The organism is Aeromonas salmonicida subsp. salmonicida (assembly GCF_001643305.1).
Classification (GTDB): Bacteria; Pseudomonadota; Gammaproteobacteria; order Enterobacterales; family Aeromonadaceae; genus Aeromonas; species Aeromonas salmonicida.
Map to the genome: position 1 here is coordinate 1 of NZ_LSGW01000025.1, position 50,736 is coordinate 50,736.

Here is a 50,736-nt window from a genome sequence, read left to right on the forward strand (position 1 = left end):
ATCTACTACCCCGGCATGGTAATCAACCACAAATAGACGAACCCCATCCAAAGCCGCGTAAACCCTTGTAGTCGTTGATATGGCAGCCTTGCCAGCAGATCACAGCCCTCCTTATGCCACCTCATTCCCCCGATATTTTTGCCCCAAAATTGCCCCAATCCGATAAATCTTGCCCCAAAATTGCCCCAGAAAAAACCAACATTCCACCTGCCGAACGAGCATAGAAAAGCCCGCTCAGTGGCGGGCTAATCCGAATCCAATCCGCGTCATGACGCAGCGGTTTCTTCGCGAAGTTTCTCAAGAATGCGCGCGATTCTTTTCTCCTCCTCCGGAGCCAGATCCAAGGTCCAAATAAACTCTTCAAGTTCGGTAAGTGATTCCATCCGCTAGTGCCCCCCCGTTCTCTCTCAGCCTCTCGACTGTGAAACACTGTACACATATACAGTACCCGCATAAATCTACCACTTTTTGCAGGATCTCGGGAGTCCTTTCTTTGTCCCCTATGCAACCCTTCCAGTTTGAATCAAAAAAATCCCGTGCTCTGTGACTCGCCATACAACCACTACACTCCATCGTTACTGGTGATTTGGCGGTGACTTCTCTGTGCGTTCTACTTCTTATTTTTAACCTACAATCTACATGCCCCTTATGTGTCATTACTGAGCATTTGCACCATAGGCGGCCCAAATTTAAGACAAACCATAAAGCCATGATCTAGAGCACGGGTTGGCGCCAAAACAGGAACACTCATGAAACGCTACTTGACCAGCTCTAGCCTTGCCTATGTCCATCGCACAAAGAAGAAGTTGCGGCGCTTGCTCGCTGAGCGAAAGCTGAAACACACCCACATCAGCAAATTGACAGAAATCCCGAGGTCCAGCATTTCACGCTGGCTTTCCCCACACCACGACGACTTCATGGGGCTTGCCGAGGCCGTCATGATCTCTTCAGTGCTTGGCGTGTCCGTTCAGGCCATCCTGGCTGATCCGGATTGGCACGTGTCTGACGATGAGCACATGGAGTTGATTAACCGGGCAGCAACACTGCCTAAGCCACATCTGGCGTCGATGCTGACTTGTTATGCGGAAATTGTTGGGGTGCAAGTTGGGTAGCAGCGTGGCGAATAGCAGCCAGAAGCAGATCAGCCTGGTGCAGTTCCTCCGGCGACATGTCGGAGCAGAGAAGCAGATGTTCGAGGGAGGAGATGTTGGCAAGAATAGTCATCGTGAAAACTCCATAACGCAAGTACCGCCGCTAGTGGATGCTCCACTTGCAGACAGTTGTTTAAAGGTTATGGTTCACGGCTGGCGCACAGGTGGCGCCATAATTAAGTAAATTAGGCACTGCTTACCATAACCGGAAAAGGCAATCTCCAGGTTATGGCTTTAAAAACCCACTCATCTGAGCGGGATCATTCGATTCCCGCGCACATTACTCCTCTCGGCTGGCATTAGTCAACAGTGTTATTGTCGGCCGCGTTCACTACCAGTTCGCGACTATCACATTTAGCCCCAACCCGAGCAGCACCAGGGCGAACATGAACGCCATGAACGTATCGAGGCTCGCTCGCGTTGACTGGCTAAAACCCCAGCAACCGATGGCAAACGGTATCAGCGCCAACATAAAGCTGAAACTGAACGCTTTCAGCGCCAGCACCATCATTACTATCGCAAACAGTATCCACATGGTCAGGTCCTCACTGGTCAAGGCCCCAGCTTACCCCCACATCCGAGGCTCAGCCAGGGCCGCTATTGAACTACTCCCAGTTCTGTATGTTTCGGTTAACGGCCTGATACACCAAGTCATTGCGGCGGGACAGCAACTCATCAATGCGCCGGCGCTTCTCTTCGGCCGTCATGATCTTGTCGCGCTGGATCAGCTCAATCTTATTGCGAACCACCCTGACCTGCTGCTGGGTGCGGCTCAGGCTACGGCGCGACTTCAAGATCCCTCCCTGCTCATCCAGCAGCTCATTGGCCTTGTCGGTAAGCCCTTCGCTACGGTACTGGTCAACGGTGCGCTTGAGCTGATTTACCTCGTTCAGCATCCGGTAAAACTCTTCCATGTGCTGGGTAGACTTGGCAGGTCCGGTGCCGCGATACACAGCCTTGACCAACGGGATCTCGTCGGCGCGCCAGCTGGCTGACTCGCCCGGGCTGGCAGCCCGGATCAGGCCGTCAGCGGCCGCCATCACATAGCTGCCTATCGTGCCAGTGTAGCCAATCACCAAGTGTTCAAGTTGCTTGGGTGAGAAGCCAGACAGCTCGCCCAGCTCACGCATCAGCAGGCTGGTTTGCTCGTTGTAACGGGCTTCCGCCTTCACAGCCAGATCCTGCGGACCATCAATGGGTCCACCCCGGAAGCTGTCATAGTTGAAAGCAGCCTCCACCATCGGCTTGACGATTTGCGGGGTCGGGTTGAGAGCGAAGGTGTCGCCAATGGCCCTGGCCACCGCCTTGCCGAACTGGGCGCCGGTATCCTTATCGCCCAGGGCTCGCACCATACGCTCAGGGATAGTGCCAAACATCACCCCGATCTCGAACGGCTTGGGGATCCGCCAGTGCTGATCGCCGACAAATAAATGCCAGTTGGCATCCTTGTCCCAATCAGGCAGCTCCTCATAGCGCTCGTCATCCCAGTTCATGGCCAGCAGCCCGAGCGACATAGCAGTGATCATGCCGGCGCGCTTAGCAATCTCGCGCGGGTTGTCACGCAGCTCACGGCTCAGCTTACCAAGGCCTTGAATGCGGGCATTGAAGAAGGGGAGCACCAGAGATGCCATCTGGATGGTACGGGCTGCCCCGAGCATGGAGAAGTCCATCAAGTCCTTCGATTCGAACGCCGCCTGGGCGTGACTCTTGCCGGCCTTGATGGCTGCCTCATAAACCGCTTCTCGGTTGCCGTTTTCAACTGCCTCACCGAGCCGGTTGTACTTCTCCCACACATTGGCCACCACGCCCTTGGCCTGGGCTGCGTTACGGATAAAGGACTTCTCATACTGGGTGATCTGCTCCGGCGTCATGCCCTTGCGCCGCAGCGACTTGCGCACCGTATCGGCCATGGCGGTGGGATCGTTGCCGTTGACATAGCCACCGAGGAAGCTGGCCCCACTGAACATCACGTCAATGGTGCTGCCTTCCATTCTCCAGGTCTTCCTTACCCCTTTGAGGGAATCGATCACCGGCTTGAAGCCGTCTTTACTGATCGCCCAGCTGGAGAGGGAGTCGCGCAAGAAGTTGCGCAGCATGAACTCAGGGGATGCGGTGACCCCCGCCGTCAGCAGGCGCTTGGCTTTGGCCGCCATGTTTACCATATCGCCAAACGGCTGCCGGTCGAAGAAGGTCATGGCGCGGTACAGATCAGGGTCCACCACCCGGATCATGTAGTCCTCGCCCTCCAGCTTGACGGTGATCAGGTCCTTGCCGTTCTTGAGTGCGCGCCAATCCATCATGTTGGGCTTGGCAACTATCTCAATGGCACCGGTATCGGCCAGATTCCAGACCGTCTTTTGCGCTGCCATGTTCTTCATGGAGGCGTCGATCAGCTTGCTGGTGCTGGTAAAGATGTTCTCGAGCAGGTCGTTGGTGTTGGCCTCGCCCCCCTTGAGCTTCTTGATCCCGGCGTTCTGGTTGGCAATACCCTTCGGCTTGAATGGCGCGATCACGTCACCATCGTCAGATTCCCGGAAGAATGGGATGTACCACTCACTTTCGAACTCGGCCCGCGCATCAGCGGTGAACAGCCCAGCCTCCTGTGCAAGATCCAGGGTGGCAGCATTCAGGCGGTTCCAGCGGGCTTTGGCCTCCATGAACTTGGCCTCTTTCCCCTTCCCGAGCCCTTTCAGGGCGGCAATGTCTTGTTCGCTCAGCAGGTTTTCGCGCCCTTGCTCCATCAGCAGTTCAGCCCGGTGGCCAGCCATCCAGCCGAGCCAGTTGTGCAAATCCTTGCCAAGGTCAGAGAAGATCCCCAGTAGCGCATCTTTCTCGCCGGTGCCGGCCTTGCGCTGGATCACTCCGTCTTTCCACTCCGGCAGACCATAAAGCATGGTGGCCTGCATGGTGGAGGCCGCCCCGGTCGCCATCCGTGCTGCGATGTAACCAGAGTCAGCCGCGTCGGTAATGCCTGCCGCTTGCTCTGCGTACTTGATGGGGGCCAGCGCATCGAGCACTTCGGTGTTGGCCTTCTTGATGAAGCTATCCACCCACGACTTCACCACGCCACGCTCCACCTTGCGCAGCTTGTCCAGGTTGGCCTTGGTGTTATCGATGATGTCTGGCTTGGGGCCAAGGTTCAGCTTCTTCATGGCATCATCTGCCTGGCTGCTGGTTTGGCTCATCTTGATGCCGCCCTTATTGGTTGACTGCTCCTCCTGGCTAAACTTCTTGCCACCATCAGGGCCACTATCATCAGGGCTGCCGCGCTTCATTTTCTTGCCCAGCCCCTCGATAAGGGTTCTCGTCTCGGCAGCAGTGATACCATCAGGCACAAAGCCAACTGCACGCAGCGCCTTGGTGACCCATGCCACCACCAGGTCCCAGCCGCGACCCCATGCGCCCTGTTCCAGTTCCGCAAGGTGGGCAACCACCTCCTCAGCCTGCACCCCGATATCCTCATCGGCATAGTGAGTATCAACCCAATCCCATACCGCCTTCATGCTGGGGTCTTTCTTCGACTTGATGAGCCGGCTGATCAGCTTGGTGTACTCGCCATCGCCAAGCACATTGGCCAAGCCATAGTGAGCCAGCACTTCATGGCGCAGGATCTCGCGCATCCGCTTGGGGTTGGCAATGGTGTCGGCGGCCACATGCAGGGTGCCGGTATCATCATCGAAGGCGGCACGGCGGATCAGGCCGTCTTTTGCTGCCAGCCCCAGCGCCGTCTCCAGCTCTACCTGGGTGGCATGGATCTGCACATCAATGCCGCTGGCTCCACGGTACTGCTTGAACCACTCCTTGGTGACCAGCTCCGCCTCTTTGCGGGTCAGCGCCTTGGCCGGCTTGTCACCCTGAGCCATGGCCTGCTTGGAGAATGAGACGGCTCGCTTTGCGTCGCCACCTTCGTCCTGCAGCGGTGGCGCCGATACGATGTTGCTGTTGCTCGCAGTTGGCTTGATTGGAGTTGTACTGGATGGGTTGCGAACACGCGCTATGGCCGTGCTGAGTGCGTCTTTCTTGGCTCCTTCAAGCCCCCATCGCGCATCATCCGGATTGTCGTCGTGGCTGATGCCAAGCTCGTCAGCCACCGCCATCACCTCATCATCCGACAGGGTGCCAATGTCCACGCCCGCCGCAGGCTGTTCGCCAACTGGCTTGGTGGTATCCCCCTCCTTAACCCAGCGCTTGAACTCTTCCACCGGCATCGCCTTGATGGCGCTCAACCCCTTCCACCCTTTCTCGTAGTTGGCAAGGTAGCCATCCCGGGCGGCGGGCTCGCTGGCAAAGCCCATCATCACCTTGTGCTCGTCAAACTTGCCTGTCTTGGGGTCTACCTGATCCACCACATAGACCGTTTCGCTATCCGGCCGGTCACCGATGAACACATCGACATGATCCCCATCCGCCCCCAGGGTGCGCTTGATGTAGCCGTAGTCATGGGCCATGGTAGATTGCCACGCCTTACCATCCTGATCGGTGCCGGAACGGGTGGACCCCTTGGGGTTCTCCAGCGCGATATCCAGCCCCTGCAGCGTAAGGTGTCCCTTCTTGTAGTTGCCCGCCTCCTTCTGTGCCTCTGTAGGCTCGGGAGCAACCTCGGCGCGGGCAGCTTCGATCTGCCGCACCGGCTCAGTGGCGGCTGGCGCCACCATGTCCCGCACCTTGGCGACAGAGGACTTGGCTACGACCACCCCACCCTTGCCCGGGATCGCCTTCACCCCGTTATCCTTGGCCCATTGCCTGATGATCTGGATCTCGCCTTTGAGCGTGATGGTGCCATCGGCATTGTTGATGGACTCAGCCCACGGCAGCGGGGCGGGATCGGCAGGCCCAGAAACATCAACCCCGGCATCAGTGGCCGGGGCTGTCAGTGTTTGGTCATTCTGCTGCTGTCCATCTGGTGCAGGTGCAGAAGCAAGGAGATCTGCCCGATCTCCGGTTCCAGCTCGGTCGGTGAATCCGGCAATGGCTGCTCCAGCGCTCTCTGCAACTGATTGGCCTGCTCCAGGCTGATCACCTTGTCGTTCACTGCTGATTGCAAGTACCTGGGGAGCCTGCTCATTGGAAACCTCTGTTTGTGGTTGGCTAACATCGGTTTGCACCGGTGCCGTAACTGTTTCTCCGATTACGCTTTGTGCTGGAAGATCAGAAGGTTGTCTCAAGTCGGCGACATTGATGTCGTCGAGTTGTTGAGCATTTGACTGCTCAAACTCTGCGATCTTGGCGATGCCAAAGCCGCCGCCATCGAGGGGGATGGGGGTTTCATCCTGGCGGCTGGCCAGGGCTGCCTCCTTCTCACTGGAGAAAGGTAAGCCACGGCGCGTCAGTCGCACGCTTTCAGGTAGTGGTACTGTGGCGGCGTTGCTCAACTCTGGCAGTGCCGGTGCCGGGCCACGCGGCACTGGCAGATCTGCGCCAACCTCACGCGCCTCTCCCTCATAGGTCGCACCAGGCAGCAGAGTGGCCTGCGGCCCAGGCAGGGCAGCCTCATCTTGCAACTCGCCACTGATGCGCTGGTCGGCAATGGCTGCCACATCACGGGCTGGATCAGAAGGTTGCCCACCCATATCAGGCTGTGGGCCACTGGGGGTGACTGACATGGCGGTAGCCGGATCCAGCAACTCACCCTCCAGCGGTACGATGGGTTTCCCCTGGAAGTCGTGACTACCACGAACAAAGCCCTGTCGCTGGTAAGCCGGCACATCACGAACCGGATCGAACTTGCCAGACCCTAATGGGTTGTTGGCACCGGCAAACATGTTGTCGATCTGGCTGCTGATGCTGGCCCCGCGCTCAGCCTGGCGCTGGTCTAGGCTGTGGATCATGTCATCCATCTGCTGATCACCGGTAACCACTCGGCGCTCAACTCGCACCACTGGCTTGGCCACATCGGGAGACTGTGGGCCATGTACGGCACCCACTACGCCGCCGAATGCGCCGCCAATCGTCCCCTCGTTCAGTGCAGCAGACAGCACGCCAGCCATGGGGTCGCGGCTCTCATCCGCCCACTCTTGCACTGCCTGGTTCACGGCTCGCTGCGTCTCGCCACCCTGCCAAGCCTCAGTGGCTCCTTCACCGGCAAAGCCGCGCACGGCAGCGCCAGCCCGGGTGCTTCCCACCTTGCCGAGCAAACCACCGACGCCACCACCGGCACCGGTCATCACCCCAGATAGAAAATCCGCTGTCAGCGCACGCGGGTCTGACCACGCATCGGTGGCCGCTCGCTCCGCTACGCTGTCGATCGCTGCTCGTCGAATATCGCCAATGTCAGCCCCCTGCATATCGCCATCAGCCAGCTCCCAATAGGCCTGCTGATAGATGGGGTTGGCGTTGAGCTCATCGTTGCCAAGCCCATTGAAGTAGCCGCGCGCCTCTTGCTCTGCTTGCTGAGCCCGCATACCAGATGCCATGGCGCCAGCGTGAGCACCATAGCCAATGGATGTCAGACGCCCAATGGCCTTATCCAGCACGGCCCGCTTTGCTGCCTCCCCTGGTGCCGCCAGATACGCCGCCCGAACCGAGTCGAGCGCACCAGCGCTGATGGCATCCTTCACCGTGGCTTTTGCCACCAGTTCTTTGGCTTGCCCCTCCACCAGATCCTTTGCCAACAGCTTGCCAGCGCCACGCAGGGCGGGCTTGGCGATAAGGCCGGCCCCCTTGGTGCCGCCAACCAGGCCGACAAACTGGCCCAGCACGGTAGAGAAGTTGCCCGCCCACGCGCGCGGATCTGCCCACGCATCGCCTGCCTCAATGGCGCCAGTCTCTGCATTTTCCTGAAAGAACTGCTTGCCCATGGCCTCACGCATGGGAGTAGACGCCTGATCCAGCTGCCCATCAGCCCAAGCACTGACGCCGCGCCCGGCATCCTTGATACCCTGCGAGCCAGTCAGCTGGCCAACCGTTTCAAGGTCGCCACCCAGGGTCTGCCCCATGCCACGCTGGAACATGTCAACAGTGTCGCCGATGATGCCCTGCTCATCGCCAGCGCTGTCGTCTGGCTGCTGTGGTAAATAGCGTGCCCTGGCGGCAGCAATGAAGTCATCCCGGGTTGGCTTAGCCATGTAGTCATTCTCCGCAGGCAATAAAAAAGCCGGCCCCTGTTAAGGGTCCGGCCATGATGGGGAAATTTTGTGCCACTACTGTCTAAATGGCAAGCTCGGCTCTGCTATCACAGTGAGCTTGGTGGCATTCTTGCGGTGTGCGTGGCATCAAGGATTTTTGGCACCAAATGGGGCATCATGTGGTCATGTTATAGTTCCATTAAATGATCTTCTATGAGGATTAAAACAGAGGGATTTGTTATATGAAGAAAGAGATTGCAGCTATCATTATGTCAGTGTTTATTTTTAGCTGTGCTAAGCATGAGAATGTTTCTATTGATGGTCGAGATACCAATAGATGGGAAATTGTTAAAGACTGGAATGGACAAAAGGGGTGGATTGGGGCGTCTTATCATGATGACTTGGTCCAAGTAACCTTTGAAGCATTAAATAATGAATCAGCTTTCACATTGCTAGAAATAAATGCAACAAGATGCAATGGAGATCTAATTGTTGATGGTGAGCAATACAAGGCAACATCAACAAAGAAACAGAAGAGTGGGTTTTCTCAGTGCTATACGCAGGTGTTTGGCGACGAATCTATTGAGATAGCAGTCAAAATGGCATCATCCAATATAGTTAATTTCAATGGGCACGATACTGATGTTAGAGGTTTTGAATCCATACTTAAAAAACACTTCATAAATGAAGGGGAACAGAAAGAAAACGCAGGTATCAGCACTGTCGGCCATGCGGATGGCTTTAAAAAAGCCCTTGATGAATTGGCAAAATCAGCAGATGTTAAGTAGTAACTTACAAGATAAAAATACAATCAGCTGAACAAATTAGCCCGCCACTCGGCGGGCTTTATTATTTGTACATCTGCTGGTAAGCGCTGGATGCCATGGCGTCAGGATTTTTATTGGCATTCAGTGCCTCCCTGCCAGACTGTATCAATGCCTTCTCGATAGAGCGGTCACCCTGCATACGAGGGATGATGCCTTGCGGTTTTGGTGGCTGGGTTGCAGGGGGGGCGACTGATTGTTGTGGTGCCTGGGTCGGCTCGGCCTGCTTCTGCGGCGCCAAGGAAAGCCAGTAATTGGCGTAGCCTCCACCCCCAAACTCCCCCAGCAGTTGCTGGGCGCCAGGGTCAGATGCCAAGGTGTAGCCCAATGTATCAATCTCGCCCAGAGCTACTGCGCGCTGTTCATCGGTAATCTTGTCGTTCCCCATCAGCTCCGCCTTGCGCTTGGACAGCTGATCCATGGTGCCCATGATGTTCTTGGCGTGAGTCTCGCGGGCGCGAACGCTGGCGTTGGCAGCCGCTGCTTGCGTTTCCAGTGCAAGTCGCCTCTCGAACATGGCCCAGTCATGATCCCGGTTCTTCTGGTTCTCGACAGCCATTGCCTTGAATCGGGTATTGTTCTCTTCACGGCTCGCGTCGATCTGCTTCTGTGTCAACTTGTCACGGGCGGCCAGCTCCGTTCCCATCTCGTCTTTACGCTGAGCGGCTTCACGCAGGCGCTGCTGCTCCGCAAACCCTACCTGCGCGTTATTGACGGTACCGGCACCAAAGCCCTTGGCTAATGCTGCGAGCAGGCTCATGCTGCACCCCCTTGCTGTTCGGCTTCATCCATTTTTTGCACGATAGCCTCCAGTATCTGACTGGCCTCAGCCAGGATCTGATCGTCAATCACGTCGTTCTCGGCGTCCATCTCCTTGAGTTTGTCCATGGCGCGAAACAGGGCGTCGATCTTGCTATCTGGATCGCCAATTTTGCCCGATGTAAGCATCTCACGGCAGCCGGCATACACCGCTTTGACGATCTGCTGAGCAGGAACGCCGCGACCGGCTTCCATGGCCTGCTTGAGGATGGTGAAAATGCCCCCTGCCACCGCATCGGCCACCCCCTGGATCTTGTCCTCGCCGGCCTGCAAGCGACCGGCAACGGCCTGCCCACCATCACCAAGCAGGGTGGCGCCCAGCATCTCCATCAAGCTGGCATGCATGGCGTCATCATTACCGCCCTGCTGCTGTGGTTGTTGTGGTTGCTGGCCCTGCATACTTTGAATCAATCCCATTACTCACCATCCCATGCATACTGAGCCCGGATACCGGGGGTTACATCAAATCGGCTGGGGTTGAAATTAAAGTCGCCAGCCATGCTCTTATCGAGGTCATTGTTGTTTGGCAGCGAGTAGCGGGGCGGGGCTGATGCGGTATCGCCATTGCTGCCGCCATTGCTGCGATTTGCACCGGCTTGATTGAAGTTGTTACCGGCCTGTACGTTGAGGTCGTTGAGCGAAGCACCAAAGCCTGATGCTGGCTGAGTCAAGCCGCTCGCTACACCAGAAAGCAGTTGGCCGGCACCCGGCACCACGCCAGACAAAAATCCCAAGGCGGTTTTCAGGGTCGAGTCTAATCCCCCTTCTGACCCCAGCGCCTGCCCTCGCTGCCCCGTTAACCGTTCACTATCAAAATCACCGCGCGCAGCATCTCGGCCGATGCCTGAGAAGTAAGAGTCGGTATTTCCGATATCCCCGACCAGCCCCGCAACCGCCTTGCCGGCCCCTCCCAGCAGTGCGCCGCCAAAAATATTGGCGCCAGCCTGTTTGTTATATGCCCCTGATACGTCGGCAATATTGGTCTTGTCGCGGGCGGTTAGGGTGCCGCTCTGCGCCTTGCGCTGGAGGTTGCCGATCACCCCATTCACGTTGTCAGTTTTGATGGTTTCGTTGAAATTGGTAGACGGCCCCATACCAAGAGCGCCCTTGACCTTTCCACCAAGAGAACCATCGTGCATGCCATACATCGACGGGCCGCCGATCGAGCTGATGTTGTGGTTTGGAGGAGTAGAGGCTGCCTTGTAGTTGTCCAGGGTCTTGCTGACGGACGAAATGCGACTGGCAACGCTGCTGTTGTCATTTTTACCGTTGCCACTGGTGGCTTGCTGCCCCTTGTTGTTGGCGCCAATGGAGTTATTGAACGAGCCCTTGCTCATGCCGTAACTAGATGCGCCACCAATTGAACTCGGGCCGCTTTTACTGTTTCCGCTGCTTTTGCTGTCGTTCTTACCGCTGCCCTTGCTGCTGCCGCCACCGCCTTTTGAAGAGGACCCACTGTTAGCGCCACCTTTATTGGCACCACCATTATGATTTCCGCCACCACCCGGGGCGCCACCGCTTTCTTTGGACATCCTTAACCCCCCTGCTTCTTGATGTTGGCAAGAAGCCCGCTGGTAAGAGCCCCCCCCGTAGACATACCATCACCGGCAAGCCCTGGCGTTGATACCTGGTACTCGACCGGCGTCAGATTGGCCGGCAGACCATTCTCCTGCCGTAATTGATCCTCCCTGCCCCATATGTCTTTCTGCATATTGCGCTGGTTCTTCTGAGCCTCTCGGTTCTCAAGGTATGAGCCGCCAGCGACCAGGGCTGAACCAAGTAGCGTTGCCGCACCCGGATTGCTCTGCATCCAAGATCCCGCACTGGAAAGGCCACCAAGCACCGCATCGACCGCCTGATCGGCCATGTCGATCGCACTTGATACCATGCCGCCAAAATCAAACATGTGACCCCCTTACTTTACGTTCACGCCGGGCAATGATGCGGACGGGAACTTAGTCCAATCCGGTTTGATGGTGCTGATGTTGGAGTACATCTGCTGGTACATATTCAGTGTCGAGTTGAGTTCGGTCTTCATGTTGTTGACCAGCTTCTCTTTGTCTGTAGCCTTCATCGTGTTGTCAGCCATGACAGCTGCATAGCGGTCGTTATAGGAGCTGACTGCCTTATCGACCGTGCTCATGTACATGCCGTGGGTGTTGGCCACTACCTGCTGGGCCAGCTGATCCAGGCTGGCCTTGTTTTGGTTATCCAACTCTTTCAGGCGCTGTTGGCCCTCTGCGTCCAGCATCCCCAGGCTGTTTTTGTGCAACAGCTGATCCCGCTCCTTCTGGTACTCACTCTGCGCCCCAAGCTCTTTCAGGCGCTGCTGGCCTTCGGCATCTAGCATTCCGAGACTGTTCTTATGCAGCAGCTGATCGCGCTCAGTTTGATATTGGTTCTGAACACCCAACTCTTTCAGGCGCTGTTGGCCCTCTGCATCCAGCATTCCCAGGCTGTTTTTGTGCAACAGCTGATCGCGCTCTTTTTGCAGTTGCGCGTTGATATTGGCCATTCCCTTTTCATGGCCAAACTGGTTCCCCTGCATAGTCAGCTGATGACCGCGATCAATTCGGTTCTCGTCACTCTTCCATGCCTGCCCCGCGTTCTGGCTGGCAATAGGTAACGCAGCATCAACGATCGCCCGTTGCGACGCCTCGGCACCGATTGAGCTGTTGGAGAGCCCGCGGCCCGCTGCGTACTGCTCGCCTTTGGCCTTGGCCATGCGCATCAGCAAGCCATCCTGGCTGATCGTTTTATTAACCTGGTCGTTCACGTCTTTGGCATCAAAAGGCGTGGTCGTCGCTGTGATGGCTACCATATTCCCCCCAATAAAAAAGCCGCCAGATGGCGGCTTACTCAAGTCTCTGCATTCACCAGGTGAACGCGTGCACAGCACCAACATCGGTTAGCGTGGATACGGCCTGCTCAGCGGCATTGCTGGCCTGCCGGATCTGTTCGCGCAGAGCCAACACATTGGCTACCGTCTCGAAACCTGCCTCGCCAAGCTGCTCACGCTCCTGAGCCCTTTGCAGGCGCCAGTCCAAGGCGGTGATACGGCGCTCCGCCTCGGCTTTTATGGCTAACACCTTGTCATTTATTTCGAGATCAATATCGTTAAATCCGACGCTAGCGCGATTAGCACCAGGACCATCAACAATAAACATGTTCATGTCATTTTACCCTGTAGTAAATTCCGCTTATATATCTTGGATTTCCTACAACCCGCCCCAGCTTACTCCTGTGAACAATACTGGATGGTTTCGTAAGTCCTGCAATAAGGTAGTCACCAGAAATACATGCAGCATGAGCAGCGCCACCAAAGGTGATTGACACTAGGGCGGAGGGGTGATTTGCCATCAACACTGATGAGGAGGATAAAACACCAAGCAATCCATCTTGATAGAACCCTCGCGGGAAATTAGGTGTGGCCGTATATGAAGACGGCATAATGCCAATTTTAATCCATTGCGTTGCATCCAACGTTTCAAAGATACCCGCATTGGTGAATGCGTAAATTCGATCAGCAGCAGAAATAACCAAGTGAACAAGCAGTGACGCCCCTTGGTAGAGGGTTGCAACGAACCATGACTCACCGTTGTTAGATACGCTTGGGCCAACAACCGAACTTTGAGTCGTCGATAAAAAGAACAATCCATTTGCAAAGCAAATGCTGGTTTTTGCCGCTGCAGGAGCTGTCAACTTTATCGCGAATGAAACACCATCCGAACTTGTCCAGCATTCATTCGTTGAGTAACTTGATGGGGCGATATACACCCCATTCCCATACGCGATACCACAAACTGCACCTGTAACTCCGGTGCAGTACTCCCAAGTATCCCCGTTAGACGTGCGTCGCAGGCTGCCACTGTTACTTGCATAGATAAGTCCATTGCACTCAAAAACGGCAGAAGCTGAAACGCCAGAGGCAATCAAACAAGTAAGGCCGCGATCTTTTGATACGTAAACCCCGCCACTGCTTGCCGCAAAAACAACCAGCGCCCCAATGCTGGCCGTGGAGACGACGTTCACCGAGGACGGTAGTACGCCATTTTCTGTGGCAATCACGCCAGGGCCAAGTTGCGTCAAATAATCAGGGATACCTACATAACCTTCCTGCGGTATTAAAACCCCAGAGCGTAACCATTCAGTGTTTTCTTGGACAATCATCGGCTTGGTTGATGGCAATTGTGCTGACATACCAACAGCCGGCGTAACCCCGCCGATCACGGCTCCTGAAATGCCACTAATCAGAGGTGATAAAACATCACTGACAAGCGAGTTGCCACGATTAACCTCTGCCAAAATAACTGGGTCGAATTCACTCATGTTCAGTCTCCACAGATTCCGCGCTTTCGAGTTGTCCGTTATTGTTATACAGATAGGTGGTCGTGGTTTTTCTGCCGAGATAAATCGACACCGATGAAAGCAATCTCCCAGAGGGGTCATATGTGAACGAGGATGACTTTGGGCCCGCTGGATATAGCGTTATCATGCTCGTCAGCCTGCCGTCCACATCGTAGGTAAACGATGAGCTGACATACTGATCAGCGGTGTCTGACCCATGCAAGAGATTAAGTACTAAGTCGCCGTCGGCATTTGGCTTTTGCCCGTTCAGCGACCTCATCGCCCCCACATCACCAGGGGTCAGATCAACGTCGCCAGATAAAGGCTTGCCATTTACCTTTGTAGCCTTCGTCACTCGCGCCTGCATGTCTGTGTTGACACGCTCAAACCCCGTCTGAACTGCGCCAAAGTCAGCCTCTACAGCCTGGCCGTCTGCCAGCTCTCCTGGCACATATTCATTTAACCGATCGTAATAGGGATTAGCCACGCCTTGCCCTCCTAGCGAAATAATCCAGAGTCACGCCAGTAATGGTGAAGTTTGGATCTGATGAACTTGCGCCCCCCATCAATATCGAGATAGACGCCGAGGTGCCAGAGAGGTCAATTGGTGCATTGGTGTACCCGTAACTACCGCTCCAGTAAAACTGGTTCCACTGAGTCTGATTCCAGATGGCAACCTGATCCCACGCAGCAGAAGGGTCCTCTGACACAATTGAGTGAACCTTCTGGCTTGTAAAGTGAGCGTCAATCATGTGGTCTATTGACCACTTAACCTGGATTGGCGCCTGATTAGGGGATGTTTGCTCCACAAGCGCGGTAAGCCAGGTTTTTTTCACCCCCGGCGAACCTGAGTGAGCGAATGGCAAGCGGATCCGCCATGAAATCGCGGCACCATCAAAAGACCGAGATTCCTTATCGATAGTGAACACCATCCCCTCACTACCACTTAAACAGAAAAATAGTTGCTCCCCCTGCTCCGTGTAACGCCAGACCCCTGCCACTGCAGATGGATATTGAAACGTGGTGGCCATCGGTGACCCATCAGCCAAAATGGTGACAGCAAGATGCGTCAGCCCTCGGCTGAATAGTCGGTATTGGTTTAGCTCTGCGATCTGCGTGGAAAAAGCCCAATCCATCCCGTCAATCATCGCTTTGAAGTGGTGATCAGGATCGAGCTGGTTAAGTGCGAAATCGCCAAATTCCTGAACCCGATCCAGCCTGACCAAGCCTCGGTCTGACAGACCCACCGGGAGAAACAGCGACTGACCAGTACCAGCCGCGATACCAACCGACTCAGAAAGAGCTCTCTGCTCCCAGTCCTTCGAGCCAGAGCCATAAAGGCCAAAGACCCGCCGAGCCGATGCAATCACCAGCACGCCACCAGTCGTCGGCAGCATCGCTGTGATCTCATCACCAATAGAGAATGACTCTGCCCCCAGCAGGGCGCTCCAGGTGTGCGGGTTGCCTGGCGCGCTATGCTGGTACTGCCCGCCCTCATACCCGAGGAACAGATGACCTGAGTGGATGGCGATCTCCAGTGGCTTGTCTTTTGTTGCATCTGGCTGGGCGTGGAGCGGGACAAGCCACCCGTCCTCCCGCAACTCAAAGGCCCTCTGCACACCTGATGCCACATAGGCGGCCCGCTGCCCAGTACCACCAAAGAAATTGTGTACAGTGGCCTGATAGCGCCCGCCCGCCTTAATGGTTATCGCATCAACCTTGGCAACCGTGCACGTGGCATCACCAAGCCCAGTAAGTACATTACCAACAGCCGGCGCATCACCTGGAGCTGCGACGACGACCCCGCTCTTGCCATCAGCCGCCAACTGGGCAACACACCTGAACACTTTGTTGTCACCGGTTCGAGTGAGGGTGACATCCCCGTTCGAGATGTTGGCCACATTGGTGACCGTCAGCACCCAACCAAATGAGGTTATCTGCTGCCAACCCGCTTCGGAAGCCATGAACAAGCCGCCAGTGTTAACGTCAATGTCCCGAACGGCAAACACCGCATTGCGCACAGCAATAACTCCGCGCACAGGCCCTACCCCCGGCACCGGGCCTATTTGCGAACGGCGCCAATCTGCGGCAATGGCTTGGTTTGCAATGTTCTCGGCCTTGGTTTTGCTGTATTCGCGGCCATCCTGCTGCGCGACATAGCCGACACCGGCTATATCCAAAATCGTTCCCGCGGTAATGCTGCCTTCAATAATGACGGCATTAATGAAATGACCCGATCGGGACAAGTACGCCCCACTACCTCCCGCCCAGGTGATTGCGGTGAATACTGGATGAGCAGCGTCAGGGGCATCACCCACATCAATTGAGGTGAACTTTCGGTTCCGGCTTGGTGAAGGGCGCCCGTCAAATCGGTCATAGCCAAGCGTTCTGGCGTAACCGCCACTTGCCAATGCATCGACGTTCACCGCTGCCAGCGCAAACCCGGGAGCCTTCGCCAGCGGCGTGGTTGATAGATCAATGCCCCCTTTCAGCGGAATGAATGTGCTATTTCGAGTTGGCATTTTCACCATGAGGCCCCGCTAACCAGCGACAGTGGCGGCACGTACCGCTTCACCAGTAACCCGTAATAGACATTCCACTCGCGCTCACCGATGGCGATCAGCTCAGTGGCGGCCTGTCGATACCCGCTCTGAGCGACTGCATACCAGACGATAGCCATATGATAGGGAGGCTCAATGTGCGGCACGTCCGACTCCGCCGCCATCGTTTGGGTCGGTATTGGTGTTTCACCACGCAACCACTCCCAATCATTACGCAGCAGCTGGATCTTCTCCCAGCTTTCACGGATCGTGTCTGCTGCGGCCAGGGTGCGAGGATTGCCATCAGCAAGGTTTTTCGGTGGGCCGCCGAGGTCGTGCACCTCTGCGGCATACCGCCTGCATAGCTCGAGGAAGGTCATGATTAGCCGACCAGGCTGACCGGGTAGGACTGCACAGTGCGAGGAATGAGGGAGCCGTCGTCGTGCTGCTCGTAGCGCATCTCGGTGGCCTGCATCAGCACCTGGTAAACGGGCTCCGGCACCTCGGCCACGGTTTCACGCTTGATGATGTAGGCGACGCCATTGACGGAGGCGTACACATCATCATTGCCGCGACTTTGGGGATCGCGGGAAATACGAATCTTGACGCGCTTGGCTTCGTTGATTTCGCGCTGTTCGATGGTGGGGGCTCCGGTAATCGCTTCTGCGCTCGGGGCGGTGCTTGCGTCACGGTTGACGCCGTTCGCCTGCTCCTGCTCAACGATCTCGGCAACCAGCTTGTCACGGCTGGTATTGGCAGCCTTGTCGATGCCGAAGTTATCGGACAGGTATTTGCGCAAATCGGCAGGCGATGCGTTATTGAGGTCGATCAATTCCATGGTGCTTTTCTCCAGAAAAAGAAAAGGCCCGCACTGGGCGGGCCTTTTATGGGCGGCGTATTAGAGGGCGGTAACCGCTACCTCGATGCGGGTCATCCACAGCTCGTTCAGGCGAACTGCGGCAAACCAGCTTTTCCAGGAGGCAGAACCACGCTGACCGAGCGGGTCACCACCACGCGGGGTGTTGGGGTTCAGGATCATCGGCACGATGGAGCCCGGGCCGCCGTTGCCCTTGAGCGGGACGATGCCAAAGCTGTTCTGGCTCAGCACCACCATGGGGTACACGTCGGCACTGGTGCCGCCAGTGGATACCATGGCGCCCTTGGCGCCGCCTGCATCCGGCAGAGAGGTCAGCACCGGGGAGAGCACGAAGCGGAACTCTTCCACAGATCCGATCTCTTCCGGGCACAGCGGCTGACGGGTGCCGTACTCGGCAACCGACTTGAAGCCAGCCAGGCCGCGAATGTCAGAGTCGCAGTCGGTGTGCGCAACCACTACGAAGGCGGCCTCGACCGGCTTGGTGCCAACGCTGACTGATGCAGCCAGGATCTTGGTGATCTTCTTGGCGCGCTGCTTCTTGAGCGAACGAGAGGCCAAGCGCAACTTGTTGAGGCTGATCGCGGTGTTCACGCCGTTGCGGGCGGTGCCGTTGGCGTAAATTACGCTGGTGCCACCAGAGATAACGCCCCAGGTCAGCACTTCGAAGGTTTCAGCTGCCTGCTCGCCCAGCAGCATTTGCACATCCTGCAGCACCGGGTCTTCGTGGGTGTCTGCGATCACGTCGGTGATCTCGGTCCACGCACCGTATTGCGCCATGCCGACAGTCACATCCTGGTAGGCCATCTTCTGGCTGGACGGGGTAACACCCTCAGCCAGCGGAGTGGTGGCCGCAGCGAACGGCACAGGGCGGCGGAACTTGACGGTTTGACCCTTGTTCTTGGGCTGCGGCTTGGGGTCGCCAAACTTTTGCAGCACCAGGATCGGCTCGGCGTGCTCGAGCATCTTCACTTCGGCGATGATGCCGACACGCGGGGAGATATCCCCGTAGGTAGTAGTAGCCATGACTTATCTCTCCTGAATCAGTATTTGCGCTGCGCCAGCCGCTTATCCGCATCGGCTGCGGCACGACTGAACGCAGAGGCTTCATCCCCTGTATCCACCGTGGCGCGGCCCTGGCTGCCGCCTAGCGGAGCCATATCTGCCAATTTGCGCTGGCGCTGCGCGTTGCGTTGGGCTTGAGCTGCTTGAGCTTGGAGTTGGGTGGACTTGTAGAGGGTCAGCACCACATCGGCGTCTGCTGCGCTGTCAGAGTTGGCGATGCTCTGCACGGAGGCTGGCTGCTGAGTGATCCAGGCTTGAAACTCCTGACTCACAACAACCGTTTCAGCATCGGGGTGCCGACGCATCAACTCGTCAGTCTCGATGGCGATCAGCTCTTCGTGCTGGCGCACCTGTGCCTGCTCACGCAGTTGGGCAACCGGCTCCTTTACTTGTGAGATTTCGCTGCGCAGTCCATCGCGCAGAGCATCAGCAACGCCTTGCATATGGTCAGCAATGTCGGGGTAATCCTCGCGCATCGCTGCAATGCGGCTTTCCAGGGCGTCGAGCTGGCGGGTGGCATCCTTACCATCCCCCTTCTTGTCTGCCTGCTGGATGCTGTTGATCTGCTCATTGAACTGGCGCTCTTTCTCGGCAAGTTGCCGCTGTGTAGCGGCATAGCGACCATTGGCGGAGCGAGCGGCCTGAGCCTCCCGATCCCGGTCAGCTAACAGCGATTGCAGATAGGCGCGCTGCTCGGGTGATGCATCAGAAAACAGGTCATCTTCGGATGCGGCTTGCTGCTCAGCAGCAGAGGCGGCTTCCTGTTGATGCTGTTCATCGTCGCCAGTGGTGGCGCCGGTCTGGTTGTCTCCGTGCTGCTCGTCGTTTTGCGGCTCGCTGGTTGCGGGCTCACCACGCAAACGCGCGTCAGCGGCACCAGCAGCCTGTGCGAACACGTCCAGTTCGCGGCCATCGGCGGCGTCCTGGTGGGCTTCTGTTGCGGCTTGGTCGTTCAGGTGATCCATGTAAAATCTCCAAAAAAAAGCCCGCACAAGGCGGGCTACAGTGGCTTGCCGGAATTACTCGGCTGGCGTGAAATCTTTGATAAGGCTGTCGAGCAAACGGATCTGGGCTCGGGTGGCCTGGGTCTGCTCGTGTTCCATGTCCTGCTCCAGGTCAGAGCGCAGCTGCTTGAGCTGGTCCTGCAGGTGGAGCAAGACGGCATTGGTGTCCTGGCTACGGGTGAGCATGGCGTTATCAGCTCGCCACGGATGGGTTATCAGGGCGCGGCGTGCCGCTCAGGTCGGCCAGCGCGTCGGCGTCGGTCAGGACTACAACATTCTGCGCGTCGTGCAGCTGCTGCTTCAGCAGGTAGCCTTCCAGCATCCACACCTTGTTGATGGCGTTCTCGCGGGCGATCTTGCGGCCCAACTCGGCGCTGAAGTTCTCCGGGCTGGCGCAGGCGCTTTCGCCGGTAACAGTGAAGCCGTTCTGCAGGGTGAGCACGCAGAAGGTCAGCAGTGACAGTGAGTCGTGAAACGGGTCGCCGGAAGCTGTAGCGCCATCAGCGGCGGTGAAGTATGTCTCAGCAGCGATCACCTCTTCGATGCGCTGCGGGGTGACGCGCGGCGCAGTCAGCCCCTTGGCTTGAATCTCTTGCTCGATTTGCTGATCGCTCATTGCAACTCTCCAAATTGATAGTCAGGGTCATGCTTCACGTCGTCGTGGACATAAACCCTGTCGCCAGAAGCCAGCCCAATAACCACGCCATCTTCCTGCTCTGGCTCAATATCACGCTGACAAAATGGGCAGTATTTGGCTTCACTCATACCCATCCCCAATAAAAAAGCCCGGCACATGGCCGGGCATAATATGCGCACCCCAGAAACAAAAAACCCCGCACAAGGCGGGGCAAATGAGAATCTGGCAGTCTTAGAGCTATTTTGTGCCACCTGCTGGAAAAGTCAACTACTCCTACTCCAACCCGTAATTCCCGGTCGGCGGCAGGATCTGCTTCATCTTGACCTCGGCCATGAACTTCTGGGTGTCGTGAGCCTGCGCCTTATCCAGCTTCTCCAGTTCGATCATCAGTCGCTCCTGGCTCATCTGCTTGTTCTGGGCCAGCTTCATCAGCTCGATGCGCTCACGTCGCTGGCTGTCTTCATGCTGCAGCTGCATGGTGGCCAACTTGTATTGGCTGGAGAACTCAAGTTCCATCTGCTTGAGTGACGCCTGCATCTGCGCCATCTGCAGGGCGCCAGCACTCTTCATCTGGGCGAGCTGAGTCTCATGCTCAAACTTGGCCTGAGCCAGCTGCTGCTCCATCTGCAACTTGACCAGCTGCGGATCCTGCTGCCCAGCCTCTTGCTGCTGCTTGATGGCTGCGTCGTACTCTTCCTGGCTGCGCAACACCTTGGCATTGTCGATGTGCATGGACTGGAACAGGGTCTTCATCGCCTCATACGGCTTGAACATCGGCGCAAAGGTCGGGTTCTGGGTGTACTTGTCCAGGATCTGGGTCAGCTGGGCGGTCTGGATCTCCTTGACCAGCAGCGCACTGGTGCCTCTGGCCTGCACCTCGAAATCTCCCTTGATGGCTGCGTCCTCACCGAACTGCATGTTCCAGTTGTAGAAACGCCGGATCATTGGCTTGGTGATGTTGTCGTCATACTCCTTCACCTGCTGACGGCGCACGGCATTGGCGGCGTTCATCAGCATGCTCATGCCGCCCAAGGTCGGCGTCACCTGCCCCTGCTCACCCTGGCTTATCATCGGCACCCCGGCCTCGCGATCGAGCAGGGAGAGCGCCAGCTGCAGGATGTTGGCCATGTCACTCTGCCGGCTGTCGAAGTGGAACACCCCGAAAGCCTTTTGCACCTCTGCATACTGCTGGTTGGAGTCCATTTCCCACACTTTGAATGGCGTAGCCTCCCAATTTCCATCCACTGGGGAGATCAGGCGCTTGTTCACCACTACCTGTGGCCCCACCGTCTTGGCAGCGTTGTCCAGCATGGCCCGCCAGGCGCTGTTGATGATCCGCTGAGGGTGGCGCATCAGGTACGGCATGGACAGGCCGAAGATGCTCCCCTCATCCGGTTCGCAGACATAGACGGAGTAAGGCCACTCCATGGTATCCATCGGGTTGATGGTCACTTTCAGGATCACGTCACCGGAGAAAATGGCAACGCCATCAAACTCGCGCCCCTCCATCTCGGTGATGTCCACCCCAGCAACCAGCAGCACCTCAACTGGGATCGGGCCGTGATATGTCCAGACCTCAAACCTAGAGTCTTGGTTGGTTGGGTTGAGCCCGCACAGGTAACGGATCTGGTCAACGAACTCGGCGTAGCGGGTGCGGGTCGAAGACGGGTCTTGCGCCAGCAGCTTTTCTACCTGCTCCGGGATGAAACCCATAGATTCCATATTGAGCAGCCGGCGCAGCTCCTTCTTGGTCATGTACTCCCGCTCGTAGACGAACTCGCAATCGTCCCAACGGGTGGCCCCCATATCCGGCACGAAGTCCCATGGCAATACGCAGCGAGCCCCTGGCTTGAGGTCTTTCACAATCTCAACAGACCACGAACCATCCTGGCCGGGTAGCCACGCCTGCTTGATGGCGCTCTCTACAATGGGGCCCTTGATGATACCGGTACCTATCTTGGCGGCATAATGCAGCATTCTCCGCGATTCGGCGTTGTAATCGCAGGCGATCAGCTGGTCATCAATCGTCTTTTCCATTGCTGTTGCAGCGGCCTGGGCAGCGGCCAGTACCTCTGCAGCCTGCTGTGCCTCGGTCGTTGGCTGTTGCTGACCATCCATACCCTGCTGCACACCTTTGGCCAACATGGAGAGCTTCGGATCCGGCGATGGCGCGATCCCGTAGTTCTTGTCATCGACAGGGAACAGCATATCCCCCATCTGAGCAGCCCATGCGTCGGTCTTCTCGCGGGTGATGTTGACGAAGGCCTGCGACTTCTTGGCCTTCTCCAGCTCCTTGATAAAGTCAGGCTCGTACTCCCCGCGGTACTGGCGCAGGTCGTCAAGCCAACGCTGTTCGACAAGGCTGCGCTGCTGCAGCTGATGCTCAATATCGCGAAAGCGGCTGGCACCAAACAGATCAAGGGGCGAGAGCTGTTCCACCATCTCGGAGGACAGTGTGATTTCAGTCGGGTTTTGCATGGTGTCAGTATCCTGTTACAGAGTCGGCGGCGCGCTGATCCGCCCTGGTGGCATTGCTATCGATGGTTTTTTTGCGGTCACGTTCCGGCATGACACCGAGGCACAGGTACTGTGTGGCGTCTGCTGGGTGGGAATACTGGTTCTTGTCTGGCTGGTCGGTGAACTTGGTGGCGCCTGACACGTTGAGTTGCTTGTACTGGTAGCCAGTCTCGAAGGCCTTGATGATGACGCGGCAGTGCGGGCTGATGATGAGCGCCGGCTGCCCCTTACCGACAAGACGAGAGAGCCACCACCTGACCCCCTCAAGACGCGCCATCAGGTTGTTGGTGTGCGCAGGCTCTGCATTCATCCCCTTATTGCCAAGCACTTCGAAGCAGGTTGTTTCATCTGCCTGACTGCGGCCTACACCTGCTGGGTCGCCCCAGATAGTGAACTCCATGTTGGCGTAGCGGCTGGTCAGTAGCGGAGACAGCTGCTCATCAATGAAGCGTTCGATCCCCATGCCGGTGGCCACCACCTCATCCAAGATGCGCAACTGGCCGAAGGCGGTTACCTGGCCGATGATGGCGGCTGGGGTCAGGCCGAAGTCCATCCCGATGATGATGGGCAGCGACTTGATGGGGCCCAGCTTGTCCTTGGCGACATGCAGATCCCGGTTGAAGTGGTCGATGAAGACCGGCTTGCCGGTGGCCACAGTGGCGAAGCGGTTGCAGATGCGCGACCGAACCCAGTTGAGCGTCTTGCCGCCGAGCTGATCGAACCAAGCATCAAAGCCCTTCTTGTTGTTCTTCACGTTCTCAGCTTTGGGGTTGGCGACGAACCGGCGCCCCAGGTAGTCACGGAAATAGCCGGCATCAATCAGTGCCTGCAGGTCTGGCGACATCGGCGCACCGGGTGATACTTCGACCAAGGCTCCGGGTTGCTCGTAGAAACTCCAACCGACCGGCTTGAGCGGGTTTCCGTCATCGTCCTGGCCATGCTCAAACTCATGCCACCAGTGGTCCTCATCCGGTGAGTTGGTATCCATGATGAGCCCGCACCACGTCGGGCCGCCGTCCTTGCCGGATGGGTAGCGAGCCTGCACCGCCCGGGATGCCGCCTCGTTCACAATGTTCAGGTCGAGGAACTGAGCCTCGTTTATCCAGACGCCAGTCATCTCAAGTGACAGCATCTTGCGAATGTCCTTGGGCCGGTCCATCGACAGGAAGAAGAACTCCGCCTCGATGATGGTTTGGCCGTCCGGGTGCGGGATGCGCATAAAGCCCACGATCGGGGCGTCGAACTTGATGGGGCACACCTCTTCCGGGATCCAGTCCTGAAAGGTCTTGATGACCGTGGCCTTGAGTTCGCCGTAAGTGTTCCGGATGCACACCCAGCGCGTCTTGCGCACGCCGTCAGCGTTGGGCTCCTGGTTGATGGACACATCCAGCATGAACATGACGCAGCCAACCGACTTTCCTGAGCCCACCGGCCCCCGCACGGCGGCGATCATGGGCCGATCCCGATGGATTGCTTCGAATGTCGGGCTCGGGGAATAGGTGATGGTTCTAACCTCCATCGCCATCACCTTGATTCATAAAGCCCAGGTTCCACATAACCTGGACGCCGCTGCTCTTGCCCTTGCGCAGGATCTCGTACTCGACCTTGGCCTTGGCGGTGAGCGCCCGGTCTTTCTCCATCAGCACGGTCTTGTGCTTGGTGCTCTCGACGATATAGGGGATCTCGACGATGGTTTTCTCGAGCTGCATGATGCGACCAAGCACGCTATCCATGGCGCTCGTCGTTCTGGTGTAGAGCTTGTAGAGGTCCATGCGCTGCTCTATGTCCAGCTCACCCTCTGGCAATTCCAAATCCTTGGCGATGCGCCCCAGGGTAATAACGCCGTTCCGGAAGCCGCAACGCATGGCAAGCAGCTCGTCGGACAGGTTGGCTCGCACCGCGTCCTCAATCACATCATCGGGAAAGAACTTGGCATACACGCCGTGCCGCTGGGCAGGCTGGGCCACTTTGCTGGTGCGAGGCTTGGGAGTTTTCTTGCGATGGTCGCGGTCTGGGTTGAGCGCGTCATTCACCGTGCCAGCAGTGCGACGCGGCGGTCGCTTCGCTGGCGGCTTCTTGTCTGATTTCTCGGTCATGGTTATCTGGTACAGCGCTCCAGTGCGTCGATGTAATCGAGCAGGCGAGCCGTGGACTCACCAGAAAGAGAAACCCCGCCGTTATGGGCGGGGTTTCATGGTTGAAGTGCGCAGGGAGTTATAGGCTCGCTCACAGGCTAATCCTGATGCTCGAGCTCTGTCATACGCCGCTGCCAGCTCACCCGCTCTTTCATCAGCCCGGCTGAGCAGGTCGGCGAGCACCATTGCAGGCTGTCCGGTTGCCGGGCTTCCTTGGGCAGTGCTGGGATTACTGGCGCACTGACTTGCTCTGGCTGCCAAGCGGCGGGCTTGCTCGCGCAACCGACCAGACTCAACGCCAGCAGCAGCTGCATCAGCTTGCGCTTGGGCGATTTGTTCTTGTGCATGATCTCTCACCTCATCGATTTCAGCCTGCCGGCGATTCTCTTCTTCCCGGGCTTCCTGCTCAGCCTTGGTTCTGGCGGTGGCGAGCCTGGCGGACTCTTCATTCCACTTCGCCTGCCAGGTCTTGCGCTCCCCTTCTTCCCCATCGGAATGGCCTGACTGGTAGAGTGCCACCCCGGCACCGGCCAATGCTGCTATCACCAGGGCGCCGGCCAGGAACGGCAACACTCTGCTTTGCGGGATCGCCACCATCACTCCCCCTTGCACTTGGCATTGAGGCGCAGTCGGTCTTTCCACAGCCCGGGGCATATCCGATTCCCCGGAGCAGAACAGTCCTGTTTGCCCGAGCGTTTGAACAGCAGGATTGCCTCACACGCCCCGGGATAATCGCCAACGTTCAGGCGCTTCACGATGGTGGAACGGCAGAAGGCCCCGGGGCCGATGTTGTGGGAGAGTTCGACATAGGCATCGAACTCATACTGATGGAGGGGGGCCTGGATACAGGCCTTGAGGGAATTCTCGAACACCCGCACCTCCCGCAAGCTCCGGTTCACCGCTGCAACGGGGGTGATGGTGTCACCCATCCGGACCCCCTCGGTGCTCCCGAACCCAATTGTGGGAAGTTTGGTGCCGTGTACCGGGTCTGGGTAAGCAACCGGTTCAAACCCTTCCCGATTCAGGATCCCCACAAAACCTGCCGCACTCAACGTAAGAGCCGCGATTGCAATGCGAACCTTGCTCACTGTGCACCCCCATGCTGACAGCGCGGCTTGATGATATTCGACCAGACAAACCAACCCATCTGAATCGCAATCCACAGCAAGGTGGCAGCAAGCACCCAGTCATTGAGCGAGTAACCAGCCAGGGTCATCCCCGACACAACCACTGGCGGCGCAGACTTTGCCACCCCAGCCGCAGCAGCTGCCGTGACCAACTCTTCCTCTTTCCCCATGCCCCGCCCCAGAAACGAAAAAGCCCGCACGAAGGCGGGCCAGATACGAAAAAGCCGGGCTCAATAAGAGTCCGGCTATGATGGGTAGATTTTGTGCCACACGTCAGCAAATAGCAAGCAATCGCAGATATTGGCTGGCGTCGGATTATTGACGGTTGGCGCCCCTGAGCATTCGCCCCATACCCGCGTGGGCGGCAGCTTTAACGTCTGCCCGTGGATCTTTAACTCCATTCTCTAGCGCGGCAATGAACAGATCTTCATCAATCATTCCGCTCTCACCAATGGCAATCAAAGCTGCGGCTTTCACATCAGAGCGAGGGTCTTTCACTCCAGCCAACAAATGGTGAATCAACTTCTGTTCGTTATTCATCACGCACTCCCGTGTTTGTGCTTATTTCATCTTCCGGTACCGCTCCACCTGCTGGAGAAAGTAAGCCTGCATCTCACCCTTGTAGTTGCCGGCCTCGCTCTCTGCTGGTGTTTTGATATCCGGGTTCCTTTCCTTCCAGACCGCATAGGCGGCCGCCTTTTCCACTTCCACCCGTTCTTGTTGCTCGGGTGGCAAACTGCAAAGATTGTGGCTCATGGTGCCCTCCTGCTGCCGATGATACCGCACGCAGCGGAGAGGAAAAGAAAAAGGCGCCACATGGGCGCCTAATCTGCGAGCTGAGTCATTATGCTGCCTTGGCCTTATCCAGGTACTGGTGAAACGCCCGAACCGCGTCACTGTAGCAATACTGCAGTTCCTGAGCTGCGCTGCGCTCTGCATCGGTGGCCAGTGGTGGTGCCGAGATGTATCCGGCGTGACAGTGCGGGCAGGTATGAGGCTTTGGCTTGGTGAGTTCACCGGTACCGGAGCAGGCTGGGCAGCGCCCGCCCTGGGTATCCCGCTCACAGCGAGAGAGAATGAGTGCCCGCACCCGAGCCGCGTTATCGTGATCCCCCAGCAACTCCAGCTCCCGAGCCCGCCTTGCCTCACGGCGTCCATATGGGTGGTGGCGCTTGTAGAGGCGTAACAGTCGCTCACTGTCACCCTGTAACCCTGCCGCACTCATCACGGCGCTGGGTGGGTAACTCTCGACGAGCTGACGCACGGCCAGCCCATCAGACAGATGACGGGCACGCAGTACCATCACGCCGACAGGGTGCAGGTGCTCAGCGTGAGCCAGGGCGGACAGCACCTCCTCGCGCCCTACGCTATCCGGTGAACGACCGGATCGCTGTGACTCTGCCTCGATGGATACAGCCTTGGGGCTGTGCAATTTGATAAGAAGCTCGATGCTCATGGGTTGGTCCTCTGGTCTTGGTCCTGATTGAAAGCGGCAAGCAGCCAGGCGCGAAGCTGGCCGGATTTGATGTGCTCGGGGGTGGCCTCAATGACCATCCACCCGAGCAGGGAGGCCTCGTTCATCTTGGCTCGGTCCTCTACGAACCCCCTCCCCCTGGTGTGCCGGCCGCCAGAGTGGATGCCGCCGTGGATCTCGAGGGCGATCATCTGCTCTTCCCAGGCGTAGTCGAACCGCCACTTGCGCTTGGGGTGGAATACCAGCTCTGTGGTTGGTTCTGGCAAGCCGACGAGCTGGGCCAATACTCGCTGGTGCAGGGTGCCCACCTGCTGCGCTTTCTTGGCCTGTTCCACGACCCTCTTGGCTTTCGGGTGCTTGCTGAGCAGGCGACCGGCTTCAATGGCGGATAGGTGGATCATTCCAGGTTCGCCTCCATGAAGCTGGCCTTGGCATTCTCCAGCTGCCCCAACAATGAAAAAGGATGGTGTCCGTTCGCCCATGCCCTGGAGCAGGAGTCATCGCTATTGACCGTCACGATCAGGCAGTTGACCACCTCCCCACGCTTGGCGCTCTCAAGGACCTGCTCCAGGATGGAGACAACGTTGGCACCGCTCTCCTTCTTGACCTCGCTCAGGCTGACCACTTTTCCGCTCATGCTGCCCTCCCGATGGTGTTCTTGCGCAGCGCTGACACTTCACTGACCACCTGGGCCAGCAGTTGCTCCTCGCTACCGTGTTCAGCCTGCCAGCTCTTTGGTGCGGCGTGGAATCCGGTGGGGTAGCAAGCGCGGTGATGCTGAGGGCACAGCGGCAGCACACGGTTGTGAGCTGCACGCTGGGCCATGCCAGATCCAGAGCGCACATGATGGATCTCACTCTGGCTGGGGCCGTGCCCGGCGTTACGGCATGCCACGCAACCCAAAGAGGCTACGTCATCCAACCAGCGTTTTTCGGCCTTTGTCTTGCTCATGCCGCCACCATCATCAGCACGAACGGCTTAACGCCCCATGCAAACCAGGCCATTGCAGCACCGACCAAGAGCATCACCACAAAGGCGCCCTCCACCCGACCGGTAAACCCGCGAGATACCACCAACCCAACTCCAGCGGCGGTCATGATGAACAGCGAGACAACCAGCAGCACTGCCCACCCAAAAATAGCCAATACCTCCATCATGCCGCAGCCCTCCCATATGCCGCCACCCAGTCGAAGCCGCGGCGAGATTCATCCCCGAACCGCACGCCCTGCTGGGCACCGAAAGACTGAGCCAGCTCGATGAGATCGCGCATCTCGCGCACTGTCATCTTGGAGGTGGACTTGCCCAGCACCACGAACCCGTTGCCGTCGATATTCGGCACAACGTCCTGCTGGTACAGGGCGGCGGAGAGGACGTGCTTCCAGTCCTCCTTGGAGAGCTTGCGACCGTGCCAGTCCACCTGTTCGGCGATGTCGGTCATGACAGCCCAAAACAGGGCGTTCTGGGCCAGCGAGCGGGTCATCTCCTTGATTTCGATGATCAGCGGTTTGTCCTGGTCTACCGGCAGACTTGCTACCAGCTGGCAGGCGCGGGACCGGATATCAGGGCTGCGGAGGAAATACTTGGGGTAGCTCATGCGACACCGCCGGATGCAGGTAGTGAATAGTTCCCGTCAGCTCTTGGGCGGAGATGGGTCAACCCAGCATTCCGCTCCTTTGCCATCAGGTAGCAGCTTTCAGTCCACCAACTGGCTGGCTCGTAGATTTCGCACTCGTCCGGACTTACCCCGTACAGCCTCATCAGCGCCATTGGCCCGATGTAATGCCTCTGCTTGTCCTGGTCACTCGTTACCATTCCAGGGTGAACTACGTATTTAGCTCTCATCCTCACCCCCGCTTGGCTTTGTTGCGGCGCTTGGCTGCGGCACGCTGGCGTTTTGCGGCCCTGTCATTGCGCGGGTTGGGGATGCAGAATGAACTGGATGGCGTGAAGCGGATCGGGTTAATCCAGGCCGGAGCGCTGGCCGCCATAACGGCGGCGATTGTCATGGCGAATCTCATGCTGCCACCGCCTTAGCCGCAACGGCCTCAGCTGTGGGGAACGGCGAGAGGCAGTAATGCCACACGTGCTTGCCGTCGATGTTCTGGTTGCTGGAGTGCTTCACCCAGCCATGGCAACAGACTTCGCGCAGGCGGGCGCTGATGGCGGCTTGGGTGTCGGCGTGGCCGTAGCGGCTCCAGCACTCGCGTTCAATGTCGCGCAGAGTGCGTGACTTGCCATCGCTCATGATGGCGATAACGCGCCCCAACTGGGTCGCGGTAGATAGATCTCGGGTAGTCAGTTTTTCGGTCATATCGGGGTCCTTTTGGTTAAATCACCGGGTGGTCTAGGTCCGGTTTTCGTACTTGCTCATGTTACGGCTCGGTACTCCCTGTGTCACTGGTTGGCAAGGCCCTCCCTACGCAAGTTATCCACAGCTCCATTTGCAACACACCCTCTCAACGCCAGCACTGGCGCGCCTCTCAGGCGTTCGGCCTCCTGCGCCACTTGCTCCGGCGTCGTGTCGAGCACCAGCCAATGCCCTGCTCCACGCTGGCAATCGGTGTACCCAAGTGCGGCGATATCGTCGGACACCTCCAACAGCACCCGCTCACCGCACCAGCCACGAACAGCCGGGTAAATCACAACTCGGCAGAACTTTGCCTCGCGCACGGCGGCGATCACGTCAGGATTGAACATCAGGAAGCCCTCCTCGCTTGAACAACGCCTTGAGGCTTTCCACGCCTCGCTGGCCAGTCTGCTGGTAAAACTCAGGGCTGTGCTGGATCTGCTCCCTGGTCGGCAGCCCCTTGAGGACTTCGGCGCCCAAGTCCTCCCCGGCCACAACCCGGCGCAGCAGCTGGGTGTATGCCTGCTCAAACACAGGCCGGTATGCATCCAGGCTAAGCGTCTTGCACTCCCAGCTTGTCGCTTTGGCGGCCAGCTCTACTGCGGGATGGGTGAACCGGCGAGTTCGCACCTCGACCAGCGCAGTATCCAGCGTCGGCAGCCCCAGCGATTCAGGGGTGATCTGACACCACTTGATAAACTGGCCAGTGCCGGGGAAAAACGGGATCTGCTGCTGGCGAGCAACCCGCATCCCATGGCCCAGTTGCTCGCGGCTGGTGCAGTTGGCTTCGACTAGGGCAACCGTCCACTCCCGCAGCGCTCGAGCCTGCATCTCCGGGTTTGGAAAGGCCCGTTGCCAAGCAGGGAAAATCACCTTGAGCTGCTCGAACAACCGGGCCACCACCTGGGTATCTTGCTCGGTCACGGAGGCGGCAACTGGGCGAACCGGCGTGGCCTGGATCTCGCTCGGCATGCTGGCCAGTACCTCGCTTAACGGTTTCATGGCCATCAGTACCCCTCCCCGATCATCTGGTTGAGTTTTTCGGCCGTCATGGTTTTGGTCAGATCCCACTCGTCGCCCTGTGCTGGCTGACGGGCCTGCCCTATCCGCTTGGCCTGCAGCTTGTCCCACTGCTTGCGCAGGGTCTTGGGGCACTGCACGTTGGTAGACCAGAAGGGATCAAGGTTGGCCCACTTGAACAGCGAGCAGATTTCGTGATGGGTGCGCCCGTCCTGTGCCCGCATCAGGCGGATCTCGTTCGCCCACTGCGCCCAGTTGGGGATCTTGGCTGTCGGGTTGACCACCATGACCTTGCCCTGGATGTACTCGGCGCAGGTCAGATCATCCTGAGTTCCCCAGAATTTCCCGCTCGGGGTCTGGATGGCAGCATCTGGGCGGAGCTTTTCGACAGGCGTTGAAACCGATTCAACAACTCCGGCGTCGGGGAGCGCGTCAGCGTTCTTCGACGAAGAGATCTTTATGTTTTCTTTTAATGTATTTATTTCTTGTTCTGTTGTCGTACCGGTCGAAACACCGATCGGTACACCGGAGGGCGCATCAACAGTAGGCTGCAAGCCCATATCTGGCGCGGCTTTGAGTGTTTCGGTTGGCGTACCGGTCAGCGTACCGGTCGGTGTACCGACCGAAACGCCACCCAATTGAGTCTCTTTTTGCTCATTTGGAGCTGAATTTTCTGGTGCTGGCTCGACAGTGTCCACAGCCATGATCGCGGCCTGGTAGTCGTCATAGTTGTTGACGGTGATCACCGACCCCCATGGGGTGCCCTGTATTGTCACCATGCCCTCTCGCTCAAACCACCCAAGCAGTCGATCGGTGGCTTGCTTGGATAGGGCTCTCCCGCGCTCGTCACGCAACAGCGAACCAAACTCGGTGGTGCTGATCACCAGCTGACCCCTCATCAGCGTCCACTCGCGCCCCTTGTAGCTCACAGCGCACTCCTCATAGGCTGCGAGACTGATGATCCGCATCCATCCGGCAAACTTCACTGCGCTCTTTGCCCAGTCGGCGGCCATCAGTGACCGCCAGCAGATCACATATCCGCTGCGCCTGTTGGTGCTCACGCTGCTACCTCTGCTGATAGGTTTGGAAATGGGGGCGACTGCCCCCGGGAATTTGAGAACAGTGCTCATGCTGCCTCCTCATCGGCACGGCAAAAGCCAGTTTCAGAGAGATGAAGTTCTATGCGTCGCCCGATAAATTCCATGCACGGTACCGCCATGGAGTTGCCGATCGCCTTATAGCGAGGGCCGTCTGCTGCCATCCGGTGCGCCTCTTCCTCAGGTATGAGTGGGAAGTGGCGGCGCAAATAGACCAATTCATCTGCGATCAGTTTGTTGCGCTTCGCAGCCGGTATCATGGTGTGATTGTCAGGAAAACCCTGCAGGCGCTCGCACTCAACAGGGGTTAGGCGGCGGACGGCCATCGTGGAAACAAGGGCAGGCGGAGGGCTGCTTCTGTCGAGAGAGATCGTGTATTCCTCGTAGAATTTACCTGCGCCGTTGCTAGTCGTATTGTGCAGCTTGGTTGTGTATGCCACCGCAGGATGTGCGCCTGCGTTGGCGTGACTATCCGCATGACCGCTCGCCCTCAGTGTCGGAGACGTGTTTTCAGTGGCATCGCCGCCATCGTCCTTGGAGCTGAAGGCCACCGGCACAATCGGTTGCCCCCTGCCAGTGCCATCCTCGCTGGCGTTGAAGCCTTCCGCTTTCAGGGTGTGGGTGATGTCGGCGGTGACGCAAGGCGGATTCTCTCGTACCAATTCATCCCAGTTATTGGCGGCGAAGATGACACGCCGGTCGTGGTCTTTGATGCTGTTGTACTCGGTCAGTACCGCATTTTCCTGCCCCTGATTGCACCCTAGCGTGTGAGCCAGCTCGACTTTGGTGTCTGGGTCTTGGGTGCCGTGGACGACCATCGTCTCCGTTTCGTAGTCGATGCGCCCCATCCCGCCAGCATTCAAACAATGGGAGATGTGTCCAGTGCTGGTCGCAAGAGGGATCAGATGCCCGGCTTGGCCTTGGTTGTCATCTGCGCCACACGTTCCAGCGCCGTTTGCAGTAAGGGCGGCAACTGCCTTCCCCGCTTCTCTGCTCGGCGCAGAATCCCGGCGCACGCCTTCGCACTCAAAAAGAACTTTTGCGGGATCGAACCCTTCTCGAGCACTTGCGACAACGAACACACGGCGGCGTCGTTGGGCCACTCCGAAATATTGGGCATCGATGACCCGCCACGCGACTGCTCTTTGGGGGCCAAGCACACAACCAGCGTTTTCCCATTTCTTCCCTGGTGGGATGAGCTCGCAATCTTCCCCGGCAAGGAGGCCAAGGAATGCGCCAAAAGCGTTGTCTTTTGACGAGAGGACGCCGGGGACGTTTTCCCAGACGGTGATGCAGGGAACAGCTCCAGCTGCTGCTCGTTTTTGATCAATGGCATTGGCAAGCTCCACGTACTTGATAGTCAGAAAACCACGGTCATCAGCCAGCCCCTGACGGGCGCCGGCAACAGAAAACGCCTGACATGGCGTTCCGCCAACAAGGATGTCTGGAGCCACCACATTCCCCTTGAGGACTGCAGTCGCTATCTTGGTCATATCGCCAAGGTTGGTGACGTGTGGCCAGTGGTGTGCCAGCACTGCGCTCGGGAATGGCTCAATCTCGGCGAACCACGCAGGGTTCCAGCCAAGAGGCTCCCAAGCCAGCGACGCTGCCTCGATGCCGCTGCAAACGCTGCCGTAGATCATGCTGCCACCTCCTGCTCGGTGTACTCGCAAGCGGGGCACTCAAAGGCGCGGTCGTCGGTACCGGATTGCAGCTCACTGCCACACAAAGGGCAGTGGTTGAGATCGTGCGAAAAGGGTTGGCCCTCATGGGCCAGGATTGGTTTGGTCATTGTCTGAGGTCCTGATTCAAATGCCCGGTGGTTAGTCGGACAAGAGGTGGTTATGCGTTGTGCTGCGTCTCTGCACGCTCAACGGTGCGGGCCTGCAGCTCGCGAGCCAGGCGAACGGCGGTTTTATCGGTGCCGGCAGCTTGAGCGATAGTGATCACAGAATCGTCCTCCAGATGCAGGGCAAGCTCATGCATGACTGCTTTCAAAATGATGTTGCTGCGTTCGCTAATGGGTTGAGCTGTTTTATGTGACATAGCTACTACCTTCTTAATATTGAGTTGACCAAATTGCGGATTTTTTCATATTCGACCTTGAGCTTTTCTACCGGAGTCTTATGGCGCTCATTCTCGTAAGCGGCCTCATCATCAGGAGTGAACGCAAGCTTTCCGTACTCAGGCAGTCCATATCCGCTAAGAATTTCTTCAATGGTCGCTGGCGGATACCCTTGCGCCATTAGGATTCGGCTGGCTCGTTTTACGGCCCTCGCCAAAATCTCTGGCTCGTGTTGAGATATGGAATTGAGTAGGGTTAGTAGCGAGACTCGGGCAAATGCAGTTTCAGTCATGCAAAATTCTGCCGCCACTTCACGCCAAACCTCTCTCTGAGCCGGCGTTCCGCGCAATCGTAGGGGTGAAATGGTGCTCATGTTTTCGTGATCAGGCAGGGCTGCTCTGCTCATTGTGCTGGTCCTCTGTTGGTGATTATTCAGGCCGGTGGTTAAGCGGCCTGCTTGGTTTCTACTGGTTCCGGTCGGTAGTCTTCCAGACCGAAATCAAGCTCCTCTCCGGATGCGAAGTGAATGCGGGAGGCGTACTTCTCAGGGATAACTTCCGGCCATTCGGACACGGTGCTCTTCGTGACACCAATGGCGCGAGCCAGGGCGTTGTTACCGCCAAAGAACTTGATGGCGCGATTTTTTTTCATTGGTCGGGGTCCTTTCATGGTTGCTGACAATACAGACCACATTTTGGTTCGGTTTACCGAACAAGTCAACCATCGGCATAGCGCACATGAAATAAGCCAAAATGGGGGAGTGTTTTTTTATACGAACGAGATTGACATGACCTCTTTTAGAGACCGACTGGAATACATGCTCAGGGAGCGAGGCTGGAAGCAGGCCGACCTGGTGCGCAAGTCCGGGGTAAGCAAGGCCGTTATCTCAGTTCTCCTGTCTGACCCGGTCAAGGATTTGAGGGTGAGTAGCTTGCTCTCCATCGCCAAGGCTCTTGGTTGCGATCCGCTGTGGCTCTACACAGGCAAGGAAAGCGGCACCTATGTCACAGATACAAACCTCGGCAAGGTGCCCGTGTGGGAAATGCCTGAGCTTGGAAAACACCCCACAGATGCTCTTTCTACTCTGGATAGTGGTCGCCACATATTCAGCGATTCAGATGGCCAGTTGATAGGCGTCATCGCCAGTGATGACAACCTTGCTGGCTCGGGGATTAAGGCTGGTGACATCTGCGTCATTGACTTGGCAGACCGGCAGGCTCGCCATGGCGATATCCTGTTGGTTCGCCTGGATAGCAACAAGCAAGCGCGCCTGCTCAAAGCGCTGGATGGGTTGTCAGGTATCAGCTTGGTGACGGACGATCAACGCCTTGGTGTGGTGCCAATCAAGGATGTGGTGGTGTATGGCCGGATGGTTGAACTCCGCAGAGACGTGAAAGAGTAGATACCCCTACCCCGAACAGCCCGCCCAGTGCGGGCTTTTTTGTATCCGCCGATCGGCTGAAGTAACACTCAAAGAAAAAAAGTTCGTTAAACCGAACATTTTGTATTGACGAGAGTGTTCGGGAATATTAACCTTTGCCTTGTTCGGTAAAACAATCGAATAGCCAAGACCGGTAACAGTAAGGGGCAGCGATGAAGGCGGCCAATCGTGGTGAAGGTCTTGGGTAACCTCCCGCTCTGGCGGAGTAAAGGCCAGAACACAACTGGGATTGCATTGATAGGACACCGGCATCGGATCTAAGGCAGCGACAGGAAGACCAGCAAGTTTGGTCCCACTGGATTGGTCGAGCCGCCCGGACTGAAAGCAATAGCGGTGCAATCCGCAGTTGTGGTGTAGGTCTCAGCGGTAGAGCCGACTCGACGGAGTGAGCGCGCAGGTTCGAATCCTGCCACCACACAAGATTTAGACACTCGGTAATCAGGACCCGCCCGCAAGGGCAAGCGCCTGACCAGCGCGTAAGAACGACAAAGCCCGCACAAGGCGGGCTTCGAAGGACTGGGGTACCACCCCAATCAGAATGCCAGGGGACCAACCCCGGCAATCAGGACCCCGACCAGCCTAAACCGGTGGGAATCAGCGAGGACCAACTCGCCAACAGGAGTAAATGTACCATGACCCAGAACATTTTTTCCAGAGCCGCGAATCGAGCCGACAAAGTCATTGCCTCTATCGCCGACCGACTGAGCGGAAACCACTCCCGCCGAGTCGCCCTTCATCGCCGTGCCAGCGCCATTGCCGACGATATCCGCCGCCAGAAGTTGGCAGAAAAGCGAGTCATAGCCAACCAGCGCCTTGGCCGAATCCCACAAGGCCACCGCCTGATGCTGAACCTGACAGCACAAAACCACCGCAACGCCGTCTGACCCGGGCCTGGCGCTTCCCTGATAGCGCCGTAGCCAAAGCCTCTTTTTGAAGCACCGCAAGGTTGCTTTGGCTTCGCTCACGCCAAATCCGGCTGAGCTCGCTCTTTAACAGCCTGGAACCGGCTCACAACCACGAATCCCAATGCCGGTAGGGATGCGCCGATACCCCGTTAAAACCGGAAAGCGGTGTGTGAACGTGAACGATTTATCACTCGTCTTTTACCTGCCAAACACAACAGGGAGTGCGAACGATGTAACCGACAGCCGTTAGAAGCGGCCAATCCATGCGCCAGTAATGATGGCGCCCCGAGTTCTCCGCGTGGGAAACCAGCTTTGCATCTGGTTAGGGTCAATAAACCAAGTGGCACGGGTAGAGCAGTCCACAAATCTGGGGTGGACACCTGTTATTAGCGGCGATAGCGCGACAGCACGGACGGCTTACCAGAAGGCGCCGGATGACGTAACCGGCAAGCCCGCTGGCAACAGCGGGTATCCCAAGGCGGCTCCAGTGGAGCTGGCAACAACATAGCGTCGAAGCTGTGGCTGCCTTCGGATAACCAAGAGGACCCCGACCATGAAAAACGCAGATATGCCAGCCATGCCGCTGGTTAACAGTAATGGCTCTCCTGTGCATCACAGCAACGCAGGCATGGAAAACCACGGTGTGATGGCAGGACTAACCAAGCGCGAAATGATGGCAATGCATGCACCAGAAATGCCTGACTGGTTTGACAGTGTGTGGAGAATGAGATTTGCCAACAATGACCGCTATTTCAAGAGTGGCATTGATGAATTTGGCGAGCCTGTTCGAGAGATAACAAAAGGCGGACTGAGTGCAATGTATTTCGCATGGCGCACTTACTACGCAGACGGCCTTCTCGCTGAACTGGAGAAGCAAAATGACCAATGAAACCACCCTGCTCGCCCTGCTGGAGAGCCGCGAAGCCGAGGCCAACGCCGAAGCTGAGTGGGTCGCCGAGTGGGTTGAGAGCAATCGACCACTCATGCTGGCCGGCATGCTTGAAACAGACCCAGCAACCCTGCTGGGAGAACTCGGCAGCGACCAGCACCGCCAATACAACCTAGCCATCTGGCTGATGATGCGCGACGGCGACCACATGCCGCTGATGCAGTTCATCCAGCAGGTGGTTGACGCTGGGCTGGTCGAGTTGGCCAAAGCCGCGTGGAGCGACCACGTGGCCGCCCTGCACGACGCCATGAGCGAGGACCAATGGGAGCAGTACCAGGACAGGAGCGCAGCATGAGTAATCACACGCAGGAGCCTTGGCCGTTTTTTGTTGACTGGGCAGAACCTAGCACTCCTCACCCAGAGAGCGAGCCGATCGTGCGCCTTGGCTACGACGACTACCAGAGGGCAAGGTATTGCGTTAATGCTTGCCAAGGGGTCAGCAACGGTCAGTTGGCTCTGACATCCGTCAGCGGGGCAATCCTGATGCTGAAAGAGGCTGAGCAGCAGTGCGACGAGCTGCTGGCTGCGCTGGATACGATAGGGACGCACACCATCACTGAAGAAGATGGTAGCGAGGTTGAGGTGCTATTCGGAGATATAGATAAGATCCGCGATGCTATCGCCAAGGCCAAAGGCGGTGCCGCATGAACGCCGCACCAGATAGCGCCAGCTACTACGGCGTCAAGACTGCGCCCTACACCCACGTCAACCTGCTGAGCGGACGAAAAGGACGCGAGGTAAGCCGCAGCGATGGCGAAGTCGTTATCCAGTGCGAGCAGGGAGGTGTGCAGAGCTACGACGAAGACCGGCTGCACCTGACCTGGGCGCGTCTGAGCAACGATTCACAAGGAGATCCCGCATGAACGCCATTGCCGACACATCCGCCGCGCACCCGCTTGGTCGGGTGTTCGGCCTCTCCAATGAGGAGTACCACTCTGGCCCGGGGGTCAGCAAAAGCCAGCTCGACCAGATAGCAGAAAGCCCAGCCACCTACATCTGGGCCAAAAATGCACCGGTCGATGAAGAAAAGCTCAAGGCATTCGACATGGGCAGCGCCATCCACTGCCTGTTGCTCGAGCCGGACGAGTTCAAAGACCGCTTCATCATCGCCCCGCCATTCAACCGCCGCACCAACGCAGGCAAGGAGGCTGAGGCCGAGTTCTTGGCCGGCTGCGCCGAGCTGGGCAAGACGGTGATGGATGCCGAAGAAGGCCGCAAGCTGTACCTGATGCGCGACAGTGTGATGGCTCACCCAGATGCCCGCTGGCTGCTGGAGCAGGAGGGGCACAGCGAAGCCTCTTTCTACTGGATTGACCCCGAAACAGAGGAGTTGTGCCGGGTTCGCCCAGACCGACACCTGAGCGGTCACCCCATCATCCTGGACGTGAAATCGGTGGATGACATGGGGCGCTTAGAGCGCCACGTTGAGGACTTCCGCTACCACGTTCAGGACGCCATGTACTCCGAGGGCTACCACAGGGTCATGAGTGAGCAACCGGACTTTGTCTTCCTGGCCGTCAGTACCAGCGTTAACTGCGGTCGATACCCTGTGCGGGTGCGCCCCTTGCCTGATGACTGGAAGGAGGCAGGCAAAGACCTGTTCCGCCGCGACCTGCGCAAATTCCACGAATGCCGCGCCAACAACGACTGGCACGACTTCAAACCACTCCAGCGCCCAGCGTGGGCGACAAGGAAAGCAGCATGAGCAACATCACCAACATCAAGCAGCAGGCGGTCGAGAATTTCACCGCCAAGTACCCCATCCTCGTCCAGCGTGGCATCGACGAGCCGACCTGGAACGCCCTGTGTAACACCATTTACCCAGGTGCAAACCCCGATTCGGTGGTCATGGCCATCGACTACTGTAAGGCGCGCGGGCTCGACATCTTGCTCAAACCGGTTCATCTGGTACCAATGCAGGTCACCGATGCCAAATCTAAAGATAAGGTCTGGCGGGATGTGCCTATGCCCGGGATCGGCATGTACCGGATCCAGGCCGACCGTTCCGGCAACTACGCCGGCGCTGACGAGCCGGTATTTGGTCCAGATGTGACCGAGGAGTTCCAAGACCCCTACAACCAGAGCGCCAAGATCAAGGTCACCTATCCGCAGTGGTGCAAGTACACAGTCTATAAGGTGGTGAATGGGCAGCGGGTTGCCTTCCACGCCTTGGAACGCTGGAAGGAGAACTACGCCACCCAGAGCGGAAAGACTGAGTGCCCCAATGCCATGTGGCGCAAGCGGCCATATGCCCAGCTTGCCAAGTGCACAGAGGCGCAGGCGCTGCGTAAAGCTTGGCCAGAGATAGGCAGTGAGCCAACCGCCGAGGAGATGGAGGGCAAGGAGATCATCATCAACGAGATCCCGGGAGCACAGCCTACCCAGAGCACCCCAGCCAAGAGTCGCGCCCTCGATGCTATGCGCGGCCAGCACACTGCACCGGTAACCCTGGATCACGACCCAGTAGCAGAGCTCACTCCTGAACTCGACCGGGCCACTACCGATCACGCCAGCGCCTACGCCGACCACTGCGCCGCCATCGAGGGGGCGTCGTCGGTTGAAGAGTGGACAAGCGCCTACACCACTGCCTGGGCATGGGCAGGTGAAACCGGCGACCAAACCATTGCTGATGGCATCAAGCAGGTAGCTGGTGAGCGCAAAGCCCAGCTCAACAAAGCCAAATAATACAGCCACTTTCAACTTAACCAGCCCGCCATCCAGCGGGCTTTTTATTACAGAGGAAAAAATATGGGAACACGCAACCTGACCTGTGCCGTCGTTGATGGCAAGTACAAGGTCGCCCAGTACGGGCAATGGGACGGCTACCCTAGCGGGCAAGGTGCTACTGCGCTGCAGTTCCTGCTCACCATGGACCGTGAAAACTTCATCACCAAGCTGCGCGCAGCCCGGTTCGCAAACGATGAAGACCTTGACTCCATTCAGGCGGAGCTTGAAGCAGCCGAGTCGGGTTCAAGCAGAGGCATGATGGCTGAAGGTGGCAAGTACCAGCAGTTCAGCCGGGACCGTGGTGCCAGCATTCTCAATATCGTTGCTGAAGCAGAGCCAGGCATCCTGCTGAAGGACCGCCTCAGCTTCGCCGCTGACTCCCTGTTCTGCGAGTGGGCCTACGTGGTTGACTTCGACAAGGGCACCTTCGAGGTGTTTCAGGGCTTCAACGAGGCGCCGGTGCCGGAAGGCGAGCGCTTCCACGGGGCAACCTCAGATGACCCGTCGCCGGGCTACTACCCAGTTCGTCTGGTCAAGACCTACCAGCTTGATGCGCTGCCCACCCACGAGCAGTTCTTGGCTGACGTGGAACAGCAAGACGAGGAATAACAGTTAGTCAGCATCTTCTATCGGCCTGCTCACTGCGGGCCTTTTCATGCCAAAGGAACCGCCATGACCAAACAAGCCAAGACCGACACTGAACAAACCCAACTGGTTGTCATCGAACCCACCGCCGCCGTCACCCTCTTCACCGAAGGGGATGGCATTGACGCCATGCTGGCCGATATTCGCAAGCAGGCGGCAAGCCTGGTGCCTGATGTGACCACCGCCAAGGGGCGCAAGGAGATCGCCAGCGTTGCCTATGCCGTCGCCAAGACCAAGACCTATCTGGATGGCCTCGGCAAAGAGCTGACCGCCCAGTACAAGGCGATTCCTGCCCGCATCGACGCCAACCGCAAGGTGATCCGCGACACCTTGGACGCACTGAAAGACGAAGTGCGCGCCCCACTCACCCAGTATGAAGAGGCAGAAACTGCCCGGGTTGAGGCCCTGCAAGCTCGGCTGGCTCGACTCAATGAGCTGGGCACCTCTGCCAGTATCGAGATCACTGCGGCTGACCTGCAGTTTTTGCTGACTGAAGTCGAGCAGACCGCGCTGGACGATAGCTGGCAGGAGCTGCTGCCCCAGGCGACCGTGGCCAAGGAACTGGCCACCAAGCGCCTTGGTGAGACGCTGGCCACCCGTCAGAAGTACGAAGCCGAGCAGGCTGAACTGGAGGAGCTTCGCAAGAAGCAGGCCGAGCAAGAGCGCATAGACCGCGAGCGGCTGATAGCCGAGCAGGCAGCGGAGCAGGCTCGACTCCAGGAAGAGAATCGCCAGCGCCTGGAGCGTGAAGCGGCCCAGCACCGTGAGCAGGAGGCACAGCGCCAAGCCCAAGCTGCCCAGCAGGCAGCGGAGCAGGCACGGCGAGATTCCGAAGCCTCTGAGCTGGCCCGTCAGCAGGCAGAAGCCCGCCGCATTGCCGAAGCAGAGCAGGCAGAACTGCGCCGGCAGGAGGCTGAGCGCAATGCGGCGCTTCATGCCGAAGCTGTAGCCGCGCAAGCCGCCGAGCAGGAGCGCCAGCGCATAGCCGAAGAACAGCGCCTGAAAGAAGAAGCAGATGCAGCTCGCGCCGCAGATGTGGAGCACCGCCGCACCATCAACCAGTCCATCTTGATGGATCTCATGGGCCTTGGCATTGAAGAGGATAAAGCAGTCACCCTCATCAAGCACATCGCCAACAACAAGATCGCCCACCTGACCATCAACTACTGATCACCTCGCCCTGCCGCCAACAGGGCGCTTACTCAGGACCTCAATAATGACCACGCTGAACCCCAGCGAGGCAACCAGCCTCGCCCTGAACACCATCACCAGCCAGATCCGGCTGCTGGCAGACATGCCAGCCGAGCACTGCAAGCAGGCTGTCGCTGGGCTGGAGCCTATCGTTACCGCCAACCTGACCATGATCAGCGAGGCGGCGAACGCCCACATAGACGAGTTCAACGACCTGATTGGTGAGCTTGAAGCCCGGGATCGCGAGCTGGAAGGCCAAACCAATCTTGTCGGCGAGCTGCGCCAGCAAGTCGCCAGTACCGAGCAGCGCATTGCCGCCGCGCAGGAAGAGACAATCGCAAAGCTGGAAGTGGCAGAGGCGGCAGTCTATGCCGCCACCCGCAAGGCCGACGGCGTCCAGGCCAGCCTCAACGCCGCAAACATCCAGATCCGCGAGCTGGAGCGCCGGATTAAAGCCTACAAGGAAATGGATCCGGAAGGCCTCAAGCGAAAGGTGACGGAGCAGCGCAAGAAGTTGGAGGAACGGCTTGCGGCTATCACTGCAGGGAAGAACGAAATCAGCGGCTATCGCCGTGATAACACCAAGCTTTCAGCAAGTGTCACCGAACTGACGGCCATTATCAGCCAGCAACAGGCTGATCTGGATGCGCGCCAGCAAATCATCAACGACATGGCCCTGTTCAAGGATGTCAGCCTGCTGTGGGGCAAGCACCTGCGCAAGCACTACACCGACGAGAAAGGGGTGCGCTGGAATATCTATGTGGTAGAGGGTGGCATCCAGTCCGACAAGAGCTATCTGCTCAACGATCTGGACTGGAAGCTCCACGCCATGCGCTCTGATGCCACCGGCTGCACCGTGATGCTGAGTGAGTGGCTGAGCCCGGTATTCCCTGGCGCAGTGGCTCAGGACATACCGATGGAGGCGATCCGCGACATTCACTCCTTCATGCTCGATGCGCTCGCCATCACCCACCCCCAGTTGCAACCTCGCGCCGAGTGGGCGCAAACAGTCCACATCAGCGAGATTGGCCTCAACGCCAAGGTGCAGGGGCTGCTTGAAGGGGCTGGCATCACTGACCTGTGGAAGTTGATGGTGAACCAGAGCGACAAGCTGCTGGCGATCAAGGGTATTGGCATCAAGCTGGCCGACCAGATCATCAGCGCGGGTCATGCTGCGGTTCGCCAGTGGGAGCAGGATCGGGCGGATGTCATTGAGGGCGAGCAACCAGCGATTGAGAGTAAGGAGGCTGCATGAGCCAGCAACCGACAACAGTAAGGCCAGTCAAGGCCTACAGCGTTCAGGATGGGGAGCACGGTGCCATTGTTTTCGCCACCAGTGGGATTGCAGCTCGTCGCATGGGGGCCAACGAGCTGAACACCGATTTCGAGGCAATCGAAAGCTGCCGTCGCGTCCAGTGGGCTGATGAGTATGCAAGTGTCGGCGCAGTGCCGCCACTGGTCATGATCGCCCATGGATGGTGGTTTGAGTGCTCACACTGCTACCGGAAGGTATGTGATGACAGCTGCCACTACGACAAGGAAAGCGGCCAGGAAATCATGCACGAGCCGGTGGCAGACGGTGACTGCATATACTGTACCCCCGCCTGCCGCGACGCAGAGATAAAGGAGCGTGCCGAGAGGGAAGCCAAGAAGGAGGCTGCTAAGCAGACTGCTGAGCAGCAGTTCCCCGGTGTCGAGGTGAAATGGGTAGACGACAGCGAGCCAGCCAAAGTCAGTTTTACGTTCCCAGGAGGAAAGTACGCCGTCACTTGGACTGTCGGCGATAGCTTTGCCATGGTGCCCAAGATCGACACTGAAGCATGGGAAGAATTCAAGGCCGCCAAGCAGTCAGGTGGCACATCATGAGCCTCTACAACCACCGTGGCATGGTGCAAGACCGCCAGGCCCTGCTCAAGCTCAAGCTGCGCCAGCGGCGACGGGATGAGATAGAACGCCAGCAACTGGCTAAACAACTCGGCATTGAAACCAAGGAGGTGAGCTGATGGCCGACTACAGAGGTTCAACTACCCCAGCCGCTACCCGCGACATGACCCAGACACCGCCCTACCTGTTCCGGGCGCTGGATCTGGAGTTCAACTTCGCCCTCGATGCCGCCGCCCTACCGGAGACGGCCCTGTGCCAGAAGTACCTGACGCCAGATATCGACGCCCTGAGCGTGGACTGGGGCGACTTCATCAGCCCGTCAGTGCGATCTCCGTGGGTCTGGCTCAATCCCCCCTACTCCGATATCGGGCCGTGGGTGGAGAAGGCCATCGAGCAGCAGGGGCGCGGGATCGGAACAGTCATGCTGGTGCCGCAGGACACCAGCACCGAATGGTATCCAGGTGAGCGGGCCAGCGAGGTACGCCACATCACCGGATACCACGACGATAACGGCAAATGGCGAAACGGTCGGGTGAACTTCATCAACAAGGAAACCGGCGAGGAGATGAAGGGCAACCCCAAGGGTTCCATGTTCCTGATTTTCGCCCCAGGCTGGCGCGGCGAGTGCCGGATCCGCGATGTCAGCAAGCTCACCCTGCTGCTGGCTGGAGCAGAGCCCATCAGCGCTGCAGCCTGATACCCCCAAACCATCCACCGCTGGCCACACAGAAACGGTGGATAACTCAGAGGTCCCCCATGAGAACCACGGAAAACCCCTACTGCGGCGCAGTAGTCATCGGGTTGGGCGTTGTCGTGCCCCACCCCAAGCAGCCCAACAAGTTCATCCTGCCTGGCGGAACCATCTGTAACCGGCCACAAGCCGAAGCAGCCGCCAAGAAAATCCATGACCTGCTGGCCAAGAAAGCCCGCACCTAACCAACCAAAAGGACCCCAGACCATGAACCATTCCGTACTTAAATCTGCCAGCGTATACAGTGCCAAGCTCCCAGATATCAACGCCATGCGTGAACACCTGGCCGAGCTCGCCTTCACCCCGCTCACTGAAAATCAGCTCAGCTGCGCCGGGTTTGACCAAAATCAGGCAACCGGTGAGCTTGTTACCGACCTGCCTGGCGCTGGCTTCGCGTTCGTTGTGCGCCAAGACACCAAGCTCATTCCGACCAAGATCGTCAACCGTAAGCTCAAGGAGCGCATTGATGCGCTGATCGCCGCCGGTATGCGTGAGCGCGTCACCCGAAAAGAGAAGCAGACCATGAAGGATCAGCTGATTGTCGAGATGGCCGCCACAGCCGAGTATGAAACCACGCAGATCCATGCACTATACGACCAGAAAAACGAGCTGCTGTACCTCAACACCACTACCAAGCGCCCGCTCAAGGTGGTCATGCACCTGCTGGTAAAGTGCATGGGTTCCCTCAAGACCCAGACCATCCACATCGACGACATCAAGATGGGGATCAGCAACCGCCTGAAAGACTACCTGACCGATAGCGCAGAGCGTCCAGAAGCGCTTGGCCCCTTCTCCCCGCTTCAGTTCGTCAAGCTCAAGTCTGCCGACACTGCGCAAGAGATGGTGACCTTCAAAGGGATGGATCTCAACGGGGATCGCGCCTCTGATGTGGTTTCCCTACTGGAAGCTGGCTACCAGGTGGAGGAGTTGGAGCTGTGGCACGAACCCATCAGCTTCAAGCTGAACAGTGATTTCAGCCTGCGCGCCATCTCCATGCCTGATTACGACTCCGACGAGGATGTCGAGGATTACGCCCACCACTGGCGCCAGTGCAACGCTGCCAACCTCATCCTGCTGTCGAGGGCCATCACCGACCTTTGCACCATGATGGACTACCAAGCCCCGGCAGAGGAGAAAGCAGCGTGAGCGACTTCAAGAATGCCGTGCTGCGCCTGGACCAACGACATGACCTCAACGATAGCAATGCCACTATCGATGTTGATGGGCACGGCGCGATCGCTGAGGTGGTGGTCAGGATGGAGGGGAAGACAGAGGACTCCCCTGTACTTGTCGCCTTCGGTGAGCGTTTGGTTGCCTGTTACAACCTGCTGGATGGTTACGACACCCAGGAGTTTAAAGGCCGCCCCCTGGCCGAGTTCGTGGCCAAGCAGGCTTACCTCAACGAGATGAACACCAACGACGGCATCAACCTCTCCCTGTCAGGGCTGGCAGTGCAGATGCTGTTTGCCTCGTTTGCTGGCCAGTTCAAGGCCAACTGTGCCACCAACTACTTGGAGCTGCGCGGCAGCCATCCGGAAACCGGCCCCTTCACCATCACCATGCAACGCGCCGAAGGGCTCACGCCGGCAGACAAGCTGAACGCCATAACCAAGCAGCGGGATGTGCTGCGCGAGGCGCTTGATCGCTTACAGGGCGTGATGAACAACAGCCAGGGGGTAGCCGGCTGGCACAAGAACGGCGATATCGCCACCTGGGACGAGGTGCTGCCGGAAGTGGCCGCGGCCCTCGAGTTTGTGGAAGGAGAACAATCATGAAGCGGTATGACTGCACCATGCACGACAAGCGTGGAGCGTTTGGACTCTGCATGGAAGCACGCAGTGAGGGGCAGTTCGTCCCCTTCACCAAAGTTGAGCAACTGCAGGCCAAGATCTTTGGGCTGCTGGAAGAGCGCAACAGCACCGGGATAGCAATAGACAAGGCCATCCTGTCCGGCATCGTGCCAGAACAGCACCCTCTGCGTTCGCGGCTGGAACGGCTGGCCAACCACCACAAGCGCGAGCAGGCCCTGGCCGATGGCATGGTGGCATTGGCCGACCGCTGCACGTTGCTGGCCGACCTGTTGCGGGAGGTAACCCAGATAATCCCGGCGATCGGGGTGGCAATCGAAGATCTTCCGGTTGCTGATGCCTTCCTTGAGCGCATAGAGAAAGCGTTGGCAGGGCAAGTGCTGGAACACGTCGGCAACGACACACTCGCCATGATGATGGATGAGCTGCACGACATCTGCGTAGGGCTCGACGCACCAGGAGGAGAGCAGAACGGCGCGGAAGCATGGGATCAGGTTAAGGGTGCTCGCGACAGGGTGCTGGCCAGCTTGCATCATGGCCGTACTGATGCTGAGTGGACTGACGCCACCACCTCACCGGTCGCCGCAGACTACCGCGAGCTTCAGGAGCAGCACGACCAGTTGCAGAGCCGACTCAAGGTGGCGCTGGGTACACTCCAGCTCGCACTTCCCTATGTGGAGCATGCTATCGAGTTCGCACCGAGCCAGCAGATTTCCGATGGGCACAAGATCTTTGCCGCCCATATCACGGCAGCCCTGACGGGAGATCGTGGAGAACTGATCGCCATGATGCAGGAGCAGAACCCGGCTGATGCGCTGGTGCTGATGTCGTACATTGCATCCCTCCAGCGCTACACCCTGGGCGGGCACTGCGATTCCTTCGGTCAGGACTGCGGCGCCGAAATGGAGCAAGACGACGAGGGGGAATACGTCCTGCTGGCCGAGGCCCTGGCACTACCTGCCGCACCAATACCCTCAGGAGATGAGCTGTGCGCTACCGAGCCCCGATCATCCAGCCCGGACTGACCAAGGAAGAAGCCACCGATGCGCGGGATCGATACCTGCGCATCAACCCCGGCGCCCGGGTCACCATCGACAGCCAGCCAGATAACCCCCAGCTCAAGACCCTGATAGCCCACCTCCCCGTCCTGCCGTTCCGGCAAGTCATGGATCCCGGTTTCATCGGTTACCGGGGGTGGCGATGCTGACTGACCCCAACAAGCAGGCCGCCCTTGAGCGAGCCCTGCACCAGATAGCCCAACTCAAGGCCAGCCAACCAGCTGGCCTTTCTGTTTCCACAGCAGATCCCCGCACCGGCTTTCGCTGCAAAAGCATTGAGCGCGAGCGCCCACGCGACGTGTACTGGGCCCAGTGCCCCTACGTCGGGATCTCGATCAGCATGAAGGATGTGAAATAACCATGGATATCAATCTCAAAGGAAGCCGAACGCAAGTAACTATCGACGGCAGGACATTCACTGGGCGCAGCGTCTCCATCGTCAATGGCAAGGTTATCGTCGATGGCAAAGAGCAGGACGGCCAGCTGGTCGGCCCTGTATCGGTCACCGTCAACGGCGATGTCGAAGTGGTGGATAACCCGACCGGTGCAGTATCGGTAACCGGCTCGGTCGGCACCATCAAAACCATGTCTGGCGATGTGTACTGCAAGGACGTATCAGGTTCGGTCTCTACCATGTCCGGTGATGTCACCTGCGGCACCATTGGCGGCTCAGCTTCCACCATATCCGGCGACATCAACCGCCGCTGATCAATTTCGCCCCTGGTAGTGTTTGGTATTAACTACCATCACGAGCGGTGCCATAATGATCCCATCCAATAACAAGGACGGGATTGATACATGCGTAACATGGTGTTTTTTGCTTTTTTCGTTGCCTTTTCTTCTGCAGCTTTGGCTGATAAAGGCGTGGTTGTAAAAGAAGATGTCTGCGGCACTGGCAACGCAATTATCGAAACAAGCGATGGCTGGTATGTTGCTGCTGAGCACTACTCTGGTGTTTACCTGTATGAAGGTGATGAGGTTTTCGGAAATCTGAAAACCTATGGCAGTGAAGAAATTACGCGACGAGACGGCGACTCTGGAGATTTTTACATCGAAAATTGGGTTGCATCGATTGGAGATGCGTATGAAGAACTTTGTGATTAATCGCTAACCAGCATCCTGTTTCACACCAACGGACCCAGCCATCGCGCTGGGTTTTTGTTTTATCAATCAGAGGGTTGGTATGACCAAACAACAGGCGGCTGGGATCGCGATCCCGGCTATATATTCGATGCGGGGTAAGATGCCACTCCAACAGAATTAGTGGCCAAATTTTGAGCCCCCCCGAGTTTGGGGAGCTCAAAATTAACCCGCCCGGCACTGAATGATTAACGGCCCTTCCTTCAATCCAATTGGCGCCCCATCCTCAAGGACAGGAGGCCCCGCCATGCAACAACTTCAACTGACCATCGACCAAGACAGCCAGCTGCTCAATGATCTGGTCAGCACCGTTCGATCCCCCACCCTTTCCCGATCGGCCAAGCTAGCCGAGATAGGCCGCATCCTGGCTCACTTCGATCTGCCTATCGAAGCCCCCAGGGTAACCGGCCAGCTCTGGAGCGCAACCGAGCTGGGCAAGGAGCTGGGGGTCAGCGCCCAGGCCATTGGCCGGCTTGCGAATCAGCACAGCCTGAAAACTACCGAACTGGGAGAGTACCGCCTTGACCAGGCATCCAACTCCCGCAAGCAGGTTCAAACCTTTTATTACAACCAGCTCGGGCGTAACCAGCTCGAGTCGCTATTAACCGCGAGGACCAAAATATGCAGCAATTTGTCTATCCCTGTGCCAAGTGGGTGAGGCCAAAGCTTTTCGCTGAACTGACTGGCATGACAGAGAAAGCCGCCGAAGGGCGTCGCTTGAAAGGAGAGTGGCCAGAGGGGCGTGTCTGGCTCAAGGCCCCAGATAACCAAATTCGTTACAACATTGCGGAGTATGACAAGTGGGTAGAGTCAAGCATGATGATCTAGTGGCTGGCGTCACTGGATTGGAAGTTCATGGCAAAAAACTGCGAATCAACTTCACCTATAAAGGCGTCAGGTGCCGGGAGGTGTTAGACCTCCCCATCACCAAAGCAAACGTGAAGTTCGCCGCAAACAAGCTGGCCACGATAAAGCACGAAATCGCCATCAACACCTTCAACTATGCAACCCACTTTCCAAGCAGCGGAGCGGCTGACAGGTTCGGCCCAGTGAGAAAGCGGCATCAACTTGGGAGCGCCTATGCCGAGTTCTGGCAACTGCTGGAACCGACACTCAAGCCAACGACCAGAAAAATTTACCCATACGGGTTCAAGTCCTGCCTTGCCATTCTCGGTTCAGATCGGGACATGGCCAGCTTGAAGCCAAAGGATCTCGAGCGGCTGCGCAACGAGCTGATGGTGCAGCTGCGGCCAGCCACGGTAAACACCTACCTGAAACGCTTCTGCCAGTTCCTGCTCTGGTGCGAGCGCAACGACATCTTGAAGGATGCAGGTAAGATGCTGGCCGCCGTGAAGTTGGTATCCTCCAGCAGCGGATCACCTGCTGACCCTCTCGAATATTCAGAGTATCTAAAGGCGCTGGATGCCTGCACGCACGTTCAGCACAGAAACATGATCACCGTCTCTGTTTACACTGGCCTGCGCCCCGGCGAGCTTCGAGCCATGGCGTGGGAGGATATTGATTTCGATAAGCGGACGATAACAGTGAGGCGAAGCGTCGGCCCTGGCGGTGACTATTTCAAGCTGCCGAAGACTGGCTTGGTCAGGTTTGTGGATATGCAGCCCCCGGTGATCGAGGCACTATCGAGTCAGCGTGAGCTCACTTACTCGAGAAAGCCGGTTGTGATCAGCGTTGACCAGGCTGACGGGAAAGAAACTATATCTGTTCGGCCTGTGTTCTCGCCGAAGCTGACATCGACGTTTGAACCCAACGCAAAAGAGTGGTTCACTCAGTCTGGCTTTGTCACCCTGTGGGTTAGAGTCGTCGATCGTTCAGGTATCCGGTATCGCCGCCTGTACCAACTGAGACACACCTTTGCCAGTTGGAATTTGACATCGCACGGAAACCTCGCTTATATCGCCGACCAGATGGGTCATGCAGATCTTGAAATGCTCCAGTCCGTTTACGGTAAATGGATCGCGTCCGCCAGCAAATCAGAGGCCGCACGGATCTGGGAACTGATGACATCAAAAGGCCATTTTGCCCCAACCACGCCCCAAGAAAACGAACAGCAACCATAAGGCATTGTTTTTAAAGTGGTAAAAACTTACATCTACTACCCCGGCATGG

68 protein-coding genes and 1 tRNA gene are annotated in these 50,736 nt (G+C 57.7%); 27 read left to right on the forward strand and 42 right to left on the reverse strand.

Annotated elements, in window-relative coordinates:
• Window positions 1-749: 749 nt before the first annotated feature.
• The gene (locus AXW79_RS01815; protein WP_043144181.1) at window positions 750-1,112 is read left to right on the forward strand and encodes a helix-turn-helix domain-containing protein; all 363 of its coding nucleotides are present in this window, start codon (window positions 750-752) and stop codon (window positions 1,110-1,112) included.
• A gap of 370 nt (window positions 1,113-1,482) precedes the next feature.
• Here the strand turns inward: AXW79_RS01815 and AXW79_RS01820 are convergent, their stop codons facing one another.
• Together AXW79_RS01820 and AXW79_RS23535 are read right to left on the reverse strand one after the other, a co-directional pair.
• Window positions 1,483-1,686: a hypothetical protein gene (locus tag AXW79_RS01820; RefSeq protein ID WP_043150764.1), complete on the reverse strand. Its 204-nt coding sequence runs from the start codon at window positions 1,684-1,686 to the stop codon at window positions 1,483-1,485.
• Window positions 1,687-1,756: 70 nt separating this feature from the next.
• Window positions 1,757-8,215, reverse strand: coding sequence for an LPD38 domain-containing protein (locus AXW79_RS23535; protein WP_073531741.1), 6,459 nt, complete (start codon window positions 8,213-8,215; stop codon window positions 1,757-1,759).
• Window positions 8,216-8,457: 242 nt separating this feature from the next.
• On the opposite strand from AXW79_RS23535, the gene AXW79_RS01830 reads away from it, so the two are divergent.
• Complete coding sequence (locus AXW79_RS01830) at window positions 8,458-9,003, forward strand: hypothetical protein (protein WP_005310288.1); 546 nt, start codon at window positions 8,458-8,460, stop codon at window positions 9,001-9,003.
• Between the two features lie 61 nt (window positions 9,004-9,064).
• On the opposite strand, the gene AXW79_RS01835 is transcribed toward AXW79_RS01830, so the two are convergent.
• The 40 genes from AXW79_RS01835 to AXW79_RS02010 form a co-directional block, all read right to left on the reverse strand.
• On the reverse strand, window positions 9,065-9,799 hold the full coding sequence (locus AXW79_RS01835; protein WP_005310286.1) for a hypothetical protein: 735 nt from the start codon (window positions 9,797-9,799) through the stop codon (window positions 9,065-9,067).
• Window positions 9,796-10,275, reverse strand: coding sequence for a hypothetical protein (locus tag AXW79_RS01840; protein ID WP_129712375.1), 480 nt, complete (start codon window positions 10,273-10,275; stop codon window positions 9,796-9,798). Before AXW79_RS01840 ends, AXW79_RS01835 begins: the two co-directional genes overlap by 4 nt.
• On the reverse strand, window positions 10,275-11,390 hold the full coding sequence (locus AXW79_RS01845) for a hypothetical protein (protein ID WP_139242515.1): 1,116 nt from the start codon (window positions 11,388-11,390) through the stop codon (window positions 10,275-10,277). Before AXW79_RS01845 ends, AXW79_RS01840 begins: the two co-directional genes overlap by 1 nt.
• Window positions 11,391-11,392: 2 nt before the next feature.
• A complete protein-coding gene (locus AXW79_RS01850) occupies window positions 11,393-11,764 on the reverse strand; it encodes a hypothetical protein (protein ID WP_005310281.1) in 372 nt (123 codons plus the stop codon).
• 9 nt (window positions 11,765-11,773) lie between these two features.
• The gene (locus tag AXW79_RS01855) at window positions 11,774-12,679 is read right to left on the reverse strand and encodes a hypothetical protein (protein WP_005310278.1); all 906 of its coding nucleotides are present in this window, start codon (window positions 12,677-12,679) and stop codon (window positions 11,774-11,776) included.
• 52 nt (window positions 12,680-12,731) lie between these two features.
• Entirely contained in the window at window positions 12,732-13,031 is a 300-nt protein-coding gene (locus tag AXW79_RS01860) for a hypothetical protein (protein ID WP_005310276.1), read from the reverse strand.
• A 1-nt stretch (window position 13,032) separates the two neighbouring features.
• Window positions 13,033-14,187: a hypothetical protein gene (locus tag AXW79_RS22670; protein ID WP_138984544.1), complete on the reverse strand. Its 1,155-nt coding sequence runs from the start codon at window positions 14,185-14,187 to the stop codon at window positions 13,033-13,035.
• Window positions 14,180-14,692 (reverse strand): hypothetical protein, encoded by a 513-nt coding sequence (locus AXW79_RS01865; protein WP_043150760.1) that lies wholly within the window; start codon window positions 14,690-14,692, stop codon window positions 14,180-14,182. The genes AXW79_RS22670 and AXW79_RS01865 overlap by 8 nt, the downstream gene beginning before the upstream one ends.
• Window positions 14,685-16,733 carry a hypothetical protein gene (locus AXW79_RS01870; RefSeq protein WP_155395610.1) on the reverse strand — a complete coding sequence of 683 codons (2,049 nt, stop codon included), beginning with the start codon at window positions 16,731-16,733 and terminating at the stop codon, window positions 14,685-14,687. Before AXW79_RS01870 ends, AXW79_RS01865 begins: the two co-directional genes overlap by 8 nt.
• Window positions 16,730-17,125 carry a hypothetical protein gene (locus tag AXW79_RS01875; protein WP_043150753.1) on the reverse strand — a complete coding sequence of 132 codons (396 nt, stop codon included), beginning with the start codon at window positions 17,123-17,125 and terminating at the stop codon, window positions 16,730-16,732. The genes AXW79_RS01870 and AXW79_RS01875 overlap by 4 nt, the downstream gene beginning before the upstream one ends.
• Before the next feature lie 2 nt (window positions 17,126-17,127).
• Window positions 17,128-17,583 (reverse strand): hypothetical protein, encoded by a 456-nt coding sequence (locus tag AXW79_RS01880; RefSeq protein WP_005310268.1) that lies wholly within the window; start codon window positions 17,581-17,583, stop codon window positions 17,128-17,130.
• A gap of 60 nt (window positions 17,584-17,643) precedes the next feature.
• Window positions 17,644-18,645 (reverse strand): N4-gp56 family major capsid protein, encoded by a 1,002-nt coding sequence (locus AXW79_RS01885; RefSeq protein WP_043150749.1) that lies wholly within the window; start codon window positions 18,643-18,645, stop codon window positions 17,644-17,646.
• Between the two features lie 17 nt (window positions 18,646-18,662).
• Window positions 18,663-19,649 carry a hypothetical protein gene (locus AXW79_RS01890; RefSeq protein WP_043150748.1) on the reverse strand — a complete coding sequence of 329 codons (987 nt, stop codon included), beginning with the start codon at window positions 19,647-19,649 and terminating at the stop codon, window positions 18,663-18,665.
• Window positions 19,650-19,703: 54 nt separating this feature from the next.
• The gene (locus AXW79_RS22675; RefSeq protein ID WP_155395608.1) at window positions 19,704-19,874 is read right to left on the reverse strand and encodes a hypothetical protein; all 171 of its coding nucleotides are present in this window, start codon (window positions 19,872-19,874) and stop codon (window positions 19,704-19,706) included.
• Between the two features lie 7 nt (window positions 19,875-19,881).
• Window positions 19,882-20,304, reverse strand: coding sequence for a Gp49 family protein (locus AXW79_RS01895; RefSeq protein WP_043150746.1), 423 nt, complete (start codon window positions 20,302-20,304; stop codon window positions 19,882-19,884).
• Window positions 20,301-20,453: a hypothetical protein gene (locus AXW79_RS22680; protein ID WP_155395606.1), complete on the reverse strand. Its 153-nt coding sequence runs from the start codon at window positions 20,451-20,453 to the stop codon at window positions 20,301-20,303. Before AXW79_RS22680 ends, AXW79_RS01895 begins: the two co-directional genes overlap by 4 nt.
• A 145-nt stretch (window positions 20,454-20,598) precedes the next feature.
• Entirely contained in the window at window positions 20,599-22,803 is a 2,205-nt protein-coding gene (locus AXW79_RS01900) for a portal protein (protein WP_052446561.1), read from the reverse strand.
• 4 nt (window positions 22,804-22,807) lie between these two features.
• Window positions 22,808-24,361, reverse strand: a complete 1,554-nt coding sequence (locus AXW79_RS01905) for a hypothetical protein (protein ID WP_043150744.1) — start codon at window positions 24,359-24,361, stop codon at window positions 22,808-22,810.
• Window positions 24,351-24,875 (reverse strand): hypothetical protein, encoded by a 525-nt coding sequence (locus tag AXW79_RS01910; RefSeq protein WP_139242518.1) that lies wholly within the window; start codon window positions 24,873-24,875, stop codon window positions 24,351-24,353. Before AXW79_RS01910 ends, AXW79_RS01905 begins: the two co-directional genes overlap by 11 nt.
• Window positions 24,876-25,019: 144 nt before the next feature.
• Window positions 25,020-25,631, reverse strand: a complete 612-nt coding sequence (locus tag AXW79_RS21990; RefSeq protein WP_338151550.1) for a DUF2514 domain-containing protein — start codon at window positions 25,629-25,631, stop codon at window positions 25,020-25,022.
• The gene (locus AXW79_RS01920; RefSeq protein WP_005310248.1) at window positions 25,574-26,065 is read right to left on the reverse strand and encodes a lysozyme; all 492 of its coding nucleotides are present in this window, start codon (window positions 26,063-26,065) and stop codon (window positions 25,574-25,576) included. Before AXW79_RS01920 ends, AXW79_RS21990 begins: the two co-directional genes overlap by 58 nt.
• Window positions 26,062-26,274, reverse strand: coding sequence for a hypothetical protein (locus AXW79_RS01925; RefSeq protein ID WP_005310246.1), 213 nt, complete (start codon window positions 26,272-26,274; stop codon window positions 26,062-26,064). The genes AXW79_RS01920 and AXW79_RS01925 overlap by 4 nt, the downstream gene beginning before the upstream one ends.
• A 145-nt stretch (window positions 26,275-26,419) precedes the next feature.
• Entirely contained in the window at window positions 26,420-26,644 is a 225-nt protein-coding gene (locus tag AXW79_RS01930; protein ID WP_043150739.1) for a hypothetical protein, read from the reverse strand.
• A 21-nt stretch (window positions 26,645-26,665) separates the two neighbouring features.
• Window positions 26,666-26,860, reverse strand: a complete 195-nt coding sequence (locus AXW79_RS01935; protein WP_005310242.1) for a DUF3283 family protein — start codon at window positions 26,858-26,860, stop codon at window positions 26,666-26,668.
• An 88-nt stretch (window positions 26,861-26,948) separates the two neighbouring features.
• The gene (locus AXW79_RS01940; protein WP_043150737.1) at window positions 26,949-27,560 is read right to left on the reverse strand and encodes a hypothetical protein; all 612 of its coding nucleotides are present in this window, start codon (window positions 27,558-27,560) and stop codon (window positions 26,949-26,951) included.
• Window positions 27,557-27,979: a hypothetical protein gene (locus AXW79_RS01945; RefSeq protein ID WP_043150734.1), complete on the reverse strand. Its 423-nt coding sequence runs from the start codon at window positions 27,977-27,979 to the stop codon at window positions 27,557-27,559. The genes AXW79_RS01940 and AXW79_RS01945 overlap by 4 nt, the downstream gene beginning before the upstream one ends.
• A complete protein-coding gene (locus AXW79_RS01950) occupies window positions 27,976-28,215 on the reverse strand; it encodes a hypothetical protein (protein ID WP_043150731.1) in 240 nt (79 codons plus the stop codon). The genes AXW79_RS01945 and AXW79_RS01950 overlap by 4 nt, the downstream gene beginning before the upstream one ends.
• Complete coding sequence (locus AXW79_RS01955) at window positions 28,212-28,529, reverse strand: Ref family recombination enhancement nuclease (protein ID WP_043150729.1); 318 nt, start codon at window positions 28,527-28,529, stop codon at window positions 28,212-28,214. Before AXW79_RS01955 ends, AXW79_RS01950 begins: the two co-directional genes overlap by 4 nt.
• Complete coding sequence (locus AXW79_RS01960; RefSeq protein WP_043150727.1) at window positions 28,526-28,735, reverse strand: hypothetical protein; 210 nt, start codon at window positions 28,733-28,735, stop codon at window positions 28,526-28,528. The genes AXW79_RS01955 and AXW79_RS01960 overlap by 4 nt, the downstream gene beginning before the upstream one ends.
• The gene (locus AXW79_RS01965; protein WP_043150725.1) at window positions 28,732-29,172 is read right to left on the reverse strand and encodes a recombination protein NinB; all 441 of its coding nucleotides are present in this window, start codon (window positions 29,170-29,172) and stop codon (window positions 28,732-28,734) included. The genes AXW79_RS01960 and AXW79_RS01965 overlap by 4 nt, the downstream gene beginning before the upstream one ends.
• A 250-nt stretch (window positions 29,173-29,422) precedes the next feature.
• Window positions 29,423-29,596: a hypothetical protein gene (locus tag AXW79_RS22685; protein ID WP_155395604.1), complete on the reverse strand. Its 174-nt coding sequence runs from the start codon at window positions 29,594-29,596 to the stop codon at window positions 29,423-29,425.
• Window positions 29,593-29,889, reverse strand: coding sequence for a hypothetical protein (locus AXW79_RS01975; RefSeq protein WP_043150720.1), 297 nt, complete (start codon window positions 29,887-29,889; stop codon window positions 29,593-29,595). The genes AXW79_RS22685 and AXW79_RS01975 overlap by 4 nt, the downstream gene beginning before the upstream one ends.
• Window positions 29,890-29,972: 83 nt before the next feature.
• Complete coding sequence (locus tag AXW79_RS01980; RefSeq protein ID WP_043150718.1) at window positions 29,973-30,275, reverse strand: hypothetical protein; 303 nt, start codon at window positions 30,273-30,275, stop codon at window positions 29,973-29,975.
• Window positions 30,262-30,933: a replication protein P gene (locus tag AXW79_RS01985; protein ID WP_052446560.1), complete on the reverse strand. Its 672-nt coding sequence runs from the start codon at window positions 30,931-30,933 to the stop codon at window positions 30,262-30,264. The genes AXW79_RS01980 and AXW79_RS01985 overlap by 14 nt, the downstream gene beginning before the upstream one ends.
• Window positions 30,933-32,075, reverse strand: a complete 1,143-nt coding sequence (locus AXW79_RS01990) for a hypothetical protein (RefSeq protein WP_052446559.1) — start codon at window positions 32,073-32,075, stop codon at window positions 30,933-30,935. The genes AXW79_RS01985 and AXW79_RS01990 overlap by 1 nt, the downstream gene beginning before the upstream one ends.
• A complete protein-coding gene (locus AXW79_RS01995; protein WP_043150714.1) occupies window positions 32,072-33,685 on the reverse strand; it encodes a DNA cytosine methyltransferase in 1,614 nt (537 codons plus the stop codon). The genes AXW79_RS01990 and AXW79_RS01995 overlap by 4 nt, the downstream gene beginning before the upstream one ends.
• Window positions 33,682-33,834, reverse strand: a complete 153-nt coding sequence (locus AXW79_RS23270) for a hypothetical protein (RefSeq protein WP_169817202.1) — start codon at window positions 33,832-33,834, stop codon at window positions 33,682-33,684. The genes AXW79_RS01995 and AXW79_RS23270 overlap by 4 nt, the downstream gene beginning before the upstream one ends.
• Window positions 33,835-33,884: 50 nt before the next feature.
• A complete protein-coding gene (locus tag AXW79_RS02000; RefSeq protein WP_043150711.1) occupies window positions 33,885-34,088 on the reverse strand; it encodes a hypothetical protein in 204 nt (67 codons plus the stop codon).
• Window positions 34,089-34,093: 5 nt separating this feature from the next.
• Complete coding sequence (locus AXW79_RS02005; protein WP_043150708.1) at window positions 34,094-34,513, reverse strand: hypothetical protein; 420 nt, start codon at window positions 34,511-34,513, stop codon at window positions 34,094-34,096.
• Between the two features lie 38 nt (window positions 34,514-34,551).
• Complete coding sequence (locus tag AXW79_RS02010) at window positions 34,552-34,758, reverse strand: Cro/CI family transcriptional regulator (RefSeq protein ID WP_043150705.1); 207 nt, start codon at window positions 34,756-34,758, stop codon at window positions 34,552-34,554.
• 16 nt (window positions 34,759-34,774) lie between these two features.
• On the opposite strand from AXW79_RS02010, the gene AXW79_RS02015 reads away from it, so the two are divergent.
• The 25 genes from AXW79_RS02015 to AXW79_RS02135 all read left to right on the forward strand — a co-directional run bounded on the left by AXW79_RS02015 (window position 34,775) and on the right by AXW79_RS02135 (window position 50,687).
• Window positions 34,775-35,509 carry a helix-turn-helix domain-containing protein gene (locus AXW79_RS02015; protein WP_238325311.1) on the forward strand — a complete coding sequence of 245 codons (735 nt, stop codon included), beginning with the start codon at window positions 34,775-34,777 and terminating at the stop codon, window positions 35,507-35,509.
• A 386-nt stretch (window positions 35,510-35,895) separates the two neighbouring features.
• A tRNA-OTHER gene (locus tag AXW79_RS02020) sits at window positions 35,896-35,966 on the forward strand.
• A gap of 214 nt (window positions 35,967-36,180) precedes the next feature.
• Window positions 36,181-36,432, forward strand: coding sequence for a hypothetical protein (locus AXW79_RS22690; RefSeq protein WP_073531743.1), 252 nt, complete (start codon window positions 36,181-36,183; stop codon window positions 36,430-36,432).
• 574 nt (window positions 36,433-37,006) lie between these two features.
• Complete coding sequence (locus AXW79_RS02030; RefSeq protein WP_043150699.1) at window positions 37,007-37,342, forward strand: hypothetical protein; 336 nt, start codon at window positions 37,007-37,009, stop codon at window positions 37,340-37,342.
• On the forward strand, window positions 37,332-37,697 hold the full coding sequence (locus AXW79_RS02035) for a hypothetical protein (RefSeq protein WP_043150696.1): 366 nt from the start codon (window positions 37,332-37,334) through the stop codon (window positions 37,695-37,697). The genes AXW79_RS02030 and AXW79_RS02035 overlap by 11 nt, the downstream gene beginning before the upstream one ends.
• Entirely contained in the window at window positions 37,694-38,050 is a 357-nt protein-coding gene (locus tag AXW79_RS02040; RefSeq protein ID WP_043150694.1) for a hypothetical protein, read from the forward strand. The genes AXW79_RS02035 and AXW79_RS02040 overlap by 4 nt, the downstream gene beginning before the upstream one ends.
• Window positions 38,047-38,265, forward strand: coding sequence for a hypothetical protein (locus tag AXW79_RS02045; RefSeq protein WP_043150692.1), 219 nt, complete (start codon window positions 38,047-38,049; stop codon window positions 38,263-38,265). Before AXW79_RS02040 ends, AXW79_RS02045 begins: the two co-directional genes overlap by 4 nt.
• The gene (locus AXW79_RS02050; protein ID WP_043150689.1) at window positions 38,262-39,107 is read left to right on the forward strand and encodes a PD-(D/E)XK nuclease-like domain-containing protein; all 846 of its coding nucleotides are present in this window, start codon (window positions 38,262-38,264) and stop codon (window positions 39,105-39,107) included. The genes AXW79_RS02045 and AXW79_RS02050 overlap by 4 nt, the downstream gene beginning before the upstream one ends.
• Entirely contained in the window at window positions 39,104-40,087 is a 984-nt protein-coding gene (gene bet, locus AXW79_RS02055) for a phage recombination protein Bet (RefSeq protein WP_052446558.1), read from the forward strand. The genes AXW79_RS02050 and bet overlap by 4 nt, the downstream gene beginning before the upstream one ends.
• Window positions 40,088-40,150: 63 nt before the next feature.
• Window positions 40,151-40,738 (forward strand): hypothetical protein, encoded by a 588-nt coding sequence (locus tag AXW79_RS02060; protein ID WP_043150686.1) that lies wholly within the window; start codon window positions 40,151-40,153, stop codon window positions 40,736-40,738.
• 63 nt (window positions 40,739-40,801) lie between these two features.
• The gene (locus AXW79_RS02065; RefSeq protein ID WP_043150684.1) at window positions 40,802-41,944 is read left to right on the forward strand and encodes a coiled-coil domain-containing protein; all 1,143 of its coding nucleotides are present in this window, start codon (window positions 40,802-40,804) and stop codon (window positions 41,942-41,944) included.
• Between the two features lie 46 nt (window positions 41,945-41,990).
• The gene (locus AXW79_RS02070) at window positions 41,991-43,220 is read left to right on the forward strand and encodes an AAA family ATPase (protein WP_043150681.1); all 1,230 of its coding nucleotides are present in this window, start codon (window positions 41,991-41,993) and stop codon (window positions 43,218-43,220) included.
• Window positions 43,217-43,831, forward strand: a complete 615-nt coding sequence (locus AXW79_RS02075; RefSeq protein ID WP_052446557.1) for a hypothetical protein — start codon at window positions 43,217-43,219, stop codon at window positions 43,829-43,831. Before AXW79_RS02070 ends, AXW79_RS02075 begins: the two co-directional genes overlap by 4 nt.
• Complete coding sequence (locus tag AXW79_RS22695; RefSeq protein ID WP_155395603.1) at window positions 43,828-43,968, forward strand: hypothetical protein; 141 nt, start codon at window positions 43,828-43,830, stop codon at window positions 43,966-43,968. Before AXW79_RS02075 ends, AXW79_RS22695 begins: the two co-directional genes overlap by 4 nt.
• Window positions 43,968-44,546, forward strand: a complete 579-nt coding sequence (locus AXW79_RS02080) for a phage N-6-adenine-methyltransferase (RefSeq protein WP_043150678.1) — start codon at window positions 43,968-43,970, stop codon at window positions 44,544-44,546. The genes AXW79_RS22695 and AXW79_RS02080 overlap by 1 nt, the downstream gene beginning before the upstream one ends.
• Window positions 44,547-44,605: 59 nt before the next feature.
• Window positions 44,606-44,785 carry a hypothetical protein gene (locus tag AXW79_RS02085; RefSeq protein ID WP_005310179.1) on the forward strand — a complete coding sequence of 60 codons (180 nt, stop codon included), beginning with the start codon at window positions 44,606-44,608 and terminating at the stop codon, window positions 44,783-44,785.
• Window positions 44,786-44,807: 22 nt separating this feature from the next.
• Window positions 44,808-45,746, forward strand: coding sequence for a recombination-associated protein RdgC (gene rdgC, locus AXW79_RS02090; RefSeq protein WP_043150676.1), 939 nt, complete (start codon window positions 44,808-44,810; stop codon window positions 45,744-45,746).
• Window positions 45,743-46,375, forward strand: a complete 633-nt coding sequence (locus AXW79_RS02095; protein ID WP_043150674.1) for a hypothetical protein — start codon at window positions 45,743-45,745, stop codon at window positions 46,373-46,375. Before rdgC ends, AXW79_RS02095 begins: the two co-directional genes overlap by 4 nt.
• Complete coding sequence (locus AXW79_RS02100; RefSeq protein WP_052446556.1) at window positions 46,372-47,433, forward strand: hypothetical protein; 1,062 nt, start codon at window positions 46,372-46,374, stop codon at window positions 47,431-47,433. The genes AXW79_RS02095 and AXW79_RS02100 overlap by 4 nt, the downstream gene beginning before the upstream one ends.
• A complete protein-coding gene (locus AXW79_RS02105; protein WP_043150671.1) occupies window positions 47,397-47,615 on the forward strand; it encodes a hypothetical protein in 219 nt (72 codons plus the stop codon). Before AXW79_RS02100 ends, AXW79_RS02105 begins: the two co-directional genes overlap by 37 nt.
• Entirely contained in the window at window positions 47,609-47,824 is a 216-nt protein-coding gene (locus tag AXW79_RS02110; RefSeq protein WP_043150669.1) for a hypothetical protein, read from the forward strand. The genes AXW79_RS02105 and AXW79_RS02110 overlap by 7 nt, the downstream gene beginning before the upstream one ends.
• Before the next feature lie 2 nt (window positions 47,825-47,826).
• Window positions 47,827-48,174, forward strand: coding sequence for a hypothetical protein (locus AXW79_RS02115; RefSeq protein WP_043150667.1), 348 nt, complete (start codon window positions 47,827-47,829; stop codon window positions 48,172-48,174).
• A 90-nt stretch (window positions 48,175-48,264) separates the two neighbouring features.
• Window positions 48,265-48,570, forward strand: coding sequence for a hypothetical protein (locus AXW79_RS02120; protein WP_043150664.1), 306 nt, complete (start codon window positions 48,265-48,267; stop codon window positions 48,568-48,570).
• Between the two features lie 283 nt (window positions 48,571-48,853).
• The gene (locus AXW79_RS02125; protein ID WP_043150662.1) at window positions 48,854-49,264 is read left to right on the forward strand and encodes a hypothetical protein; all 411 of its coding nucleotides are present in this window, start codon (window positions 48,854-48,856) and stop codon (window positions 49,262-49,264) included.
• Window positions 49,265-49,433: 169 nt separating this feature from the next.
• A complete protein-coding gene (locus AXW79_RS02135; protein WP_052446555.1) occupies window positions 49,434-50,687 on the forward strand; it encodes a site-specific integrase in 1,254 nt (417 codons plus the stop codon).
• Window positions 50,688-50,736 lie beyond the last annotated feature (49 nt).

What these genes read in the sequence shown, in the direction of transcription:
- AXW79_RS02045 (WP_043150692.1), top strand. Translation starts at nt 38,047, where the DNA reads ATGAACGCCGCACCAGATAGCGCCAGCTACTACGGCGTCAAGACTGCG.
- AXW79_RS01955 (WP_043150729.1), bottom strand. Translation starts at nt 28,529, where the DNA reads ATGAGCAAGACAAAGGCCGAAAAACGCTGGTTGGATGACGTAGCCTCT.
- AXW79_RS02125 (WP_043150662.1), top strand. Translation starts at nt 48,854, where the DNA reads ATGCAACAACTTCAACTGACCATCGACCAAGACAGCCAGCTGCTCAAT.
- AXW79_RS02120 (WP_043150664.1), top strand. Translation starts at nt 48,265, where the DNA reads ATGCGTAACATGGTGTTTTTTGCTTTTTTCGTTGCCTTTTCTTCTGCA.
- rdgC (WP_043150676.1), top strand. Translation starts at nt 44,808, where the DNA reads ATGAACCATTCCGTACTTAAATCTGCCAGCGTATACAGTGCCAAGCTC.
- AXW79_RS23535 (WP_073531741.1), bottom strand. Translation starts at nt 8,215, where the DNA reads ATGGCTAAGCCAACCCGGGATGACTTCATTGCTGCCGCCAGGGCACGC.
- AXW79_RS01960 (WP_043150727.1), bottom strand. Translation starts at nt 28,735, where the DNA reads ATGATGGAGGTATTGGCTATTTTTGGGTGGGCAGTGCTGCTGGTTGTC.
- AXW79_RS22690 (WP_073531743.1), top strand. Translation starts at nt 36,181, where the DNA reads ATGACCCAGAACATTTTTTCCAGAGCCGCGAATCGAGCCGACAAAGTC.
- AXW79_RS02000 (WP_043150711.1), bottom strand. Translation starts at nt 34,088, where the DNA reads ATGTCACATAAAACAGCTCAACCCATTAGCGAACGCAGCAACATCATT.
- AXW79_RS01950 (WP_043150731.1), bottom strand. Translation starts at nt 28,215, where the DNA reads ATGAGCGGAAAAGTGGTCAGCCTGAGCGAGGTCAAGAAGGAGAGCGGT.
- AXW79_RS01925 (WP_005310246.1), bottom strand. Translation starts at nt 26,274, where the DNA reads ATGGGGAAAGAGGAAGAGTTGGTCACGGCAGCTGCTGCGGCTGGGGTG.
- AXW79_RS02100 (WP_052446556.1), top strand. Translation starts at nt 46,372, where the DNA reads ATGAAGCGGTATGACTGCACCATGCACGACAAGCGTGGAGCGTTTGGA.
- AXW79_RS02010 (WP_043150705.1), bottom strand. Translation starts at nt 34,758, where the DNA reads ATGAAAAAAAATCGCGCCATCAAGTTCTTTGGCGGTAACAACGCCCTG.
- AXW79_RS01845 (WP_139242515.1), bottom strand. Translation starts at nt 11,390, where the DNA reads ATGTCCAAAGAAAGCGGTGGCGCCCCGGGTGGTGGCGGAAATCATAAT.
- AXW79_RS22670 (WP_138984544.1), bottom strand. Translation starts at nt 14,187, where the DNA reads ATGAGTGAATTCGACCCAGTTATTTTGGCAGAGGTTAATCGTGGCAAC.
- AXW79_RS02110 (WP_043150669.1), top strand. Translation starts at nt 47,609, where the DNA reads ATGCTGACTGACCCCAACAAGCAGGCCGCCCTTGAGCGAGCCCTGCAC.
- AXW79_RS01820 (WP_043150764.1), bottom strand. Translation starts at nt 1,686, where the DNA reads ATGTGGATACTGTTTGCGATAGTAATGATGGTGCTGGCGCTGAAAGCG.
- AXW79_RS02075 (WP_052446557.1), top strand. Translation starts at nt 43,217, where the DNA reads ATGAGCCAGCAACCGACAACAGTAAGGCCAGTCAAGGCCTACAGCGTT.
- AXW79_RS01860 (WP_005310276.1), bottom strand. Translation starts at nt 13,031, where the DNA reads ATGAACATGTTTATTGTTGATGGTCCTGGTGCTAATCGCGCTAGCGTC.
- AXW79_RS02015 (WP_238325311.1), top strand. Translation starts at nt 34,775, where the DNA reads ATGGTTGCTGACAATACAGACCACATTTTGGTTCGGTTTACCGAACAA.
- AXW79_RS01895 (WP_043150746.1), bottom strand. Translation starts at nt 20,304, where the DNA reads ATGAGCGATCAGCAAATCGAGCAAGAGATTCAAGCCAAGGGGCTGACT.
- AXW79_RS21990 (WP_338151550.1), bottom strand. Translation starts at nt 25,631, where the DNA reads ATGCCCCGGGCTGTGGAAAGACCGACTGCGCCTCAATGCCAAGTGCAA.
- AXW79_RS01965 (WP_043150725.1), bottom strand. Translation starts at nt 29,172, where the DNA reads ATGAGCTACCCCAAGTATTTCCTCCGCAGCCCTGATATCCGGTCCCGC.
- AXW79_RS01980 (WP_043150718.1), bottom strand. Translation starts at nt 30,275, where the DNA reads ATGTTCAATCCTGACGTGATCGCCGCCGTGCGCGAGGCAAAGTTCTGC.
- AXW79_RS01835 (WP_005310286.1), bottom strand. Translation starts at nt 9,799, where the DNA reads ATGAGCCTGCTCGCAGCATTAGCCAAGGGCTTTGGTGCCGGTACCGTC.
- AXW79_RS01985 (WP_052446560.1), bottom strand. Translation starts at nt 30,933, where the DNA reads ATGGCCATGAAACCGTTAAGCGAGGTACTGGCCAGCATGCCGAGCGAG.
- AXW79_RS02085 (WP_005310179.1), top strand. Translation starts at nt 44,606, where the DNA reads ATGAGAACCACGGAAAACCCCTACTGCGGCGCAGTAGTCATCGGGTTG.
- AXW79_RS02115 (WP_043150667.1), top strand. Translation starts at nt 47,827, where the DNA reads ATGGATATCAATCTCAAAGGAAGCCGAACGCAAGTAACTATCGACGGC.
- AXW79_RS01905 (WP_043150744.1), bottom strand. Translation starts at nt 24,361, where the DNA reads ATGGAGGTTAGAACCATCACCTATTCCCCGAGCCCGACATTCGAAGCA.
- AXW79_RS02040 (WP_043150694.1), top strand. Translation starts at nt 37,694, where the DNA reads ATGAGTAATCACACGCAGGAGCCTTGGCCGTTTTTTGTTGACTGGGCA.
- AXW79_RS01840 (WP_129712375.1), bottom strand. Translation starts at nt 10,275, where the DNA reads ATGGGATTGATTCAAAGTATGCAGGGCCAGCAACCACAACAACCACAG.
- AXW79_RS22680 (WP_155395606.1), bottom strand. Translation starts at nt 20,453, where the DNA reads ATGAGTGAAGCCAAATACTGCCCATTTTGTCAGCGTGATATTGAGCCA.
- AXW79_RS01900 (WP_052446561.1), bottom strand. Translation starts at nt 22,803, where the DNA reads ATGCAAAACCCGACTGAAATCACACTGTCCTCCGAGATGGTGGAACAG.
- AXW79_RS01890 (WP_043150748.1), bottom strand. Translation starts at nt 19,649, where the DNA reads ATGGATCACCTGAACGACCAAGCCGCAACAGAAGCCCACCAGGACGCC.
- AXW79_RS01815 (WP_043144181.1), top strand. Translation starts at nt 750, where the DNA reads ATGAAACGCTACTTGACCAGCTCTAGCCTTGCCTATGTCCATCGCACA.
- AXW79_RS01930 (WP_043150739.1), bottom strand. Translation starts at nt 26,644, where the DNA reads ATGAATAACGAACAGAAGTTGATTCACCATTTGTTGGCTGGAGTGAAA.
- AXW79_RS01830 (WP_005310288.1), top strand. Translation starts at nt 8,458, where the DNA reads ATGAAGAAAGAGATTGCAGCTATCATTATGTCAGTGTTTATTTTTAGC.
- AXW79_RS02030 (WP_043150699.1), top strand. Translation starts at nt 37,007, where the DNA reads ATGAAAAACGCAGATATGCCAGCCATGCCGCTGGTTAACAGTAATGGC.
- AXW79_RS02080 (WP_043150678.1), top strand. Translation starts at nt 43,968, where the DNA reads ATGGCCGACTACAGAGGTTCAACTACCCCAGCCGCTACCCGCGACATG.
- AXW79_RS02035 (WP_043150696.1), top strand. Translation starts at nt 37,332, where the DNA reads ATGACCAATGAAACCACCCTGCTCGCCCTGCTGGAGAGCCGCGAAGCC.
- AXW79_RS01990 (WP_052446559.1), bottom strand. Translation starts at nt 32,075, where the DNA reads ATGAGCACTGTTCTCAAATTCCCGGGGGCAGTCGCCCCCATTTCCAAA.
- AXW79_RS01880 (WP_005310268.1), bottom strand. Translation starts at nt 17,583, where the DNA reads ATGGAATTGATCGACCTCAATAACGCATCGCCTGCCGATTTGCGCAAA.
- AXW79_RS02060 (WP_043150686.1), top strand. Translation starts at nt 40,151, where the DNA reads ATGGGAACACGCAACCTGACCTGTGCCGTCGTTGATGGCAAGTACAAG.
- AXW79_RS22695 (WP_155395603.1), top strand. Translation starts at nt 43,828, where the DNA reads ATGAGCCTCTACAACCACCGTGGCATGGTGCAAGACCGCCAGGCCCTG.
- AXW79_RS01995 (WP_043150714.1), bottom strand. Translation starts at nt 33,685, where the DNA reads ATGATCTACGGCAGCGTTTGCAGCGGCATCGAGGCAGCGTCGCTGGCT.
- AXW79_RS22675 (WP_155395608.1), bottom strand. Translation starts at nt 19,874, where the DNA reads ATGCTCACCCGTAGCCAGGACACCAATGCCGTCTTGCTCCACCTGCAG.
- AXW79_RS01885 (WP_043150749.1), bottom strand. Translation starts at nt 18,645, where the DNA reads ATGGCTACTACTACCTACGGGGATATCTCCCCGCGTGTCGGCATCATC.
- AXW79_RS01850 (WP_005310281.1), bottom strand. Translation starts at nt 11,764, where the DNA reads ATGTTTGATTTTGGCGGCATGGTATCAAGTGCGATCGACATGGCCGAT.
- AXW79_RS02050 (WP_043150689.1), top strand. Translation starts at nt 38,262, where the DNA reads ATGAACGCCATTGCCGACACATCCGCCGCGCACCCGCTTGGTCGGGTG.
- AXW79_RS02070 (WP_043150681.1), top strand. Translation starts at nt 41,991, where the DNA reads ATGACCACGCTGAACCCCAGCGAGGCAACCAGCCTCGCCCTGAACACC.
- bet (WP_052446558.1), top strand. Translation starts at nt 39,104, where the DNA reads ATGAGCAACATCACCAACATCAAGCAGCAGGCGGTCGAGAATTTCACC.
- AXW79_RS01975 (WP_043150720.1), bottom strand. Translation starts at nt 29,889, where the DNA reads ATGACCGAAAAACTGACTACCCGAGATCTATCTACCGCGACCCAGTTG.
- AXW79_RS22685 (WP_155395604.1), bottom strand. Translation starts at nt 29,596, where the DNA reads ATGAGATTCGCCATGACAATCGCCGCCGTTATGGCGGCCAGCGCTCCG.
- AXW79_RS02005 (WP_043150708.1), bottom strand. Translation starts at nt 34,513, where the DNA reads ATGAGCAGAGCAGCCCTGCCTGATCACGAAAACATGAGCACCATTTCA.
- AXW79_RS01855 (WP_005310278.1), bottom strand. Translation starts at nt 12,679, where the DNA reads ATGGTAGCCATCACAGCGACGACCACGCCTTTTGATGCCAAAGACGTG.
- AXW79_RS01875 (WP_043150753.1), bottom strand. Translation starts at nt 17,125, where the DNA reads ATGACCTTCCTCGAGCTATGCAGGCGGTATGCCGCAGAGGTGCACGAC.
- AXW79_RS02065 (WP_043150684.1), top strand. Translation starts at nt 40,802, where the DNA reads ATGACCAAACAAGCCAAGACCGACACTGAACAAACCCAACTGGTTGTC.
- AXW79_RS01935 (WP_005310242.1), bottom strand. Translation starts at nt 26,860, where the DNA reads ATGAGCCACAATCTTTGCAGTTTGCCACCCGAGCAACAAGAACGGGTG.
- AXW79_RS01945 (WP_043150734.1), bottom strand. Translation starts at nt 27,979, where the DNA reads ATGATCCACCTATCCGCCATTGAAGCCGGTCGCCTGCTCAGCAAGCAC.
- AXW79_RS01940 (WP_043150737.1), bottom strand. Translation starts at nt 27,560, where the DNA reads ATGAGCATCGAGCTTCTTATCAAATTGCACAGCCCCAAGGCTGTATCC.
- AXW79_RS23270 (WP_169817202.1), bottom strand. Translation starts at nt 33,834, where the DNA reads ATGACCAAACCAATCCTGGCCCATGAGGGCCAACCCTTTTCGCACGAT.